Here is a 57,671-nt window from a genome sequence, read left to right as displayed (position 1 = left end):
ATAGCGCAGGTAGGGCCGACGGTGCTGACTGCGCGACTTCGCGTATTGCTCGCACGTCGCGTTGACCGTGCCGGAGTGAATACCGAGTTCCTTGCTGCTGCCGGTCGTCAGCACGTTCAGGTCGAATCCTGTAGGCCACTTCTTGCCCCACTTGAGCGCGTGCTTCTGCGTGTCGTTGCAGAAGTTCCAGACGTAGTTCACCACACGGCTCTGCTTGTTAAGCAGTCCGTTGAGCGACTTCACGCGGTAGCGATAGACAAGGATCATGCAGGTGATCCTAACCCGTGGAAGAAGCTGCCTGTCAACGGCATTCCTTTCATTCCCGCCATCAATGGCGGGGGTTTCTCGGAGCAAATTCTGATGAAATCGGCAACGTTGGCCGCTGCGCTGGTCGCGGCGCTGGTGCTCGTGCTGTCGGCGGGCTGTACGTCGTCGGGCAGCGGTACGTCGCAAGGGCCGGGCACGAGCCGGTACGGCGGCTCCGGAGGCAGCGGAGGCGGTGGGGGTGGAGGCGGCGGCTACTGACGCGCCGCCGTGAGGAACATGAGGCGACGAAGTCACGCGCGAGCACCGGAAACCGGCTGCTCGCGCGCGACGCGCTACCCCACGGCACGACTCAACGCATCGCCTTCACGTCGGCCGGCGTGACGCTCGCGGGCTGGCCGCCCCACGTCGCGCGCAGATAGTTCGCGAGCTGGGCGAGTTCGTCGTCGCTCAGCGTTTTCGCGAAACCCGGCATCGGCTGCAGGTTTTCGAAGCCGGCGAACTTCTGCTCGTCGATGCCGTCGAGCATCGCGACCAGCAGGTTGCGCGGGTCGCCTTGGCGCAGCGTCGAGTTGCCGTTCATCGGCACGGCCACGTGCGGCTTGCCTTCGCCGTTGAAGCCGTGACAGCCCGCGCACACCGCGAGATACACCGAGCGCCCGGCCGCCAGTTGCGCGGCATCGGCCGACACCGGCTTCACCGGTTGCGGCGCGGGCGGCGTATCGCCGAGCAGGTACGTCGACAGTCCGCGCAGGTCGTCCTTCGTCAGATACTGCGTGCTCAGGTGCACGACCGGATACATCTCGCCGAACGCCGAGCCTTGCGGCGCGATGCCGACGCCGAAGAACGTCTGCAGGTCGGTGCCCGTCCAGCCGCGCGCGGCGAGGCCGGCCGGCGTGATGTCGGGCGCGGCCACGCGGCCGAGCGCGGCGCCCGCGAACGGCTTCGCGCCGTCGAGCTGGCCCGTGAACGCGCGCGGCGTGTGGCATTCCGCGCAGTGGCCGAGCGCGCCCGCGAGATAGCGGCCGCGCTGCCAGTCGGCGGATTGTCCGGCCGATGCATCCGGCAGACTGTCCTTCAGGAACAGCATGTCCCAGAAGACCATGCCGAAGCGCAGGTTGTACGGGAACTTCAGGTCGTGCGCGCGGTTTTCCTGCGCGACGGGTTTGACCGTCATCAGGTACGCGTACATCGCGTCGGCGTCGGCGCGCGTGAGCTGCCGGTACGACGTGTACGGCATCGACGGATACAGGCGCTTACCCGGCGCCTTGCCGTCGTGCAGCGCGGCGTAGAAATCGTCCGCGCTCCAGCCGCCGATCCCGTGATCCTTGTCGGGCGTGATGTTCGAGCCGTAGAACGTGCCGAACGGCGATTCGAGCGCCGCGCCGCCGGCGAAGGGCGCGCCGTCCTTCGCGGTGTGGCACGCCGCGCAGTCGGCGGCCTTGACGAGATAGCGCCCGCGCGCGACCGCGTCGGCGCCGGGTGCGCCGGAAGCCGCGCTCGACGCCGGCGCGTCGTGGCCGCCGCACGCGGCGAGCAGCAGCGCAAAGGACGCCGCGAGCGCGGGCAGGCCCGCGGCCCGCGCGGCACGATGAGCGTGTGTGCGTTTCATGGGGCTTCCTTCACAAGTCCCGGCGTCGTCAGCACCACGTCCTTCACGGCTTCGTAGTAGCGGACATAGCCCGTGCAGCGGCAGAGGTGCGCGTTCAGCGCGTCGGTGATCGTGCGTTCCACGTCGGCCTTCGCGATCGGCTCGCGCTTCAGGCGCTCGATCAGCACGGTCGCCGCGTTGACGAAACCCGGCGTGCAGTAGCCGCACTGGAAGCTGAAATGCTCGAGGAACTTCTGCTGGATCGGCGACAGCTCGACCACTTCGCCGGCTTCGTTGCGCTTCGCGTGGCCTTCGATCGTGCGGATCGAACGGCCGTGGAAGAAGTGCGCGCCGGTGATGCACGTGCGCATTTCGTCGCTCGTGCCATCCGGCTTGTCGACGATCACGACGCACGCGTGGCAGACGCCCTGCCCGCAGCCGAGCCGCGAACCGGTGAGGCCCAGGTACTCGTGCAGGAACTCGATCATCATCAGCCCTTCCGGCACCGGCATCGGGCCGACCGACTTGCCGTTGATGTTGACCGACAGCGGCTTCTGCTGGAACCGGACGAGCGGACGCTCGACGGGCGCCGAAGCCGCGGCGGGTGCAGCAGGTACGGATGCCGGAGCGGCCGAAGCCGCATTCGACGCAGCCGCGCCGGCGCTCGCGGCCGAAGCCGCGGTTTGGGCGGTCGTCATGCGAGCACCTCCTGAATCTTTTGCGGGGTCACCGGCAGGTCGGTGAAACGATGGCCGATCGCGTGCGCGATGCCGTTCACGATCGCGCCGACGACGGGAATCATCACCACTTCGGCGACGCCCTTCGGCGGATCGGTCTCGGACAGCGGCGGCAGCACGTCGCCCGTCTGCGTCCATACGGCGACGTCGGACGCGCGCGGCAGCTGGTAACGGTTGAAATTCCACGTGCCGTTGCCGGGGCCGTCCTCGTAGAGCGGCAGGTACTCGTGCAGCGCATGGCCGATGCCCATCGCGAGACCGCCCTGCAACTGGCCCGATACGAGCTGCGGCGAAATCTGGTTCCCGCATTCCATGATCGAGTGGTGCGTGAGCAGTTCGACCTTGCCGGTCGCTTCGTGCACGGCCAGCTCGACGAGCGTACCCACCGCCGTGTAGTACGTGACGGCCGCGTTGTTGCGGCTCGTCGGCGGGATGAACACGCGCTTGCGATCGAGCACGCGATAGCCGTTCGCGGTCGGCGGCAGCGTGCCGCGCAGTGCGGTCGCGCCGGCTGGTGCGGCGGTGCCCGGCAGCGGGCCGTCGTCGCCGGTCTTCGGCGCGCCGACGCGCAGCGACAGCCCGTCGATCGGCAGACGCTCGACCGCGCCGCCCACTTCGAATTCGGCGTCGGTCCACTGCCAGCGGTTGAACACGTGCACGACGGCGCCGGTCGGCAGGCCGAGCGCATGCGCCTGCTTCGCGAGCTGCTCGAACGTCAGCGGCTCGAGGCCGTCGGCGGTCAGCTTGCCGTCGACCCAGCGCGCGTCCTCGATGCGGATCGTGTACGGCGCGGCCTGGCCGCCGCCGAGGCCGCGCGTCCAGATCGACATCGCGGCCGGCCACAGCCCGTAGCGGAACACGGCGCGCGCGGCTTCGCGCGTGCTGTGCGTGAAGTAGTACGCGGAGTTCGTCGCGCTCGACGGCGACGCATAGCCGGGCGACCAGCGCGGGTTCGCGCTCAGGCGGTCCTGATCGGCCTGCGACATCAGGTACGGGTCGCCGCTCGTCTCGACCGGCAGGTCCGGCCATTCGGTCAGCGCGACGCGCACGTCGGTCGCCGGACGGCCGAGCCATTTCGCGACCGCGACGGCCTGCGACGTCGACATCCCGGTGCCGATCTCGGCCGCCGTGTGATGCAGCGATACCTTGCCGTGCGCGTCGAATTCGACCTTCGCGAACGACGCTTCCGCACCCGTGCCGAAATCCTTCTGCACGCACGCGAAGCCGACGCCGTAGCGCTTGCCCGGATGCGCGGCCTCGAATTCCGCCTTGCGCGCGGCACGGCGCGTCCACAGCGGATGCTGCTTCGCGCGCTCGAGCACTTCGTCGACGCGCAGCGCACCGGCGGGAATCGCCCCCTGCGTGTTCTTCATTCCCGAACGCAGCGCGTTGCGCAGCCGAAAGTCGATCGGGTCGATGTTCAGCTGCGCGGCGATCTCGTCGACCGCCACCTCGGTCGCGGCCATGCTCTGCAGCGTGCCGTAGCCGCGCGCGGAACCGGCGTCGATCGCGCGCGACGCGATCGCGACCGCCGCGAGGTCGCTCTTCGGGAAGTAGTAGATCGATTGCGCGGCCGTCGCGCCGACCATCGCGACCGACGGCGAGAAGTTCGAGCGCCCCCCGCCGTTCGCCTCGAAGTCGCCCTTGAACGACTGCAGCAGGCCGGTGTTGCGGTCGACCGCGATCCGGTAATGCATCTTGAATGCGTGACGCTTCAGCGACGTCTGGAACTGCTCGTAGCGATCGTTCGCGAAACGCACCGGGCGGCCGTCCGCGTACAGCGCGCAGACGAGGCCGTAGAACGGCACGTTGAAGTGATCCTTCGAGCCGTAGCCGACCGTGTAGCACGGATGCACGAACAACTTCTTCACCGGGAAGCGGCATTTCGCGACCATCGCGGCCGCGTTCTCCGACACTTCCAGCGGCGACTGCGTCGGCACGACGAGATGCAGCGATTGCGTCGCGGCGTCGTACCAGCAGTTCGCGTTGTCGGGCTCGAGCGCGGCCGTGTCGACCGACTGCGTGTTGTATTCGCGGTCGAACACGAGCCAGTCGGCCGACGGCTGGTCGAGTTCGGCGGCGATCTGCCCGGCGAGGAACATCCCCTGTTCGTCGAGCTTGCCGTGCTCCTTGCCGTCCGGCCAGACCGGCAGATGCTTGCGCATCATGCTCGGGAAGATCGGCGCGTCCTTCAGGCTCGAATAGACGTCGTCGTCATAGGCCGTCTTGCCGCCCACGCGCACGTAGCGGAACGTGCCCCACGGATCGCGCTCGAGCGGGCCCGTGACCGCGCCGTAGCGGATCACGTCGTCGCGGAACTTCAGCGCGTTCTTCGCGAAGCGGAAGCGCGCGAAGTCGTGATAGATCAGGATCGCGACCGCATGGCCGAGATACGCGGGCGTCTTGCCGGCCGGCAACAGCATGTCGTCGCCGTAGAACGCCGGGAACGCGACGCCGTCGCGCGCGAGATCGTCGGCCGTGACCACGCGGTCCGGTTTCAGCTCGTCGCCGAGCAGCGACAGGTCGAAGCCTTCGTACGTCCGGTCGGCCTGCGTGACGCGCAGGATCAGCGCGTGCGATTGCTGCTGCGGCCAGTGCGGCATGTCGGTCGCTCGCACGTCGCGGGCGAACACTTTCGAGCCCGTGACCTTCGCGACGCCGTCGATGCGGAATCGGGGGATGCCGGTGACGCTATCCCATTTGACGGGCGTGAGGAGTTTTTCTTCGAAGAGCGCCGCGAACGCGCGGCTGCCGATGGGCGCGACATACACCGCGACGCCCGCCAGCACGCTGGCTTTCAGAAAACCCCGCCGTGACAGGCCGTGGTTTTTCATTGGGGGAACCTCCTGAGGCGGCTCGGACGGCGATCGGGTGTCGCGGCGTTCGGAGCGGCGCGCATTCTGGCATTGTTTTTGATATATCGCCTATAGTATTTCCCGCATGAAATACTTATTGGAATTCTTATAACGGGATTCGGCCGCGCTGCGGCGGGTGGTCGCAGGGACGCGATTCGTTTGCCGTTTGCATGCGGCCGGATGCCGCCGCGCCGGCTTCGGCGGCCGCCGCACATCGTTCCGTTCGCAACGAACGCTGCCTTCGCGCCGCCGCATCCGCAAGCCTCTCGCAGCCGGGGCTGACGACCAAGGCACTAGGGGATGCACGGTGCCGCCGGCCGGCCCGCACCGCCGGTTTTTCGTGGTAATGTCGTGCGCATCCGGCTCGGCCGGGCTTCCGCCACGTGCCGTGCGGAGCCGCCAGCCATCGCAACATCGTGTCGAGGTCGACAACCATGGCAGTCAGGGCGTCTCTCCTGAACTCCGTTCTCGCCACTCCCCCCTCCGGTAACCACCGCGTGACGGCCGCGCTGCGTCCGTCGATGCTCGTGACGCTGTTCGAGGACGTGCGCCCGATGGCGCTGTCCGGTCTCGCGAGCGGCTTCGTCGCGGCCGTCGCGCTGATGCGGCTGCAGCAGCTGTGGTGCCTCGCGTGGCTCGTCTTCGACGTCGGCCTGCTCCTTGCGCGCCTGTCGATCGTACGGGCCTACACGGTGCGCCGCGACGCCGGCGACGATCGCGCCGAGTACTGGGCGATGCGCTATGCGCCGGTGTCGCTCGTCGCGTGCTTCGTGCTCGGCCTGGGCGTGATGGGCTGCGTGCAGGCCGCCGACGTCGAGCTCGGCACGCTGTCCGTGATGGTCGCGGGCGGCGTGTTCGGCGGGATCGCGTCGCGCAATTCGGCGCTGCCGCGGCTCGCGATGACGCAGGTCACGCTCGGCGTGCTGCCGATCGGCGTCGGCGCGCTGCTGGCCCCGCGGCCGGGCGCGTGGCTGCTGGTGCCGCCGATCGCGATCTATCTGGCGGCGATGCGCACGGTGGTGCAGCGTCACTACCGCGTGCTCGTCGCGCTGATCGCCGCACGCCAGCGCAACGCCGAACTCGTCGCGCGCTTCGACGCCGCCCTCACCTACATGCCGCACGGCCTGTGCATGATCGACGGCGACAGCCGCGTGATCGTCGCGAACCGGCGCACCGCACAACTGTTCGGCTCGCCGCGCGAGATCATGCTCGATACGCCGCTGCCGGCCGTGGTCGCCGCGCTCGGCACGCATGCCGTGACCGATCCCGGCGACGCCAGCCTCGCCGCGCAGTGCGACGCGTGGCTGAGCCGCGCCGAGTCCGGGCCGCTCGACATCGTGCTCGCCGACGGCCGCCAGCTCGAACTGACGCGTCACCGCGTGCCGGACGGCAACGCGGTGATCATCGTCGAGGACGTCACCGCGCGCCGCCAGACCGAACGGCATATCCGGCACCTCGCGCGGCACGACGCGCTGACGGGGTTGCCGAACCGCCACGAACTGCATGCGGCGCTCAAGCGGATGCTCGCGCGCCGGCCGCGGCTGCCGAGCCCCGCGCTCGCCGTCATGTATCTCGACCTCGACGGCTTCAAGTCGATCAACGATCGCTTCGGCCACCAGGCCGGCGACGAAGTGCTCACGCAGGTCGCCGAGCGGCTCGGCAAGACGCTGCCGCCGGGCGAGCTCGCCGCGCGCATCGGCGGCGACGAATTCGTCGTCGCGATCGACGACACGACGATGCAGGCATGCTCGATCCTCGCCGCGCGGATCATCCGGCAGATTTCGGCGCCGTATACGCTGTCGATCGGCGAGACCGTGTGCATCGGCATCAGCATCGGCATCGCGCTCGACGACGGGCACGGCTCGCCCGACGAGCTGATCCAGCAGGCCGACAGCGCGCTGTACGACGCGAAGTCGGCCGGCAAGGGCATCTACTGCTTCTACTCGAGCGGCAGCGGCAGCCGCCGCATGGCGCCGGCCGCCACGACCTGAGCCGCCGACGCGCGCCGCGCCCCCGTCCTTTCCCGGCCTGCCGCCGCCTCCCGACGATTCAATTCCGAAACGCTTTGCGGGTTCGCACGTGACGCCGCGCGTTCGCATGTCACGTGACGTGTTCCGTAACATCGCCGTCCGGCGCCCGGCACGATGACGGCAGAAGCCCGCACGATCGAGGCCGAGCGCGGTATTTACCGGCTGGCATTCTTATTGCTCCTTGATGGGGAAAGAACGTTTCAGGGAGATCAACATGAATACCGTCGACGTCCTCGCGCGAACCGAAATCATCGACGAACAGGCGGTGATCGACGGCGCATCGCTGATTCGCCGGCTCGTGTCCGACCGCCGGATGCCGGCCGCGTACGAAGCCGCATGCATCGACAATCCGCCGCTCACGCTGTACGGCGCGTTTCGCCAGGGCGTCGCCGATCACGCCGCGCGGCGTGCGAATCCGTATCGCGCCGGCAGCCGTTTCTGGGCACTGTGGGAAGAAGGACGTCTCGAAGCTGAAACATCCGGCCGGTAAGCCGGTCGTACGCGCCGGCCCTGTCGCGACAAGGGATCGGCGCGAAACGCGACGCGCGAATGCAGCCGGCTGGCGCACCGGCATGCGTTCATCGCTGCAACATCGCGCGGCCGCGCGTGGCGGGCCGCCAACGCACGGCAACGCGCCCGGCCGCAGTCGCGCGTCTCGCGGTCGATCCCGCCCCGCCCGCCGCGCGCGGCCGGTTTCCCCTATAAGATGGCAGATTCCGTTCATCGAACGATACCGCCATGACCGCCTCTTCCTCTCCCCGAAATCCCATCCACTGCGAAATCGATCTCGACGCGCAAGGCAAGCACGCGGGCTACCTGCGGCTACCGCACTCCGTGCACCGCTCCGCCTACGGCTGGCTGCCGATTCCGATCGCGTCGATCCGCAACGGCGACGGCCCGGTCGCGCTCGTGATGGCCGGCAACCACGGCGACGAGTACGAAGGCCAGATCATCGTGTCGCAGCTGATGCGCGAGATCGAACCCGACATGGTCAGCGGCCAGTTGATCCTGCTGCCGATGGCGAATTTCCCGGCGGCGGATGCGGGCCTGCGCGTGTCGCCGCTCGACGAAGGCAACCTGAACCGCAGTTTTCCCGGCGACCCGACCGGCACGCCGACGCAGATGATCGCCCACTACATCGAACACGCGCTGCTGTCGCGCGCGCAGTATCTGGTCGATCTGCATTCGGGCGGCAGCTCGCTGCTGTACCAGGGCGGCAACATGCTCGCGATCGATCCGCTCGACGCCGACGAAGCCGAGAAGCTCAACGGGCTGCTCGTCGCGTTCGGGTTGCACAATGCGCTGCTGCACGCGCCGAATCCCGTGCATTCGGCATCGGCCGCGCGTCGGCAAGGCGCGATCTCGATCGTCACCGAACTCGGCGGCGCCGGCATGGCCGATCCGTCGCTGATCCGGCTCGGCCGCCACGGGCTGCTGCATTACCTCGGCTATATCGGCCTGCTGCATGGCGCGCTCGTGCCCGACGCGCCGCCGACCGTCACGCGTTTCATGCGCGTCGACGGCGATCGTCATTTCGTCTATGCGTACGAGCGCGGGCTGTACGAGCCGCTCGTCGAACTCGGCGACCAGGTGAAAGCCGGCCAGCCGGCCGCGTGGGTGCATTTCCCCGATACGCCGTTACGCGAACCGGTGCTGCACCGGTTCAACGGCGATGGCGAAGTGGTGTGCAAGCGGGTACCCGCGCAGGTCCAGCGCGGGGATTGTCTGTTTCAGCTGGCGGAGTTGTCGACGCCGGCGCGCGTCATCGAGTGACGAACGCGACTGACGTGTTCGGGACCGTCGTACGCCAACGCCGACGCCGGTGCAGTGCGGTGCGTCACGCGGACCGTCAGTCGGATGACGCCGGCGACTCATTGCCCTGCGCAACGCCGCATTGATGGCAATGCGGAAAGAAGAAGAAATTCCGGCCACCGCATTCGCATACGTTGAAAAGCCGCAATCCGCAATGTACGCAGAACGTGGAGTCGTCGCCGCCGAGATTCCATTGTTTGTCGCATGACGGGCAACGCTTTTTCTCGAGCGACCGGACGGCTTTTTCATATCCGATCGTCCGCGCGCGTTCGCCCTGATCCTGCTGCAATTCGAGCCGTTTTCGCTCGGCATAGCGCTGAAAGGCCTTCATCATGTAAAGGCCGGCGAATACCGTGAGCACGATGCCGACCAGGACCCGCACATAGCCACCGAAATTCGGCAGGTACGGCACCAGTTCAATGAAAAACGCGCTCAATGCAAACAGGCCGAAACCGTACACGAACGGCCAGTAGCGCGCCTTCCGATAGCGGATGAACAGCCAGGTCGCGACCAGCAGGATCGGCAGCGTCAGCGCCAGTCGCAGTCCGAACACCTGCATCTCGTAGTGCCGCGTTGCGTCGTCGAAGCGCCGTTCGGCGGCTGCGTCCGCTTCGGCGATTTGCGTGTCGACTTGAGCCTGCTGCGATGCCAGTGCCCGTTGCTGGTCGCCGATCGCGTCGATCTGATGCTGCCAGTTGACCACCACGGCCTGGAGCGTATCGAGCTTGCGCGTTCTCGCCAGAATGTCAGGGTTCCTCGCCCCGTCCCCTGTCACCGCGCGGGTGGCCAGCCAGTTGCGGAAGCTTTCCTTCTCGGCCGCGTATTCCTTCGCGGCGCGGCCGCGCGCCACTTCCATCGTATCGGCCTTCTCGGCAAGCGCGTCGCGCTGCGCCCGCAACTGGCGCCGCGCGGCGTCCAGCCGCGCTTTTGCCGGCGCGTCGGCGAATTGCTCGATGACCGGCGGACCGCCCCTCGGGGCGAACGCCATGTCGCGGATCACGAGACTGCCGAGCATGTTCAGAAAGACGGCGAAGATGATCGCAATCGCCCAGGAGGCGAGTCGCAGGAGCCGCGCCGGGCTGGTCAGGCCGTCGCCGGAAGTCATCATTGTTTTTTCCCCGTTGTTCGACTGGTTTCCATTGTCATCAATCTTGATGCAACCGTCGATTGTCTCGTTCTCGGCGGTTACGGCTCGACGCCGCCACGATGCTGTGCACGCAGCATCACGGTTTCGGGCCGACGAGCACAACGCGCGCCTCGATACCAACGAAACGCGGCTCACCTCTATGCGGCATAGGCATCCAACGCGTCCATAGGCACATGCAGTTTGCTATCTGCCGTGAGTGCGTCCAGCAGATGTTTCACGGTGACTTGCACCCGTGGCGCCACGAGTGCCCGGTGCGGGTACTGCATCACCATCTCGTATGTTCCGGGATGGTGAAACTGCTGGAGGACTGTCTTCAACGAACCGGAACGCAACCGATCCCACGCAAGATGAACGCCGACCTCGGCAATGCCAACGCCGTCGCATGCCGCCTGGACCAGGGATTCCGGTGCAGACAGCGTCAGCGTCGCTTTGCCGGACGGATCGAGCGTCGTGATGCTTTTGTCGTCACCGTTGAAATTCCACGACGCGACCTGACCGCTCAGGAATCGCCGTGCAATGAGTCGGTGCACGCGCAACGAATCCGGTGTCTCGGGCACGCCATGGCGCGCCAGATAGTCGGGAGACGCAACCAGCACGGTATTCAAGCGACAAACCGGGCGGGTCACCAGCGCGGAGTCCGGGATGTTGCCGCCTCTGACCGCAATGTCGTAACCGTCCCGGACAAGATCGACGACCCGATCGTCAAAGTCGACTTCGACCGACAGGCCGGGATAACGCGCGAGCAACGCAGGCAACGCCGGCAGTACATGGTCGCGCCCGAAGGCCGCGCTTGTCGAAATACGAACGCGCCCGGTCGGCACCGCGCGCTGCGCGGCAACCGAATCGATCGCCGCATCCAGCGTTTCGAGCGCGATGCGCGCGTGGCGGAGAAACGCCTCCCCTTCTTCAGTCAGCTTGAGCGAACGGGTCGTGCGATTCATCAACCGCACGCCCAATGCTTTTTCGAGGCCCGCCACATTCTTGCTCACGGCGGCTGACGTGACGCCCAATTGCCGGCCCGCCGCCGCAAAACTTCCCGCGTCCACGGCCTGGACCAGGGAAATGATGGCTCGAACACGCTGCGAAGAATCCACATTTTCTCCATGACGGTCATCGCGCTCGTCGTTGCTGCGCAGGAGGATTCTAAACTTCCAGTTGAGGGTGGTTCAACCCTGTCGGAACTTCTCGTAACGATTGACGGTGGCCACAATGCCGAGCATCGCCACTGCCGCGAACCTTGCGAGACCTGAATGCTCATTACCGTCCTCTATGACAGTGGCTATGGCCACACCGCGAAGCAGCCGCAGGAGAAGAATCGTGTCGGCGGTTGGCTCGGCGCCATGGCGCAATCGGATGACGCGTCGCCGGACATCACGCCCATCCAGAGCGATATCGAAACGGCTGCCCATCTTGGCGAGCGCGTCGCCGAAGTGACCGGCCAGTTCAAGTCAGGAGCCGCACGATGAAATTACTTTGCCTCGATGTCCCGCTGCCCGGCGCCAGCCCGCAAGCCTATCAACCTCACCTCGTCGAAGAAGCGCGCCATGCGTGGCATCTCTATAAAAACGGCTTCGTGCGCGAAATCTCGTTCCGTCAGGATCGCCCGGGCGTCGCCATCATTGCCGAGAGCGATTCGGTGGACGCTGCAAGGCAGGCGCTCGCCGAGTTTCCGCTTGCCAAGGTCGGCCTGATCGACTGGGAGATCATTCCGCTCGGCCCTTTCGTCGGCTGGGAATCGCTGTTTGCGTCGCGCGACGCTTGACGATTCGGCAGCGTCTACCCCGAAGTCAATCCGTGTTTTTCGTGTGGTGATTGCGCAAGGTCGACCGCGAGCCACAGGCTTTGCGCGGTATGTCCAGTGGTGCTGTGTCGTCCCAAACCCTTCAAGCTGAATATGGAATATGTCAATCTGGGCCGAACGGGCCTGAAAGTCTCTCGTCTCTGCCTTGGATGCATGAGCTATGGCGAGCCGACTCGCCTGCCCCAGCCTTGGTCACTGGATGAAGCGGCCTCTCGTCCGTTTTTTCGGCAGGCCCTCGAAGCGGGCATCAATTTCTTCGACACTGCCAACATTTATTCGGGCGGAAGTTCCGAAGAGATCACGGGCCGGGCGCTCAACGACATGGCACGGCGCGAAGAGATCGTCGTCGCGACCAAGGCCTTCTTTCCGTGGCGTAACGCGCCCAATACCGGGTTTCTGTCGCGCAAGGCGCTGCTTCAGTCGATCGACGACAGCCTCGGCCGGCTCGGGATGGATTACGTCGACCTCTACCAGATCCACCGCTTCGACCACGGCACGCCCATAGAAGAAACGATGGAGGCGCTGCACGACATCGTGAAGTCGGGCAAGGCCCGCTACATCGGTGCATCGTCCATGGAAGCATGGCGCTTCGCCAAGATGCAGCACATCGCGGAGCGCAACGGATGGACACGCTTCATCTCCATGCAGCCGCAGTACAACCTCCTTTATCGGGAGGAGGAGCGCGAAATGTTGCCGCTTTGCGCCGACCAGGGCGTCGGGGTCATTCCATGGAGCCCGATGGCGCGTGGCAGGCTGACGCGCGATTGGAGCGAAACCACGCACCGCACGCAGAACGATGCCTTTGCGCTGGCAATGTATCGGAACGCTGAAATCCAGGACCGGAAGGTGGTCGACGTCGTGGCGCGCATCGCCGAGGCTCGCGGCGTTCCGCGGGCGCACGTTGCGCTGGCGTGGCTACTGGCGAAGCCCGGGATCACGGCGCCGATCGTCGGTGCGACGAAGCCCGAGCATCTGGCCACCGCAATCAGCGCGCTCGACTTCGCACTAACGCAGGACGAAATCGCTGCGCTCGAAGCGCCGTATGTCCCGCATCTGGTTGATGGCATCGTGCCGCCGCTTCCGGACCATCCGCCGACGATCTCGTCGCCTCGGCACTGAATGTCCCGACCGGCGAAGCAAACGGATGGCGGTACGTCGCGCACGCGCCCCCGCCATCCGAAGTGCCGTCCGTGGCCGAACGTCGAACGCAGATCGATCTATGAACCGCCCGTTCATCGAATACCGCCGCCCTGTCATCTTCGTGCTCGTGATGATGTGTGTGCTGCTGTGGTTGGGCAAGCACGGTAACGTCCACGCGCAGGAGCCGAAAATGTTGGTCCGAATCTCGGAAATCGAAATATTCAATCAGCATCTCGACGAATATCAGCGCATTCTGAACGAGGAGGCTGAGGTGTCGGTACGCGCGGAACCGGGAGTGCTGTGCATTTTCCCGACCGCTCAAAAGGACAGTCCGACGCACATCAGGATTCTGGAAATTTATGCCAGCCGCGACGCTTACGATGCGCATATCAAATCGCCGCATTTCCAGAAGTACAAGCGCTCGACGCTGGAGATGGTGAAGTCGCTGCGACTCGTGGACATGGCCGCGCTGGATGCGGACGCAATGCCGCTGATCTTCAAGAAAATGAGCGGTCGGCCGTAACGAACGCTTTGCCAGACCGGAAGCAAGAATTGCCATTCGCGGAAGGCCGGCGTCAAGCTCAAAAACGAACGGCGGTCCTGCAGTGCGTGGCCGTCCGCTTTCGGGGGTCGAGTGGCCCGCCAGGCATCTTGTCGCTGCAGGCTCACGACCGTTCATGGCCGGCAACCCTCTCCGTCATATAGAATGACGCGCTTTGCCCGTACGCCTATGTGGTTCAAGAACCTTCAGCTTCACCGTCTTCCCGCACCCTGGGCCGTTACCCCCGACCAGATGGAAAAATGGCTGGCGCCCCATGCGTTCCAGCCAGGCAGCAGCGTCGAGATGCAGCGCGCCGGATGGGCGTCGCCGCGTGACGACGGCGCGCTCGTGTATTCGAACAACCGGCAGATGCTGCTGCTGTTTCGTGCCGAAAAGAAGCTGCTGCCGGCGTCGGTCGTCAATCAGGTGACCAAAGCGCGTGCGCTCGAAATCGAGGAGCAGCAGGGCTTCAAGGTCGGCCGCAAGCAAATGCGCGAACTCAAGGAACAGGTGACCGACGAACTGCTGCCGCGCGCATTCAGCATTCGCCGCGATACCCGCGTATGGATCGACACGGCGAACGGCTGGCTCGTCATCGATGCGGCTGCGCAGGCGCTTGCCGACGACGTTCGCAGCCTGCTCGTCAAATCGATCGACCAACTGCCGCTCGCCGGCGTTCAGGTCGCGCGCTCGCCGGTCGCCGCGATGACGGACTGGCTGCTGTCCGGCGACGCGCCCGGCGGATTCACCGTGGACCAGGACGCCGAGTTGCGTTCGAGCGGCGAAGGCGGCGCCACGGTGCGATACGTGGGCCACGCGCTGGAAGCGAACGACATGCGCCGACACATCGAAGCCGGCAAACAATGCATGCGCCTCGCGATGACCTGGGATGACCGGATTTCGTTCGTGCTGACGCCGTCGCTGACGATCAAGCGCGTCACGCCGCTCGACGTGATCAAGGAGGCGGCGGACCCGACCGCGCAGAATGACGATGAACGCTTCGATTCGGACTTCACGCTGATGACGGGCGAGTTGGCGCGGATGCTGACCAGTCTTGTCGAGATCCTGGGGGGCGATCGGCAGGACGCGATTCCTCAGGCGGCGGCAGCCTGAACGCCGCCGTCGTCGTCGATCGTCGCCCCGCGCTGACCCGACAATTCGGCGAGAACCCGTCGCCACGCTGGCGGCGGGCCTCGGCCGAGCGCTCGCGATCCTGACGAGCCAGCCTCGAATCGGCCTCACCGGTCGGCCGTCGAAACGACGACACCGCGCCAATCCCCAGCGATCATCCACGTCTTACACACCTCGAACGGGCATGGCCGCCACCCCGCCCGTTCGCCCCACCCCACTTCTCCTGCAAGCCTTCTTCCACCCTCCTCGAAATCCTTATCGAAATTGCTTCGTTCGTCTTTGCCGGCCGCGCCGCTAACGTGTTCAAAACGGCGGCGGCGCGCCGGATGCCTCGCACGCAGCACGACAGCCGCCGCCATCACGACAACTGCGTCGCGATAACGGAACAGACCGGACGGGCCGCGTGCCCGCACCACGCCAGGAACGTCCGCATCGCGCGCCCTTCGCGATGCCCATGGCCACGAACGACCGCATCATCGACACGACGCCGCTCGACGTCCGCGCGCAGCCGCTGATCGACGCGCTGATCGACGAGTATTCGATCCGTTACGACGCATACCGCCCCGACAGCCGCGCGTCGGCCCGCGACGAACTCGCGCGCTACCCGGCCGAACTGTTCGCACCGCCCGAAGGCGCGTTCGTGCTGTTGCTGCGCGACGGCGAGACGATCGGCGGCGGCGCGTTCAAGCGCTACGACGCGCAGACCGCCGAACTGAAACGCATCTGGACGCGCACCGACCTGCGCCGCCAGGGCCTCGCGCGGCGCATCGTCGAAGCGCTCGAACTGCGCGCCACACAGCAGGGTTATCGCCGTCTCTACCTGACGACCGGCTTTCGTCAACCCGAAGCGTGGGCGCTGTACGACCGCACCGGCTACACGCGGCTGTTCGATTCGTCGATCGATCCCGAAGCGTATTTCCACCTGCGCTTCGGCAAGGATCTCGTCGATCCGTCGCGCACGTCGACGCTGGCCGACCTGTGGGCGCCCGTGCCGGAAGCGGTGCTGCCGCGCTGACCGCACGGCGTCCCGCATTCCACGTCGCCCATTCCGCTTTTCACGATTCCCCGCTTCCACGACAGGACGATTTCATGCATCGAGCCGTACCGCTTTCATCCCGTGCCGTGCGCACGCTGGCCGCCGCGCTGATCGGCCTGAGTGCCTTCGCCGCCGCGATGGCCACGACCGCCGCGGCCGCCGCGACCTTCGACCTGAGCCCCGAGCAGCGCGGCCGCCCGCGTGGCGCGGCCGATGCGGCGGTCGAGCGCGCGGTGCCCGCGTCGTTCAAGTTCGCCGAGCCCGGCACGCTAACGATCGGCATCGCGCCGAGCCTGCCGCCGATCAGTTCGTATGCGACCGACGCACGCACGGTGATCGGCTTCGATGCCGACGTCGGCCAGCTCGTGTCCGACAGCCTCGGCCGCAAGCTGAAGATCGTCGCGCTCGCGTGGGCCGACTGGCCGCTCGCGCTCGAATCCGGGAAAGTCGACGCGGTGATCTCGAACGTGACCGTCACCGAGGAACGCAAGCAGAAGTTCGATTTCTCGACCTACCGCAAGGATCAGGTCGGCTTCTACGTGCGCAACGACAGCAAGATCCAGTCGATCCGCGAGCCGAAGGACGTCGCGGGGCTGCGCGTCGTGACCGACGCCGGCACCAACCAGGAAAAGATCCTGCTCGCGTGGGATCGCGACAACGTCGCGCACGGGCTGAAACCCGTGCAGATCCAGTACTACGACGACCAGGCAATGCGCATCGTCGCCGTGCAGTCGGGCCGGGCCGACGTGGTGTTCAGCGTGAACTCGGTGCTCGCGTATCAAAGCGCGCAGCAAGGCAAGACACGGCTCGTCGGCGCGATCAGCGGCGGCTGGCCGCGCACGGCCGACATCGCGATCGCGACGCGCCGCGGCAGCGGCCTCGCCGATCCGCTGACGGTCGCACTGAACGGGCTGATCAAGAACGGCCGCTATCAGCAGGTGCTCGACCGCTGGAACCTCGCGTCCGAAGCGATCGACCAGTCGCGCACGAATCCGCCCGGGCTGCCGAAAAGCTGAGCGCCCGCAACCGTCCATCCACGCTCACGCAGGAACGCCGCTCACCATGTCTTATTCGCTTTCGTTGCTGGACAAGAGTCCGATCGCCGATGGCGCGAACGCCGCCGATGCACTGCGCTTCACCACCACGCTCGCGCGCCGCGCCGAACAGCTCGGCTACGAACGCTTCTGGGTCGCCGAGCATCACGGCACGCCGGGGTTCGCGAGCTCGGCGCCGGAGATCGTCGTCGCGCACCTGCTCGCGCACACGTCGCGCATCCGCATCGGCTCGGGCGGCGTGATGCTGCAGCACTACAGCCCGTTCAAGGTCGCCGAGACGTTCAAGCTGCTGGCCGCGCTCGCGCCGGGCCGCGTCGATCTCGGCATCGGCAAGGCGCCCGGCGGGCTGCCGCTGACCACGCGCGCGCTGCAGTGGTTCCACGACAAGGCGCGCAAGCCCGATTTCGCGGGGCAGCTCGCGGAGCTCGACGCGTTTCTCGGCTGGGGCGTGGCAGAAGATCATCCGCTCGCCGGCGCGGTCGCGATGCCGGTGCCGCCGCAGTTGCCCGAACGCATCCTGCTCGGCGGCTCGCCGGACAGCGGCGCGCTCGCCGCGCGCAACGGCTGGCGCTTCTGCTACGCGGGCCATTTCAACGGCGACGACGCGAATCTCGAACGCTCGCTCGACGCGTACCGCAGCGCGGGCGGCGAGAAGCCGCTCGTCGCGCTGTACGCGGTCGCCGCGCCGACGCGCGACGAGGCCGAGCGGCTGATCGGGCCGCTGAAGATCTTCAAGCTGCAGTTCGCGGGCGGCCAGAGCTTCAATCTCGGCAGCGCGCAGGCCGCCGCGGAATTCGCGCGGCAAAGCGGCGCGTCCGACTACCGGATCGACGAACTGCGTCCGACGGTGCTGGCCGATACGCCCGAGCGCGTGCATCGTGCGCTCGACGCACTGAGCCGGCGGCTCGACGTCGACGCGTTCGTGATCGATTCGCCGGTGTCCGACTACGCGGCACGGCTCGCGTCGGCCGAATGGCTCGGCGGTGCGCTGTCCACCACCCCGTTGCAGGCGGCCCTCGCGGTCGACCGCTCCCTTTCCCCTGACCAGAACGCGTGACGCTCCCATCATGACGACCCGACGATCGATCCCTTTCGGCCTGATGCTGCAAGGCGCAGGCAGCCACATGAATGCGTGGCGGCATCCGAGCAATCCGCCGGACGCGAGCATCAACCTCGACTTCGCGATCGGCGTCGCGCGCAAGGCGGAAGCCGCCGGCATCGCGTTCGCGTTCGTCGCGGACGGCCTCTACATCAACGAGAAGTCGATCCCGCACTTCCTGAACCGCTTCGAGCCGCTGACCGTGCTGTCGGCGCTCGCGGTCGCGACGAAGAAGATCGGGCTCGCGGGCACGATCTCGACGTCGTACAGCGAGCCGTTCACGGTCGCGCGCCAGCTCGCGTCGCTCGACGCGATCAGCGGCGGGCGCGCGGGCTGGAACGTCGTGACGACGCCGCTCGAAGGCACCGCGAAGAATTACGGCAAGGCGCACCCGGATCACGAACTGCGCTACGAGATCGCCGACGAATATCTCGACGTCGTGCAGGGTCTGTGGGACAGCTGGGACGACGATGCATTCGTGCGCGACCGCGCGACCGGCCGCTTCTTCGATCGCGACAAGCTGCATACGCTCGATCACCACGGCCGCTTCTTCCAGGTCGCGGGCCCGCTGAACATCCAGCGCTCGCCGCAGGGGCAGCCGGTGATCTTCCAGGCCGGCTCGTCCGATACCGGCATCGGCCTCGCGGGCAAATACGCGGATGCCGTGTTCACGCATTCGCCGTCGATCGACGAAACGGCCGCGTTCACGCGGCGCGTGAAACAGAGCGCCATCGAGCACGGGCGGCAGGCCGGCGACGTGAAGATCTTCCCGGGCGTCGGGCCGATCGTCGGCCGCACGGCCGCCGAAGCGGAGGACAAGTACCAGGCGATCCGCGACCTGCTGACCATCGACGAAGCGCTCGCGTACCTCGGCCGCTATTTCGATCACCACGATTTCACGCAGTACGCGCTCGACGCGCCGTTCCCGGAACTCGGCGAGCTCGGCCGCAACAGCTTCCGCTCGACCACCGACCGCATCAAGGCCGATGCGAAACAGAAAGGCCTGACGCTGCGCGAGACGGCGCTCGCGGTCGCGACGCCGCGCCCGAACTTCATCGGCACGGCCGAGCACGTCGCCGACGAACTGATCCGCTGGCACGACGCGGGCGCCGGCGACGGCTTCATCCTCGGTTTTCCGGTGCAGGCGCAGGGCATCGACGATTTCATCGAGCTCGTGATTCCGGTGCTCGAGGCGCGCGGCCGCTACAGCCGCGACCTGCCCGGCGCCACGCTGCGCGACCACCTCGGTCTGCCGCGCAAGGCGAGCCGCTACGCGACGCCTGGCGCCGCACAGGAAGCGGCCGCCGAAGCGCACGCGTGACGCCGCCGCGCCGCCCGTGCGCGGCGCGGCGCACCTGCCCGATCGATCGATTCGAGGATTCCCACGACATGAGCGACACGACCCACCTCGGCGGCGCGCTGCCGCCGCTCTCTTCCCCCGGCACACGCGAGCCCGGCACGCATGTGCGGATCGTGCCCGCGCGCCACCGCTCGCGCACGGCCGGCACCGTGCTCGCGCTCGTGCTGATCGCGATCACGCTGCATTCGATCCTCGGCAATCCGCAATGGGGCTGGCCTGTGTTCGCCGAATGGTTCCTGTCGCCGCCGGTGCTGTCGGGGCTCGCGCGCACGCTGGTGCTGACGCTGCTCGGCGCGGTGTTCGGCTTCGTGCTCGGCGCGTTCGTCGCGCTGGCCCGGCTGTCGCGTTCGCGCCTGCTGTCCGCCAGCGCATGGACCTTCGTGTGGCTGTTCCGCTCGATTCCGCTGATCGTGCTGCTGCTGATCCTGAACAACCTCGGCTACCTGTACGAGCATGTGCGGCTCGGCGTGCCGTTCACCGACATCGTGTGGTTCGACACGCCGACCACCGATCTGATCAGCCCGTTCCTCGCGGCCGTGCTCGGCCTCACGCTGAACCACGCGGCGTTTTCCGCGGAAGTGATCCGCGGCGGCATTCTCGCGGTCGACCAGGGGCAGCTCGAAGCCGCCGCCGCGCTCGGGCTGCCGCGCGGCCGGCAGACGTCGCGGATCGTGCTGCCGCAGGCGATGCGCGCGATCCTGCCGACTGCGTTCAACGATCTGATCTCCCTCGCGAAAGGCACGTCGATGGTGTACGTGCTCGCGATGCCGGAGCTGTTCTACACGGTGCAGGTGATCTACCGCCGCAACCTCGAAGTGATTCCGCTGCTGATGGTCGCGACCGTCTGGTACCTGATCATCCTGACCGTGCTGTCCGCGATCCAGGTGCAGGTCGAGCGGCACTATGCGCGCGGCGCGCTGCGCAATCCGCCGCCGTCCGTGGTCACGTTCGCGCTCGCGCGCATCGGCGGGCTGTGGCGGCGTGCCGCGTCGCGCCGTGCGGCGTCGAGCGCGCAGGCCGACGGCGACACTCGCGCCGATACCGCGGCGGCCGTGTCGCGCACCGGCGGCGAAGTGGCCGTGCATGGCGTGTCGAAGCAGTTCGGCATGCAGCGCGTGCTCGACAACGTGTCGTTCGTCGCGCCGCGCGGCAGCGTGACCGTGATCGTCGGGCCGTCGGGCTCCGGCAAGTCGACGCTGCTGCGCACGATCAACCATCTCGAACGCGTCGACGACGGTTTCATCGACATCGACGGCGAATTGATCGGCTATCGCCGCGACGGCGACGTGCTGCATGAATTGAACGAACGCGACGTGCTGAAGCGACGCACGGCCGTCGGCATGGTGTTCCAGAACTTCAACCTGTTTCCACACCTGACGGTACTCGAGAACCTCGTCGAAGCGCCGGTCGCCGTCGCGGGCGTGACGCACGACGCAGCCGAGCACACGGCGCGCACGCTGCTCGCGCGGGTCGGCCTCGCGGATAAAGCCGATGCTTACCCGCGCCAGTTGTCCGGCGGCCAGCAGCAACGCGTCGCGATCGCGCGGGCGCTCGCGTTGCGACCGAAGGTGCTGCTGTTCGACGAACCGACGTCGGCGCTCGATCCCGAACTCGTCAACGAAGTGCTCGACGTGATCAAGGAACTCGCGCGCTCGGGCACGACGCTCGTGATCGTCACGCACGAGATCGGCTTCGCACGCGAAGTCGCGGACAACGTGCTGTTCATGGAACGCGGGCGCATCGTCGAGGCCGGGCCGCCCGCCGTCGTGCTCGACGCGCCGTCGCATTCGCGCACCCGCGCGTTCCTGTCGAGGGTGCTGTGATGTGCGCCGCTTCCTGGCTGCGAGGTGCCGCGCGATGACCGATCGACGCCGATTCATCACGGCCGCGCTGGTCGCGGCATCGGGCCTGCCGTGGCATGCGGCGCGCGCGGCGGCCGCCACCGCCGACCTGGACCCGCGCCAGGCCGGCCGCCCGCGCGCCGGCCCCGACGACGCGGCCATCCGCGCGGCAAGCGGCTATCGCTGGGTGCGCGACGGCGCGTTCACGGTCGCGATCTCGCCGCATGCACCGCCGGTGTCGACCTACGCAACCGACGCGCGCACCGTGGTCGGCGCCGATCCCGACTATGCGCAGCTCGTTGCCGACGCGCTCGGCCGCACGCTGGTGCTGCTGCCGATCGCATGGGCCGACTGGCCACTCGGGCTGACGTCCGGCAAGTACGACGCGGTGATCTCGAACGTCGGCGTGACGGAGAAGCGCAAGGAGAAATACGATTTCACGACCTACCGGCTCGGGCTGCACGGCTTCTACGTGCGCACTGCCAGCCCGATCGCGAAGATCGCGGAGCCGAAGGACGTCGCGGGTTTGAGGATCATCACCGGCGCCGGCACGAGCCAGGAGCGCATCCTGCTCGAATGGAGCAAGCGCAACGTCGCGCAGGGGCTGAAGCCGGCCGAGCTGCTCTATTTCGACGACGATGCGACCGCGCGCGTCGCGCTGCTGTCGGGCCGCGCGGACGCGGAGTTGAACCCGAACGCGTCGCTCGCGTACGAGGCCGCGCGCAGCGGCAAGATTCGCCGTGTCGGCGTCGTCAATGCCGGCTGGCCGGCGAATGCGGATGTCGCGATCGCGACGCGTCGCGGCAGCGGGCTCGCGCCCGCGCTGACGCTCGCGACCAATGCGCTGATCGGCAACGGCCGATACGGACAGGCGCTCGCGCGCTCGGGGTTGCAGAGCGAGGCGATCGCGCGGGCGGAGACCAATCCGCCGGGGTTGCCGTCGTTTTGAGCGTTCAATGCACTCGCCCCGGCATGCCGTGATGGCGATGCCGGGGCGATTCGACTCACTGCTACTTGTTCGCCTACGCCGGCACCGCGTCCCGATACCGGTCCAGTTCCGCGACATGCGCATGAATCGCCGGAATCAACTCGCGCCCGTAAGCCAGCGCATCGTCGAGCGGATCGAAACCGCGAATCAGGAACGTCGATACGCCGAGCCGGTAATACGCGCCCAGCGCCCGCGCGACCTGCTCGGGCGTGCCGACCAGCGCGGTCGAATTCCAGCGCGCACCGGTCAGGTTCGCGACGCCCATCCACAGCCGCTCGTCGAGCACGTCGCCCTGCGCGGCGGCCGCCATCAGCCGCTGCGAGCCCGCATTCTGCGGCGCGTGACCGGCGATCGGCAGGCCGTTCGCGATCCGCGCCGCGCGCACGCGCTCGCGGATCGCCTCGGCCTTCTCCCATGCGGCCGCCTCGGTATCGGCGACGATCGGCCGAAACGACACGCTGATGCGCGGCGCCCGCCCGAACGGCGCGGCAGCGGCACGCACGCGCGCGATCTGCTCGCGCACCGCGTCGAGCGGCTCGCCCCACGTCATGTAGACGTCCGCATGCTCGCCGGCGACCGCGAGTGCGGCCGGCGACGAGCCGCCGAAGTAGATCGGCACGTGCGGCCGCTGCGTGCCCTTCACGACCGGCGACGCGCCACGCAGCCGGTAGAACGCGCCGTCGTGATCGACCGGCGCATCGGCCCGCCAGATCCGTTTCAGTACGTCGAGATATTCGCCGGTGCGGCGATAGCGCGCATCGTGCGGCACGAAATCGCCGTCGCGCTGCAGATCCGCATCGTCGCCGCCGGACACCACGTTCAGCGCGAGCCTGCCGCCGCTGAACACGTCGAGCGTCGCGATCTGCCGCGCGGCGGCCGACGGCACGATCACGCCCGGCCGGTGCGCGAGCAGCAGCCGAATGCGTTCGGTCGCGGCGGCCGCGAACGACGCGACGATGAAGCCGTCCGCCGCGTTGCTGAAATGGCCGACCAGGATCTGGTCGAAGCCGGCCGCCTCGTGCGCCTGCGCGAAGCGGCGCACGTAGTCGGGCTGGACGGCCGCGCCGCCCGGTACGTCGACCTCCGCGCCGGGTGTCGCGGTGATCATGCCGATGATGTCGACTGGCATGTCGGGGTGTCCTCGGGTATGTCGATCGGGAATCGCGGAAATCGCGGGAATCGTGAAGCGGGCCGCACGGTCACTGCGCGGCTGCCGTCTTCTGCGCGGGCGCCGCGAACGCACCCGCATACGAGCGGTCGAGCAGCTTCGACGTGTCGTACGCGGCCGGAATCACGCCGGACTTGTGCAGGAAGTCGGCCGTGTTCTGCGCATCCTTCGCGGCCGTTTCGTCGACCGGGCCGACGCGCTGTTTGGCGTTATTGAGCCAGCGATACGCGACGTCGGGTTCGAGATTCGCGCGTTTCGCCCACAGGTCCGCGTACTCGCGCGGATGACTGTCGACCCACTGGCGCGCAGCCACCACGCGCCGCAGGAAATCGGTAATCTCGGCGCGCTTGCCCGATACGGCCTGCTCGTTCGCGGCGACGAAGCTCAGCGCGGGCATCAGCCCCTGCGCGGTCGTCACGGGCCGCGCGCCTTGCCGCAACGCGAGCGTGCTGACGAACGGCTCCCACAGCGATACCGCATCGACCGAACCGTTCGCGAGCGCGTTGGTCGCGTCGATCGGCATCAGGTACGCGTACTTCACCGAATCGGCGCGCAGGCCCGCATGTTCGAGCGCGCGCAGCACGAGCTGCTGGCTCCAGGCGCCGCGCCATACCGCGATGGTCTTGCCCTGCAGGTCGGCCACGGTGCGCACCGGCGAGTTCTTCGGCACGAGGATCGCGACGCCGTCGAGGCTCTGCCGCGACACCGCGACGACCTTGACCGGCGCGCCGCGCGCGGCCAGCGTGAGCAGCGCGGAATCGCCGAGGAAGCCGATGTCGATCGCGTTGCCGTTCAGGCTTTCGGCCACCGGCGCGGCGGCCTGGAAGTGCTTCCACTCGATCGTGTAAGGCAGGTCCTTCAGCACGCCGGACGCTTCCATCGACGCCTGGATGTTGAAGTAGTTCTGTTCACCGACGCGCAGCGTGACGGTGTCTTTGGCGATGCCCGGCTGCGCGGCGAGCGCCAGCAAGAGCGCCGTGACGATTCGGCTCAACAACATGATCTCCCGGAAGGTCGGCGGGCAGCCGCGCGACCGCGGCGCCCTTTTGCCCGTTTCGGCCGCCGTGCGAAACCGCCGGCGAGACGGATGGAACCGGTGAAGATACGTCGATCCACTTCATGACACAAACGCAATATTCTTCTATGTAAAGATGCGAATGTTTTATGAAGTATTCGTCCATGAGCGGTGCTCGCCGCCGGCCGCCGCTTCGTGAATTTCGAACGATTCCTCGATATATATTTCGCACACGAAATAAATCCCAAACTATATTTCGCATACGAAATAACTGCCCGATCGAGGATGGCCATGACTTCCCAACCCATCGAGTTTTCCGCGGCCGACGGCTATGTGCTGCACGGCACGCTGTGGTCGCCGGACGCGACGCCGCGAGCGCTGGTCCTGATCCATCCGGCAACGGCCGTGCCCGAGCGGCTGTATGCAGGCTTCGCACGCTTCCTGACCGAACGCGGTTTCGCGGCGCTGACCTACGACTATCGCGGCATCGGCGCATCGCGGCCCGCGCGCCTGGGTGCATTGCGGGCCCGCATGCGCGACTGGATGGAGCTCGACGTGGGCGCCGCGACCGCATGGGCCCGGCACGCCCATGAAGGGCTGCCGCTGCTCGCGGTCGGTCATAGCGTCGGCGGACACGCGATCGGGCTGTCCGGCGCGACGCCGCATCTGCGCGCGGCCGTGCTCGTCGCCGCACATGCGGGCAGCACGCGGCTGATCGCGCAGGCGGCCGAACGCCTGAAGGTCCGGCTCATCCTGCGCGTGCTCGGCCCACTGACGTCGGCCCTGCTCGGCTACGTGCCCGGCAAGCGGCTCGGGCTCGGCGAGGATCTGCCGGCCGGCGTGTTCCGCGAATGGAGCCGCTGGACGACGCTGCCGCACTACTTCTTCGACGATCCGACGCTCGGCGCGGCCGAGCGCTTCTCGAAGCAGCAGTTGCCGATCCTCGCGCTCGGCTTCGACGACGATCCGTGGGCGAACCCGGCCGCGATCGGCCTGCTGGTAAGCTATCTGACCCGCGCGAAGGTCGAACGCCGTCAGATCGATCCGCGCGCGGCCGGCAGCGGCCCAGTCGGGCACATGGGCTTCTTTCGCAGCCGGCCCGGCGCCGTGCTGTGGCCCGACGTCGCCGACTGGCTCGCGCAGGCAATCGACACGCCGCACAGCGCGAGCCGCCCGTCCCTTTCCATTGCAGCCGGGAACCCAGCTTGAGCGAAGACCGACGACTGTTTTTCATGTTGAACATCGGCCAGCGGCGCGTGCAGCGCTGGATCGACCGCAAGGCCGAAACCGACACGCGCGCGAGCGCCGCGCAGGCCGGCGCGCTGTTCTGCCTCGCGAAGCAGGACGGCGCACTGATCGGCGAAGTCGGCGCCGCGCTGCAGCTCGCGCCGTCCGCGATGACGGGGCTCGCCGACCGGATGGCGAAAGCCGGCCTCATCACGCGTCACGCGGATTCGGACGACGGCCGCGCGACGCGGCTGTACCTGACCGACGCAGGCCACGCGGCGCTCAAGCGTGCGCGCGTGCTGCTGCGCGAACTCAACGGCAAGCTGTGCGACGGGTTTTCCGACGACGAACTCGACGTCGTCGCGCGCTGGCTGCATGCGTTGCAGGAACGGTTTCCGGCGGAGCGCTGAGCAGCGCATCGCGCGCTCGCGACCGGCGCGTGCCGGCATCCATCGCAAGCGATTGCGATTCGCGTTTTCGATTCGATTTTCATACCGCCGCAACGGCAAATCTTGCATGTCGGCCACCCGCTTCCGGCAACGCTTTCCGGCTACGTCCTGTTACAAAAAACCGCCTGTCGCGCGACATTCGAATCGCCTACATTGCAATCCACTTCGACACATTCGTCGCATGCCCTGACTGGCGTTCCCGTCGGGTCGACATCGCAGGCACACCCGACAAGCATTGAAAACGAAGAGGAGTCTTAACCGAAGCGCTGGCGGCATCCAGCGCACGCGGATTGCGATGACTGAAGCGGCACGCTGAACCGGACGTAACGACGTGCGCGGCACGATCGGCCGCGCTTCGGTTCGCATTGCCTCGTCGTGCCCCGCCATCGCACCCGCACCTCACCGAGGAGTCGTCCATGCGACGCATGATCGTGTCCCATCCGCTTGTCACCCGCCTGTCCGCCGCGATGGCGCTGGCCGCCGCTGCCGCCTCGCACGCCGACCCCATCGTCGTGTCCGGCCCGAGCCCGTTCGCCGCGTGCACCATCGGCGGCCCGGGCACCAACTACGTGAATGCAGAAGTCGAACCGTGGCTCGCGGTCAACCCGGCGAACCCGAACAACATGATCGGCGTGTGGCAGCAGGACCGCTGGTCGAACGGCGGCGCCCACGGGCTCGTCGCCGGCTACACGTTCGATGCGGGCGCAACCTGGGCGCGCACGCCGCAGCCGTTCAGCGCCTGCGCGCCGGGCGGGCTCAAGTACGAACGCGCGTCCGATCCGTGGGTCTCGTTCGGGCCGGACGGCACCGCGTATTCGGTATCGATCTCGTTCAACCAGTCGAACAACGCCAACGCGGTCGGCGCGTCGGTGTCGACCGACGGCGGCCAGACATGGAGCCGCCCGGCCGTGCTGATCGCGAACGACGAACCGACGACGCAGTTCTTCAACGACAAGGAATCGGTGACCGCCAACCCGGTGAAGGCCGGCACCGCGTATGCGGTATGGGACCGCCTCGAGCTGCCGAACGGCAACCCGTACGCGAACCTGCACGCGGCGGCGTACCGCGGGCCGACGCTGTTCTCGAAGACGACCGACGGCGGCAAGACGTGGAGCGCCGCGAAGGTCATCGTCGACGTGCCGTCGCGCCAGCAGACGATCGGCAACCAGATCGTCGTCGATCCGAAGAGCGGCACGCTCTACGATTTCTTCGACCTGATCCAGCCGCCGTTCAACAAGGCGGCCGGCAAGGTCGCGTTCGTCAAGTCGACCGACGACGGCGCGACGTGGACCAAGCCGCGGATCGTCGCGGGGCTGCAGACGGTCGGCGTCACGGATCCGAACACCGGCGAACCCGTGCGCACCGGCGACATCATTCCGGAGCCGGCGATCGACCCGGCATCGGGGCAGCTCTACGTCGCGTGGCAGGACAGCCGCTTCAACGGCGGTACGTACGACGAGATCGCGCTATCGACGTCGAAGGACGGCGGCGCGACCTGGAGCGCGCCGCAACAGGTGAACACGCCGACCGGGCGCCCCGCGTTCAATCCGTCGGTGCGCGTCGACAACACGGGGGCGGTGATGGTCACGTACTACGACTTCCGCGACCTGCAGGCCGGCAACACGACGACGCTGCCGACCGGCTTCTGGCGCAAGATCTCGCACGACGCCGGCGCCACGTTCGCCGACGAGCGGCGCGTCGGCGGCCCGTTCGACATGAAGCTCGCGCCCAACGCCGAAGGATTCTTCATCGGCGACTACCAGGGGCTCGACGTTCGCCCGTCGTCGTCGTTCCATCCGTTCTTCGTCCAGACCAACGCAGGCAACCTGACGAACCGCACCGACGTATTCTTCGCGCCGTGATGCGAGGATGACCGTCACGCCGCCGCGACGCCATCCGTCGCGCAGCGGCGTGCGCCTGTTCACCGCATCAATGCATGTCCGTCAGCACGATGCGGCCGTCGACCTTCCCTTCCCGCAGCTTCGCGAAGATGTCGTTGATGTTGGCGAGCCGGTCGCGATGGATGTGCGCGCGCACCAGGCCGTCCGCCGCGAAATCGAGCGACTCCTGCAGATCGCGCCGCGTGCCGACGATCGACCCGCGCACGGTGATGCCGTTCAGCACGGTCGAGAAGATCGGCAACGGGAAATCGCCCGGCGGCAAGCCGTTGAGCGCGACCGTGCCGCCGCGACGGACCATCCCGAGCGCCTGCGCGAACGCGCTGCGCGACACGGCCGTGACCAGCACGCCGTGCGCGCCGCCGATTTCCTTCTGGATCACTTTCGCGGGGTCGTCGACCGACGCATCGATCGTCAGGTGCGCGCCCAGTTGCCGCGCCAGCGCGAGCTTGTCGGGCGAGATGTCGATGGCCGCGACGTGCAGGCCCATCGCACGCGCATATTGGACGGCCACGTGCCCGAGACCGCCGATGCCGGAGATCGCGAGCCACTGGCCCGGCCGCGTATCGGTGACGCGAATGCCCTTGTAGACCGTGACGCCCGCGCACAGGATCGGCGCGATCTCGTCGAACGCGACCTGCGCGGGCAACTGGCCGACGTAATCGGGATCGGCCAGCACGTATTCCGCGTAGCTGCCGTTCACCGAATAGCCGGTGTTCTGCTGGCCATGGCACAGCGTTTCCCAGCCCGTAAAGCAGTATTCGCAATGGCCGCAGGCCGTGTAGAGCCACGGCACGCCGACGCGATCGCCCTCGCGCACGTGCGTGACGCCCGCGCCGACCGCCGCGACGATCCCGACGCCTTCGTGGCCCGGGATGAACGGCAGCGACGGCTTGACGGGCCAGTCGCCGTCGGCCGCGTGCAGATCGGTATGGCAGACGCCCGACGCCTTGATGTTGACGAGAATCTGGCCCGGCCCCGGTGCGGGAATCGGAACTTCCTCGATGCGCAACGGCTCGCCGAACGCGTGTACCACGGCCGCTTTCATGGTCTGGGTCATGCGTTGCTCCTGTCTGGTCGATGAGCAAACCAGTATCCGGTTTCGGTATCGGAGCACGTTGATACGCGTCAACGCATCGGAACGATACGACGGTCGACGCGGTTTCGCCACGATCGGCGTCGGGCGACGCGACAGCCCGAGCCGGCGGCCGCACGCTGCCCCGCCGCTCACGCGACCATTTCACCGATCCGACAGAAACCCGACGGAATCCCGCCATTCGGCTTGGAATTTGAAATGATATAACATATCATTCCGCGTGCTCGTCCGCCTGACGCCGTTTCAACCCAGGTGGCCGGGCCTCGCCGAGCCATGTTCCAGCGGGTCATTGCGTGCCAGTGACGCAACAATATATCGTATCTAGCGGTGACCCGCATCGCTCGTTATCCGATCCGATTCCAACCGATTCACCGACCATGCGCGACCTTCCTCGCTTACCGCTTCGCCCGCTCTCGTCCCTGTCGTTGATCCTGTTCGCCGCCGCTGCTCACGCGCAGACCGATGTGCCCGCCGCGGCCGACACCCACACGCCTGCCGCCGCGCCGCTCGCGCCGATCTTCGTGACCGCGAACCCGCTCGGCGACACCGAACTGATCGCGCCGACCGTCCAGCTTTCCGGCGAGGCGCTGACGCGCCGCCAGGCCGATTCGCTCGGCGAAACGCTCAACGGGCTGCCCGGCGTGTCGACCACCACCTACGGGCCGATGGTCGGCCGTCCGATCATCCGCGGGATGGACGGCGACCGGATCCGGCTGCTGCAGAACGGCGTCGCGGCGTATGACGCGTCGTCGCTGTCGTACGACCATGCGGTGCCCGAGGATCCGCTGTCGATCGAGCGCGTCGAGATCGTGCGCGGCCCGGCCGCGCTGCTGTACGGCGGCAACGCGGTGGGCGGCGTGGTCAACACGATCGACAACCGGATTCCGCGCGAAGCGATCGAAGGCGTGACCGGCGCGCTCGACGCGCGCTACGGCGGCGCGAATTCGGTGCGCGCGGGCGCCGCGCAAGTCGAAGGCGGCAACGGCCGCTTCGCGTTCCACGTCGACGCATTCGACCGCGAAACGAGCAAGCTGCGGATTCCCGGCTACGCGCGCAGCAGCCAGCAACGCGCGATCGACGGCCCCGACACGCCGCAGCCGGAAGGCAACGTACCGAACAGCGACGGGCGCGTGCACGGCGGCGCGGTCGGCGCGTCGTACACGTGGGCCGACGGCTTCGCCGGTCTCTCGTACAGCGGCTACGAATCGAACTACGGCTCCGTCGCGGAAAGCGACGTGCGGCTGCGGATGCGCCAGGAACGCCTCGCGTTCGCGTCCGAGGTGCGCAACCTGAGCGGGCCGTTCACGAAGCTGAAATTCGATTTCGCGTACACCGACTATCGCCACAAGGAAGTCGACAACGGCGAGACGGCGACCACCTTCCGCAACCGCGGCTACGAGGCGCGCATCGAAGCGCGCCATCGCAAGATCGGCCCGTTCGAAGGCGCGATCGGCGTGCAGTTCGGCCAGAACACGTTCTCGGCGCTCGGCGACGAAATGCTCGTGCCGTCCACGCGCACCAACAGCGTCGCGCTGTTCGGCCTCGAGGAATGGCAGGTCGTCCCCGCGCTGAAGCTGAGCCTAGGCGGCCGCTTCGAGCACGTGAAGGTCGATCCCGATCCGGCCGGCATCGAAAAATTCGCGGGCGCGCGGCCGCGCGACTTCAATGCGGGCAGCCTGTCGGCCGGCGCGCTGTTCTCGCTGACGCCGGTGTGGTCCGTCGCCGCGAACGTCGCGTACACCGAACGCGCGCCGACCTTCTACGAGCTGTATTCGAACGGCCCGCACGATGCGACCGGCCAGTTCCTGATCGGCAACCCGAACGCGTCGAAGGAAAAAGCCGTGTCGACCGACCTGTCGCTGCGCTATGCGAGCGGGCCGAACCGCGGCAGCGTCGGCGTGTTCTACAACCGCTTCTCGAACTACCTGACCGAGTACAACACCGGCCGCGTGGTGGACGACGACGGCGCGCCCGTCGCGCCGGGCACCGACGGCTCGCTCAACGAGGCGATCTATCGCGGCGTGCGCGCCGAGTTCTACGGCATCGAACTGGACGGCAAGTGGCGCGCGTTCGCGCGGCGCGGCCACACGGTCGATCTCGAACTGACGGCCGACTACACGCACGCGCGCAACGTCGACACGGGCCAGCCGCTGCCGCGCATCGCGCCGCTGCGCGCGACGCTCGCGGCCGACTACGGTTACGGCCCGTTCGGTGCGCGTGCGCAGGTCACGCACGCGTGGTCGCAGCATCGCGTGCCCGACGACGATTTCTCGACCGACGGCTACACGTCGCTTGGCGTGGTGCTGACGTACAAGTTCCGCGTCGGTCCCACGCACTGGCTCGCCTACCTGCGCGGCGACAACCTGACGAACCAGGAGATCCGCTACTCGACGTCGGTCGTGCGAGGCTTCGCACCGCAAGGCGGCCGCAGCGTGATGGCGGGATTGCGCACGACGTTCTAACCGCGGTACGGCGCGCGGCGGCCTGCCGCGCGCCGCTTGCCGATACGAATCCGAACTGGCTACACGCGCACGAAGCCGACACGCGCCACTGGCGACCGGCTTCCGCGTGACGGCCTACGCGACGCAGACGACGATGCGCATGCCGTCATGCACGCATGCGCCTGCGTCGGTACGATCGCGCGTCGTTCGCGCCGCTCGCCGCACAGCCTTGTGCCCACTGCGTCACAACGTGCAGCAAATTTCGGTCCCGCTCGGGCATCGCCCGTTGCCGCACCGCCGTCATGGGATACCGCGCGACAGGTTCGCGCGCGCCGTTCGTCGCCCCGGACTTTTAAAACGCACGAATGACGAGTATCCTAAAAAAGCACTTTTCGACCGGACGGCGAATCGCGTGCCCCTGACTCCCGTCCGATCGCCATGCGGCCCCGTCGTATCGCGCACCGCGCGCCGATGGCGGCGTATGCCTGTCGCGCCCTGGCCGCACGAACCTTTCCCCAACAATCGTCAGGAGAGCTGGTGAGCCGACTCGTCGTCGTATCCAATCGCATTGCAGATCCCCGTAAAGCCGCGGCCGGCGGGCTCGCCGTCGCCGTGAAGGACAGCCTGCAGGAAACCGGCGGCGTCTGGTTCGGCTGGAGCGGCAAGCTACGCGGCGGCGACGATCGCCCCACGCATGGCGACGACGTGCAGATCCAGAACGTCGGCGGCATTCAGCTCGCGACGGTCGATCTCGATCCGCAGGACTACGACGCTTACTATCTCGGCTACTCGAACAACGTGCTGTGGCCGGTGTTTCACTACCGGCTCGACCTCGCGCAGTTCGACCGGCGCTTCGCCGACGGCTACCGGCGCGTGAACCAGCTGTTCGCGCGCAAGCTGCGCACGCTGCTGCGGCCCGACGACGTCATCTGGGTCCACGACTATCAGCTGATTCCGCTCGCGGCCGAGCTGCGCGCGATGGGCTGCACGAATCCGATCGGCTTCTTCCTGCACATTCCGATGCCGCCGCCGCCGATCATGGCCGCGATCCCGGAACACGAATGGCTGATGCGCTCGCTGTTCGCGTACGACCTCGTCGGCTTCCAGACCGAATCGGATCTGCTCCACTTCGAGCATTACGTCGAAGCGGAAGCCGGTGCGGCGCGGCTGCCGGACGGCCGGCTGCGCGCGTTCGGCCGTACGTTGTCGGCCGGCGCGTTCCCGATCGGCATCAACGTCGACGAGTTCGAATCGCTCGCGCGCGATCGCGACGGCCTCGACATGTTCGAACGCATGCGCGACGAATATTCGCGCCGTCAGTTGCTGGTCGGCGTCGACCGGCTCGATTACACGAAAGGGCTGCCGCAGCGCGTGCATGCGTTCCGCGAGCTGCTCGAACAGTATCCGGAGAACCGCGACCGTGCGACGCTGATCCAGATCGCCGCACCGAGCCGCGAGGATCTCGGCGCGTACGACGACCTGCGGCGCGAAATGGACAGCCTGTGCGGCGCGATCAACGGCGACTACGGCGAGCTCGAATGGATGCCGATGCGCTACATTCACCGCACCGTCGCGCGCAAGCGCCTGCCGGGCCTCTACCGCGCGAGCCGGGTCGCGCTCGTCACGCCGCTGCGCGACGGGATGAACCTCGTCGCGAAAGAGTTCCTCGCCGCGCAGGACGCGGCCGATCCGGGCGTGCTCGTGCTGTCGCGCTTCGCGGGCGCGGCCGAGCAATTGAAGGCCGCGCTGCTCGTCAATCCGTACGACACGCAAGGCACCGCGCAGGCAATCCAGCGCGCGCTCACGATGCCGCTCGAAGAGCGCCGCCAGCGTCACGCGGCGCTGATGGCGATCATGCGCAAGACCGACGTGCACTGGTGGCGCACGCGCTTTCTCGAAGCGCTCACCGAAGCGGCCGAAGTCGCGGCCGCGACCGAATCCTGACGCGCCGACGCGCGCCTACGCCCCCGTCGTCATGCATTCGAGCGGCGCCGCCGTTCGACTGATACGTGTGTGTCGCTCAGCGCGACGTCGTGGTGGGAAAGACCGTAAAGAAAGCGTGCGACGTCGGGATATCGGCGCGCGCCGGTCGCCGGTCCACGCAGCGGCTTCAGCGATCGGATTCGTGCGATCGTCCGTACGCGACGAAATCGCGCTCGACGGTGGACACCTGCTCCGTTTCGATCGCGCCGCCGCGCGCACCGGCGTCGTCGCCCGACGAGGCCGACGCGGCCAACGACGGTGCGATGCGCGCGTCGATCAGCGCCTGCAGCGCGTCGCGTTCGAGCACCTCGCATTGCAGCAGCCGTCGCGCGATGCGTTCGAGCGCGTCGCGACGTTCGCCGAGCGTCGCCGCGACGCGCGCATGCGCATCGGCCAGCAGCGTGCGCACCTCGTCGTCGATCATCCGCGCGGTGTGCTCGCTGCAGCGGCCGTCGCCCGCGTGCCATGCGCCGGGCAGGCCCTGGCGCGAGTCACCGTCGTCGAACGTCGCGAGCCCGATCTTCTCGCTCATCCCGTACTGCATGACCATGTGGCGCGCCATCGCGGTCGCGCGTTCGAGATCGTTCTGCGCACCGGTCGACACGTCGCCGAACACGAGCTCTTCCGCCACGCGCCCGCCGAGCAGCGCATCGATCCGGTCGAGCAGCTCGCTGCGGCGCAGGACGTAACGATCCTCGATCGGCACCTGCTGCGTGTAGCCGAGTGCGGCGACGCCGCGCGGAATGATCGACACCTTCTTCACCGGGTCGCAATGCGCGCGGCTTTCCGCGACGAGCGCATGGCCGGCTTCGTGATACGCGATCGTCAGCTTCTCCTGCTCGTTCATCACGCGGCTCTTGCGCTCGAGGCCCGTCAGCGCGCGGTCGATCGCCTCGTCGAAGTCCGCCATGCCGATCGCCGGCTTGCCGAGTTCGGCCGCATGCAGCGCGGCCTCGTTGACGACGTTCGCGAGATCGGCGCCGACGAAGCCCGGCGTGCGCGACGCGAGCTCGCCGAGATCGACGTCGGCGGCGAGCTTCACGCGCTTCACGTGCACGTCGAGAATCTGGCGGCGGCCGTTTACGTCGGGCCGGTCGATCGCGATGTGACGATCGAAACGGCCCGGGCGCAGCAACGCGGGATCGAGGATCTCGGGCCGGTTCGTCGCGGCCATGATGATCACGCCGGAGCCGGCCTGGAAGCCGTCCATTTCGACCAGCAACTGGTTGAGCGTCTGTTCGCGCTCGTCGTTGCCCGACATCGGGCCGACGCCGCGCACCTTGCCGAGCGCATCGAGCTCGTCGACGAACACGATGCACGGCGCCTTCTGCTGCGCCTGCTCGAACAGGTCGCGCACGCGCGCGGCGCCCACGCCGACGAACATCTCGACGAACGCCGAGCCGCTGATCGAGAAGAACGGCACGGCCGCCTCGCCGGCCACCGCGCGCGCGAGCAGCGTCTTGCCCGTGCCCGGCGCGCCGACGACGAGCACGCCTTTCGGAATCTTGCCGCCGAGCCGCTGGTAGCGATCGGGGTTGCGCAGGAACGCGACGAGCTGCTGCAGTTCGGCCTTCGCTTCGTCGATGCCTGCGATGTCGTCGAACGTGATGCCGGTCTCCTGCTGCACGTACACGCGCGCGCGGCTCTTGCCCATGCCGGTGAAGTCCTGCAGCCCGCCGCGCTTGCGCAGCATCATGTTCCACACGAACACGAGCAGCATCAGCGGCAGCAGCCACGACGCGAGCGATGCGATCCAGCCGGTGTCGGGCGTGCCGCGATAGCGGATGCCGGCGGCGGTCAGCGTGTCGATCAGGTGCTCGTCGGTCACGCGGCTGGTCGTGAAGCGCCACGGCGCGCCAACCTGCTGCACGACCGCCGCGTCGGACGCCGGCAGCATCGCGCCGGCCTGCGGCATCTTCAGCGCGCCCGAGATCGACCCCGGGCCGACCTCGAGATCGTCGACGAGCCGCGCGGCGACGAGCCGGTGGAAATCGCTGTACGCGATCGGCGTCGACGTCGGGTGCAGCATCAGCAACTGCGCGGCGAACAGCACGAAGAAGCCCGCCGCGATCAGCAATCCCGGGTAGTCGAATTTCCTGTCCATCGCATCGGGCCTGCCATCTCCGCTGCGCGGCGTGCGCTCACGCCGGCACGCGCGCAACCGGTACGCGGCCGCCATGCGAAAACGACTTGCATCCGCGCATCGTCGCCTCGCGTCGTTCGTCGCATCGATGCCGCCTCGACAACACCGTCGCCGGCATTGCCGGGCGATCCTCGCCCGGGCGGCACGCCGTGACGCACCGCCCTCGATTCCAGTCTAGTTCGTGTGCGGGCGTCGCGCCGCTCGCCGCGCAAGCGTCGAATCGTCGGACGAACGGCTTTCATCCGCCCCCTTGCCGCGTTATAGTCGCGTGCATGACATTTTTGTGACAGTCGCCTCGCGCCGCCGCGCGCGAGGCCGGCCGTCTCATCCCGTCCCGCGTCGCGGCAGCCCGCGCGGCGCCGGCGCGCATCGAACGACAACGCCACCCGCCCATCCGAGGAGCCCACGACGTGAACGACACCCCCGATCGCCCCGACGACCTACCCGCCGATCCCGACCGCCGCCGTGTGCTCGGCGGCCTCGCCGCACTCGGCGCCGGTGTCGCGCTCGCCGGCTGCGAAACCACCGCGGGCAACGCGCCGCGTTCGGCCGCCGACCTGCGCATCGACGAAGCGCTGCGCCAGCGCGTGCGCCACATCGTCGTGATCTATGCGGAAAACCGCAGCTTCGCGAACCTGTACGGCGATTTCCCGGGCGTGCGGTACCCACTGAGCGAAGTGCGGCCCGAACACGCGCAGCAACTCGATCGCGACGGCAAGACGCCGCTGCCGGCGCTGCCGAAGATCTGGGGCGGGCTCGTGCCGCAGGCGCAGGAAGTGGACGGCAAGCGCTACGCGATCGCCGAGCGCGACATCGACAAGTTGCCGAATGCGCCGTTCCGGATTTCGGACGCGCAAGGCAAGCCGCTGCCGAACGGCGTGATCACGCGCGACCTGTGGCATCGCTTCTACCAGAACCAGATGCAGATCGCGGGCGGCCGCAACAACCAGTTCGCCGCGTGGGCCGATTCGGGCGGCCTCGTGATGGGCCATTACCGCAATTCGGCCGACACGCTGCGACTGTGGAATCTCGCGCGGCAATACACGCTGTGCGACAACTTCTTCATGGCGGCCTTCGGCGGTTCGTGGATGAACCACATGTTCCTGATTTCCGCGCAGCCGCCGCTGTATCCGGACGCGCACAAGCATCCGCATGCGGCGAAACTGCTGTCGAAGGTCGAAGGCGACGACCCGGCCGGCACGCGCCTGAAGCTCGCCGACGATTCGCCCGCGTCCGCGCTCGACGGTCCGCCGAAATTCGCGGTCGACGGCCCGCTGACGCCGGACGGCTACGGTGTGAACACGATGGCGCCGCCGTACCAGCCGAGCTACGTGCCGCCGCCCGATCCGGGCAACGCCGCGTATGCGGATCCGGCCGACCATCGCGTGATGCCGCCGCAGGGCTACGCGACGATCGGCGACCGCCTGTCGGAAAAGAACGTCGACTGGGCGTGGTACAGCGGCGCATGGCAGTATGCGCTCGAGCATCGCGACACGGGCATGGTGCCCGACTTCCAGTACCACCACCAGCCGTTCAACTACTTCGTGAACTACGCGCCGGGCACCGAAGCGCGCCGCAAGCATCTGCGCGACGCGGGGCTCGGCGACGAGCCGTCGACCAACCACTTCATCGCCGACATCGACGCGGGCCGCCTGCCGGCCGTCACGTTCTACAAGCCGCAAGGCAACCTGAACATGCATGCGGGCTATGCGGACATCGAATCGGGCGACCGCCACATCGCGACCGTGATCGACCATATCCGGCGCGGCCCGCAATGGGAAAACACCGTGATCGTGATGACGCACGACGAGAACGGCGGCTGGTGGGATCACGTCGCGCCGCCGGTCGGCGATCGCTGGGGCCCCGGTTCGCGGATTCCCGCGCTCGTGATCTCGCCGTTCGCGAAAAAGGGCTTCGTCGATCACACGCTGTACGACACGAACTCGATCCTGCGCTTCATCAGCCGCGTGCACGGCCTCGCGCCGCTCGACGGCGTGGTCCTGCGCAACAACGCGTTCGCCGCGCGCGGCGCGACGCCGCCGGGCGATTTGACGAACGCGCTCGATCTCGGCTGACACCCGGCCGAGCGCCGGAAATGACAACGCCCCGGGCCATGCGATGGATGGCCCGGGGCGTTCATGCCGCTTTCAGGTGGTGACGTCGATGCCGCTCGTCAGCCGCCGATACGCCGCTCGATCTTCTTCATCGTCTCGGTCATTTCAGCCGGCAAGCGCAGCTTCAACGTATCGAACAGCGCCGCGTGCAGCTTCAGTTCCTCGCGCCATTCGTCGACGTTCATCGACGTCACCGCATCGAACTGATCGCGCGTGAAATCGAGGCCGTCCCAGTGCAGATCTTCATACGCGGGCGACACGCCGAACGCATGCTCGCCGCCACCGCCCGTGCCTTCGAGACGATCGAGCATCCACTTCAGCACGCGCATGTTCTCGCCGAAGCCCGGCCACACGAACTTGCCGTTCGCATCCTTGCGGAACCAGTTCACGCAATAGATCTTCGGCAGCTTCGCGCCGGCGGCTTCGAGCTGCTTGCCGAGTGTGAGCCAGTGCGCGAAATAATCGCTGACGTTGTAGCCGCAGAACGGCAGCATCGCGAACGGATCGCGGCGCACGACGCCCTGCTGGCCGACGGCGGCCGCGGTCGTCTCGGAGCCCATCGTCGCGGCCATGTACACGCCTTCGACCCAGTCGCGCGCTTCGGTCACGAGCGGCACGGTCGTCGAGCGGCGGCCGCCGAAGATGAACGCGTCGATCGGCACGCCGGCCGGGTTTTCCCAGTCGTCGTCGATCGACGGGCACTGCGCGGCCGGCGCGGTGAAGCGCGAGTTCGGATGCGCGGCCTTGCGGCCGGTTTCCTTGCCAATCTCGGGCGTCCACGGATTGCCCTGCCAGTCGGTCAACTTCGCGGGCGGCGTGTCGGTCAGCCCTTCCCACCACACGTCGCCGTCTTCCGTCAGCGCGACGTTCGTGAAGATCACGTTTTCCTTCAGCGTGGCGATCGCGTTCGGGTTGGTCTTCACGCCCGTGCCCGGCGCCACGCCGAAGAAACCGGCTTCCGGATTGATCGCATACAGGCGGCCGTCGCGGCCCGGCTTCAGCCACGCGATGTCGTCGCCGATCGTCGTGACCTGCCAGCCGTCGAAGCCCTGCGGCGGGATCAGCATCGCGAAGTTGGTCTTGCCGCACGCGGACGGGAACGCGGCCGCGACGTGATACTTCTTGCCGGCCGGCGACGTCACGCCGAGGATCAGCATGTGTTCCGCGAGCCAGCCCTGATCGCGCCCCATCGTCGACGCGATGCGCAGTGCGAAACACTTCTTGCCGAGCAGCGCGTTGCCGCCGTAGCCCGAGCCGAAGCTCCAGATCTCGCGCGTTTCCGGAAAGTGCACGATGTACTTGACCGGATTGCACGGCCACGGCACGTCCTGCTGGCCGGCTTCGAGCGGATGACCGACGCTGTGCACGCACGGCACGAAATCGCCGTCCTCGCCGAGCACGTCGTACACGTCGCGCCCCATGCGCGTCATGATCCGCATGTTCACCGCGACGTACGGGCTGTCGGACAACTCGACGCCGACGTGCGCGATCGGCGAGCCGAGCGGGCCCATCGAGAACGGCACGACGTACAGCGTGCGGCCGCGCATCGCGCCGCGGAACAGCCCGTTGAGCGTCTCGCGCATTTCGGCCGGCTCGATCCAGTTGTTGGTCGGGCCGACGTCGTCGCGCGACGCCGCGCAGATGAACGTGCGATCCTCGACGCGCGCGACGTCCGACGGATCGGATTGCGCGAGATACGAGTTCGGGCGCTTCGCCGGGTTCAGGCGCGTGAGCGTGCCCTGGTCGACCATCGCCTGGCACAGCGCGTCGTATTCTTCCTGCGATCCGTCACACCACACGACACGCTCGGGCTCCGTGAGCGCCGCGATGCGCGAGACCCAGTCGATCAGCTTGCGATGTTTGACGAAGGCCGGCGGAGCGATCAGCGGGCCGTGTGTCGCTTCGGCCAAAGTGTTTTGCGACATGAGGATGTCTCCAGATTATTGGGCGGGGATGGGGGATGCGGGGCGAGCCCGCGAGATGGGGAATGCGTGCGGAGCGCAGGAAGATGCGGCGCGCAGGACGGGACGCGCGAGCGGAGCGCGCGTCGATGCCGCGATGCGGGCGAGAGAAGATGAAGTCTCGTTAGAAAGTGCGAACACGAGTTTCGCCATGCAAGCAACCTGCCATACAACTCCATGCCGGCCAGCATACCATCGCCGTTATTGACGAGGCGTTGCGTTGCAACAAGAAACAATTGTGACGACGTGCCGGCATGCGCGTTGCAGACAGGCGCTTTTTACGGCGTCGTCGCGCGCGCTTTGGGGACGAAACGAGCGCGACGACCGCCCCGCAAGGGTTTCGCACGGACGGCAATTTCAACCTGCCGGCCGTGCGCACGAACCACGCGAACCCGCGCCGTGCGAGTTAGCGTTTTCGCTACTCAGGCAAACCCTGAATTAGGTTGTGTACACAAACATCCCGTTCGACTACCCGATGCACGCCCCTGCTTAAAACGGTGCGCGCGGCAATCCGGGGTAATACGTGCACACACTGTTCGACAGCGTTCGCAATGACGAGAAATTCCAGCGCAACGTGCGCCGAGATGATGAACCGCCGCGGGCGTTTCATCGATTTCGCCCCGATCGACGTGGTGTCGACGAGCCAGTACGCAGTACGTCGTAAAGGCCATGTACGGGTAACGCACGGCGATCGCGCAGATAAAAAAACGCCAGCCCCGAGGAGCTGGCGTCGTGCTGCGGATCTGACGATGATCAGAACTGGTTCATCGTGTTGTCCTTGCCCGCTGCCTTCAGCGCCGCTTCGCCGCTGAAGTATTCCTTGTGATCGTCGCCGATGTCCGAACCCGACATGTTCTGGTGCTTCACGCACGCGATGCCCTGACGGATTTCCTTGCGCTGCACGCCCGCCACGTAGCCGAGCATGCCCTGGTCGCCGAAGTATTCCTTGGCCAGGTTGTCGGTCGACAGCGCAGCCGTGTGGTACGTCGGCAGCGTGATCAGGTGGTGGAAGATGCCTGCTTCACGCGATGCATCGGCCTGGAACGTGCGGATCTTCTCGTCGGCGAGCTTGGCCAGTTCGGTTTCGTCGTATTCGACGCTCATCAACTGCGCACGGTCGTAAGCCGACACGTCCTTGCCCTCGGCCTTCATCGCATCGTAGGCCTGCTGGCGGAAGTTCAGCGTCCAGTTGAACGACGGGCTGTTGTTGTACACCAGCTTCGCGTTCGGGATCACCTTGCGGATCTCGCTGACCATGCCGCCGATCTGCGCGATATGCGGTTTTTCGGTTTCGATCCACAGCAGGTCGGCGCCGTTCTGCAGCGACGTGATGCAGTCGAGCACGCAACGCGCCTCGCCCGTGCCGGCGCGGAACTGGAACAGGTTGCTCGGCAGGCGCTTCGGACGCAGCAGCTTGCCGTCACGCTTGATGACGACGTCACCGTTGCCCAGCTGGTCCGCCGACAGTTCTTCGCAATCGAGGAATGCGTTGTATTGATCGCCCAGGTCGCCCGGCGTGTTCGTCACGGCGATCTGCTTGGTCAGGCCCGCGCCCAGGGAATCGGTCCGCGCGACGATGATGCCGTCGTCCACGCCCAGTTCCAGGAACGCGTAACGGATCGCGCGGATCTTCGCGAGGAAATCCTCGTGCGGCACCGTGACCTTGCCGTCCTGGTGGCCGCACTGCTTCTCGTCCGACACCTGGTTTTCGATCTGGATGCAGCACGCGCCCGCCTCGATGAACTGCTTGGCCAGCAGGTAGGTCGCTTCCGCGTTGCCGAAGCCGGCGTCGATGTCGGCGATGATCGGCACGACGTGCGTGACGTGGTTGTCGATCTTTTGCTGGATCGCGGCCTTCGCAGTCGCGTCCTTCGCGGCATCCAGCTCGCGGAACAGGCCGCCCAGCTCGCGGGCGTCGGCCTGGCGCAGGAACGTGTAAAGCTCGCGGATCAGCGCGCTGACCGAGGTCTTTTCGTGCATCGACTGGTCAGGCAGCGGGCCGAACTCCGAGCGCAGCGCGGCGACCATCCAGCCCGACAGGTACAGGTAGCGGCGTTCGGTGCTGTTGAAGTGCTTCTTGATGGAGATCATCTTCTGCTGGCCGATGAAGCCGTGCCAGCAACCCAGCGACTGCGTGTACTTGGACGGATCGGCATCGTACGCGGCCATGTCGGCGCGCATGATCTTCGCGGTGTACTTCGCGATGTCCAGGCCGGTCTTGAACTTGTTCTGGGCGCGCATGCGGGCCGCATACTCGGGGCTGATGGCATTCCACGCGCTGCCGTGGTTTTCCTTCAAGCCAGCCACTGCCTTGATGTCGTCTTGATATTGGGACATGTCTATCTCCTGGGAACGAAGCGCATTTGAGTAAAGGGTTCAGCGTGCCCGCCGCGTGTGACGAAGCGAACTGCATGGACTCAATAGTAATCCTGTCCCGCGCGTTTTCGGCCAAGTCTTATATAAGACATAAGATATAAATTTCTCTTGTTTTTCAATGAGATAGCCGGTCGTTTTTGCGATGCAAAACACGGTTTCAAGCGGCGGTAAAGCGCGGCGGCAGGAATTCGGCCCGCATTCCGCAATATGAAAAGCCCTTTCGGCTGCTGAAGAATCGGCGCGCTTCGCGCACACTGGCGCCACGACGTCCGCCGCCCTTTGTCATATCAATGACAAAACGTCTATACTTGGACGATTATTTGATTCACGCGCGTCGACGCGTGGCCCGCCTGGAGCGACATGAACGACTCTCCCGTTTTCGACACGCTTTGCGAACTGCTGACGACATCCGGCGCGCGTTTTCGCGTGCTCGAGCATCCGGCGGAAGGCAAATCCGACGCGATCGCCGCGCTGCGCGGCACTCGCCCCGAACAGGGCGCGAAGGCGATGCTCTGTACGTTCAAGGATGGCGGCGACGTCGCCGCGCTCGCGGTGATTCCCGGCCACCTGAAAATCGACTTTCGCAAGGTCGCCGATGCGGTCGGCCGGCGCAAGGCGACGCTCGCGTCGCCCGACGTCGCGGCCGCCGTCACGCGCTGCGTGATGGGCGCCGTACCGCCGTTCGTGTTCGATACGAACGTGGCGCTCGTCGTCGATCCCGCGCTGGTCGAGCGCAACGCCGAGATCGCGTTCAACGCGGGCCGCCTCGATCGCTCGGTCGTGCTCGACGCGACCGACTACGTCCGGATCGCGCGCCCGCTGCTGGCCGACATCACGCGGCCGGAAACGACGGACACCCCGACACACCAGGATCACGCATGAGTACAACCCGCAAACCGCTGCTGTCGGAGCAGGCATCGCTGATCGAACAGGTGCAGCGCATCGCCGAAGGACTCGGCGAGATGTTCGCGCCGTTCACCGAGGTCGTCGTGCACGACCTGCGCACGCCGGAGCACGCGATCCTCGCGATCCACAACAACCTGTCCGGACGCGCGGTCGGCGATCCCGCGACCGAACTCGGCCTCGCGCGCATCGCCGACGACGATTTCCCGCAGGTGCTCGCGAACTACCCGAACCGCTTCGCCGACGGCCGTACCGCGAAAAGCACGTCGATCGGCATCAAGGATTCGACCGGGCGCTATGTGGCCGCGCTGTGCCTGAATGCCGACGTCACGCTGTTCCGCGGCTTCCAGGGCATGCTGAACCAGTTCTGCCGCACGGACGGCGAAGCCGTCGTCGACACGCTCGACCCGGCCGGCGCGGACGCGATCCGGCAGCGCATCGACGCCTTCGCGACGCGCCTTGCGACGACGCCGCGCGAGTTGAAGACCGACCAGCGCCGCGAGCTGATGCAGACGCTGAAGGCCGACGGCTTCCTCGAGGTGCGCCGCGCGATGGAGATCGTGTCGCAGCATCTCGGCGTGTCTCGCGCCACCGTCTACAACGACGCGAAGTGACCCGGTGCGCCCCCGCATTCCAGTCGACTGACTTTTCAATCCTCCAGCAACCATGAACTCTCCCGCTCTCCCCACGTACGACGACGTCGCCGCCGCCGCGACCCGGCTCGAAGGCCACGCGCACCGCACGCCGGTGATGACGTCGCGGACGATCGACGACGCGCTCGGCGCGCAGGTGTTCTTCAAGTGCGAGAACCTGCAGCGCATGGGCGCCTTCAAGTTCCGCGGCGCGTTCAACGCGCTGTCGCGCTTCAACGCGGAACAGCGGCGCCACGGCGTCGTCGCGTTCTCGTCGGGCAACCATGCGCAGGCGATCGCGCTGTCGGCGCGCATGCTCGGCATTCCCGCGACGATCGTGATGCCGCAGGACGCGCCGGCCGCGAAGATGGCCGCGACGCGCGGCTACGGCGGCAACGTCGTGACCTACGATCGCTACACCGAGGATCGCGAGCAGATCGGGCGCGATCTCGCCGAGAAGCACGGGCTCACGCTGGTGCCGCCCTACGATCACCCGGACGTGATCGCCGGCCAGGGCACCGCGGCCAAGGAACTGTTCGACGAAGTCGGTCCGCTCGACGCGGTGTTCACGCCGCTCGGCGGCGGCGGGCTGCTGTCGGGCACCGCGCTCGCCACCCGTGCGCTGTCGCCGCATGCAAAGCTGTACGGCGTCGAGCCCGAAGCCGGCAACGATGCGCAGCAATCGTTCCGGTCCGGCACGATCGTGCACATCGACACCCCGCGCACGATCGCCGACGGTGCGCAGACGCAGCACCTCGGCAACCTCACGTTCCCGATCCTGCGTCGCGACGTCGACGACATCCTCACCGCGACGGACGCGGAACTCGTCGACTGCATGCGCTTCTTCGCCACGCGTATGAAGCTCGTCGTCGAGCCGACCGGCTGCCTGTCGTTCGCCGCCGTGCGCCGGATGAAGGATGCGCTGCAGGGCAAGCGCGTCGGCGTGGTGATCAGCGGCGGCAACGTCGATCTCGAGAACTTCTGCGCGCTGGTGTCGGCACCGGCCTGAGCGTCGCGGCACGCATCGATAACGACACGCGCCGGCCGTCGGCCGTCGGAGCGACGGAACGACGGCCGACGGTTCCGGCGCGACCGCACGCGTTCGAACCCGGCTGTTTCTTCAGACCTGAAACACGACCCGCGCCCCTCGAACGAAAGGATTCGGAAAGCCGCCGCCGGGCAATGACGTTTTTTCGCACCCGCGCGCGGCCGGACGATTGACGTCCCTGACCGCACGCCATTACCCTTGCGCGCTGATGGTTCCCAGGGATGGGATCAAAAGGGAACGCAGCAGGGGCAACGCCCCGAATCTGCGGCTGCCCCCGCAACTGTGAGCGGCGAATCCGTGCCACCGCATGCCACTGGGAAACCGGGAAGGCCTGCACGGATGACGACCCGCGAGCCAGGAGACCTGCCATCGACCCGAGGTCCACGCAGCCGCACCGGGCGGGGTGTCCCGATGCGCGCGGCACCGCCCCCGGCGGTCGCCCGTTGCATGGACGACCCGACCTCAGGATCCGTCAGATGTCCATCGTTCCCGAATCCGCTTCCCGACCGGAAGCGTCGCACCGACGCGCCGTCGGCATGCGCCACCTGCCCGCCCTCCGCCCGCGATCGCCGTACACGTCACACGCCTCATCCCGCCGCCTCATGAACATTCGTCACCTGCTCGCCACGTCCGCCGCCACCGCGCTGCTTTCCCCGCTCGCCCACGCGGCCGGCGACACGGCGCTCGCGCAGCCCGCCGCGCCCGCGCCCGGCGCGGACCTGCCGACGATCAGCGTGACCGACACGCGGCACCTGCCCGAATCGTTCGACCGGCGCTATGCGTCGACCCAGGTGCTCACGCGCGAGGACCTCGACCGGCTGTCGCCCGCCGACCCGAGCATCACGCAGGCGCTCGCGACGCTGCCGGGCGTGACCGTCGCGCAGAACGGCGGGCCCGGCTCGTCCGCGTCGGTCAGCATCCGCGGCTCGTCGGCGAGCCAGGTCGCCGTGTTCATCGACGGCATCCGGATCGGCTCGCCGACCACCGGCATCGCGCCGTGGGCCGACCTGCCGACCGAAGCGTTCGAGCGCGTCGAGGTGATCTCCGGCCCGGCCGCCGCGTCGTTCGGCAACAACGCGATGGGCGGCGTCGTGCAACTCTTCACGCGCCGCGCCGCCAACCAGCCGAACCGGACCACCGTGTCGGTCGGCGGCGGCTCGAACAAGACATTCGACACGCAGTTCCGCACGTCGGGCACGGTGCCGTCGACCGGGCCACTGGCCGCGCTCGGCGGCCTCACCTATTCGCTCGGGCTGCACGACTACAACACGGCCGGCATCGATGCGACGCGGCCGTTCTTCTACGGCCACGAAGACGGCCGCAATCCGTATCACGCGCAGGATCTCGACGCGCGGCTCGGCTATGCGCGCGACAACTGGTCGATCTCGACGTTCGCGCTGTATCACCGCTCCGATCTGTCCTACGACAACAGCGGCTACGCGAATCGCGAGCTCGACCACCAGTTGACGACGGGCGTTGCGTTCCATCTCGACATCACGCCCGATACGCAGTTCGACCAGTCGTTCGGCTATGCGAACGACCGCCAGTTCATCTACGCGGACAACCCGGCCCTCGCGACCGACCAGATCAATTCGCAGCGGATCAGCACGTCGACGTCGCTGACGCATCAGGAGCACGGATTGCACCTGTTCGGCCTGCCGCTGTCGGGGGAATCGAAGCTCGCGTACGACTTCACGCGCGAACAGGCGTTCCTGCCGGTCGACATTCCCGGCGGCGTGCCGACGCGCAACGATTCCGCGTTCTCGTTGCACCAGTCGGCGACGCTCGGCAGCGTGACGATGTTCGTCGCCGGCCGTCACGAGATCATCGCCGGGCAGGCGGTGAACACCGGCAACGCCGCACTGTCGTGGGCGATCACGCCGGTCTACACGGCGCGCATGTCGTACGGCAACGCGTTCCGCCTGCCGACGTTCAACGACCTGTACTACCCCGGCTACGGCAACCCGAACCTCAGCCCGGAACGCAGCACGTCGGTCGAGGCCGCGCTCGACGCGAATACGGCGTATGGGACGTTCACCGCGGCGATCTACGACACGCGCGTCAACAACCTGATCGCATACAACCCGGCGACGTTCTCGCCGATGAACATCGGCCGTTCGCATATTCGCGGCATCGACCTGTCGTACAAGGGCACGATCGGCCGCTCGACGCCGATCAGCGTCGCGGTCGGCATCCTGAATCCGCAGGACGAAACGAACCGGACGTGGCTGAGCCGCCGGCCGCGGCAAACGGTCAGCCTGAACGTCGATCACACGTGGGACGAACTGAAGCTGCACGCGCTGAGCACGGGCGCGTCGCTGCTGTACGGCGGCTCGACGTTCGACGATCCGGCCAACCGGCAGTATCTGGCGTCGTACCTGACGGTGAGCCTGCGCGCGTCGTACCGGATCAATTCGCACCTGACGGTGTCGGCATCGCTGTCGAACCTGTTCGACCGGCAGTACATGACCGCGTACGGTTACAACACGCTCGGGCGTACCGCGTTCGGCAAGGTCAGTTATACGTTCTGACGGCCCCCCGCATCGGCACAACGCGCCACGCCGGCACGCGCATGAAATTGACATCACGACGAAAGCTAATAGAATTAGGTTTTTGACTAATCTTCGTAGCATTCGTCATGGCGCGTGCCGGCCTTACCGTGGACAAACTCGTCGAAGCCGGCGCGCAACTCGCCGATGAAGCCGGTTTCGAGCAGCTGACCGGCGCGGCGCTCGCGCGGCATTTCGACGTGAAGCTGGCGAGCCTGTATTCCCATATCCCGAGCTTCGACGATCTCAAGAGCCGCATCGCGCTGTTCGCGCTGCAGGAGCTGGCCGATCGCGCCGCCGACGCGCTGGCCGGCCGCACCGGCAAGGACGCGCTCGCCGCGCTCGCGAACGTCTATCGCGACTACGCACGGGCGCATCCGGGCCGCTTCGCCGCCGCGCGCCATCCGGTGAGCGCCGAGCGCGCCGCCGCGAGCGCGGGCGGGCAACTCGTCAGGATGACGTCGGCGGTGCTGCGCAGCTACGACCTGCCGGATGCCGAGCACGCGCATGCGATCCGCCTGCTCGGCGGCTTCTTCATGGGCTACGTGACGCTCGAAAGCGCCGGCGGCTTCTCGCACAGCGCACCGGATGCCGACGCGTCGTGGTCGCGCAGCCTCGATGCGCTCGACGCGATGCTGCGCCACTGGCCTTCGCCCGCATGACGCCCCGAACGGAACCCAAGCGATGAAAGACAAACCCGACGGCGTCGTGCTGCCGAGCCGTGTCGTTCCCTTCCCGACCTCGATCAGCGATGAAGCGCGCGCAGCGCTGCAACGCCTGACCGGCGACGACGGCGTGCCGCTGAACGCGCTGCACGCGATGCCGGCCGTCGACGACATCGACGCATGGATGCGCGTGAAGGCCAGCGCCGACGCGCATTACGCGACCGCTGTCGCGCAGTTCGCCGGCTCGTTGCGTTCGGGCGTCGAGACGATCCGGGTCGGCGCTGCGGACGTGCACGTCGCGACACCCGAAGCGGCGCCGTCCGGCGCATGCGCAATCATCGACCTGCACGGCGGTGCGCTGATCGTCGGCGGCGGCGCCGCGTGCCGTGCCGGCGCGCAAATGCAGGCCGACCGGCTCGGCATTCGATGCTACGGCGTCGACTACCGGATGCCGCCCGAGCATCCGTATCCGGCCGCGCTCGACGACTGCATCGCGGCCTATGCCTATGTGCTCCAGCGCTACGCACCGGAAAACGTCGTCATCGGCGGCCGTTCGGCCGGCGGCAATCTCGCGGCCGCGATGGTGCTGCGCGCCCGCGACGAGGGCCTGCCGCTGCCGGCCGCGCTGGTGCTGCTGTCGCCGGAAGCCGACCTGACCGAATCCGGCGACAGCTTCGAAACCAACCGGCTCGTCGATGTCGTGCTGCCGGCGCCGCTGATGGCGAACAACCTGCTCTACGCGAACGGCGCCGATCTCGCGCATCCGTATCTGTCGCCGCTGTTCGGCGATTTCGCGGCCGGCTTCCCGCCGACCTTCATCCAGAGCGGCACGCGCGACCTGTTCCTGTCGAACGCCGTGCGGCTGCATCGCGCGTTGCGCCGCGCACAGGTGCCGACCGAACTGCACATATTCGAAGGGATGCCGCACGGCGGGTTCATGGGCGCGCCGGAGGATATCGAGCTGAGCCAGGAAATCGCGCGCTTCGTGCATGCGCACTTGCATTTGCACGCATCGAATTGAGCCGAAAATGAACGGCAACGCACACAAGAACGACATCGGCATCGGCCCGGATCGCTGGATCGCCTGCGGCGATCTTGCCGGCGGCCACGCGCAGGCGATCGACGTCGATCCGCATCTGGCGGTCGTCATGCCGTTGATCGACGCGCTGGAGATCCACTGTGTCGCCGGATGCTGCGGCATCGATGCGTTCGGCCTCTGGCCGGACGACATCGCCGTTGCGCTCGACACATGGCAACCCGATGCGGTGACACGACTCGTCGACGATCTGCTGTCGGTTCAGCACGCGATCGAGGCGCTGCCGTCCGATATCGTCGTCAGCATGCGAATCAACCAGTACTTCCGGAAAACAGTGATGCTCGAGCTGCTCGCCCATATCCGGACGACGGTCGACGCGATCCGCTCGACCCGCGCTGCGCCGCGCGCCTAGATCAAGCCACGTACGCCCGCGACCAGCTGGATCGCGCCGAATACCGCGACGACCGCTGCCGACATGCGCGACAGCCCGTGCATGAACGCGAACGACAGCTTCGCGCGCAGCGCGGCGGTCGCGCTGCTCAGGCACAGCCACCACGTGGCCGAGCCGACGAACACCCCGGCCACCATCCACGCGACGGTCGCCCACATCGCGCCTTCCCGCGCCCCCGGCAACGGGCCGAGCGCCGCGAAGATCCCGACGAACGACACGATCGTCATCGGGTTCGACAGCGTGAGTCCGAACGTCGTCAGGAAATCGCGCAGAACGGTCGTACGCGGCAACTCGCGCTGCCCCACCGGGGCGGCCGGCGGCTGGCGCGCGATGGTCCATGCGAGCCACACGAGAAACGCGCCGCCGCCGATCTTCAGGCCGACGGTCAGCATCGGGAACGCGGTGACGATGCCCGCGACGCCCAGCGCGCCGAGCAGCCCGTAAATTGCATCGGCGCACGCGGCGCCGATGCCGGTCGCGAATCCGGCCCGGAAGCCGCGGCTCAGGCTGCGCTGAATGCACAGCATGCCGATCGGGCCGACCGGCACCGCGATCGACAGCCCCATCACGACGGATTTGATGAACAACATCGCCTGCTCCTTTCCCACATCCCATGGCTCGAACTGGCATCGTAGGGAAAGTCCGCGCCCCGCTGAATGCGGTTTTTAAGGAAAAATGGCGGCTCTACCTTAAAAACTCCCGCCGCGATGGACGATTTGGACTGGAAGATACTGGCGCTGTTGCAGGACAACGGACGCCTCAGCTATACGGAGCTCGCGCGCCAGGTCCACCTGTCGGTGCCGGCGGTGACGGAACGCGTGAAGCGGCTCGAAGCAGCCGGCGTGGTCGAAGGCTACACCGCGCGGATCAATCCGTCCGCGGCCGGCTATCCGGTGAGCGCGCTGATCGGCATCACGGTGCAGCAACCGGCGAAAGCGAAGTTCCTCAAGCTGCTGGAGACGATTCCCGAAGTCGTCGAATGCCATCACGTGACGGGCGCGGATTCGTACGTGATGCGGTTGGTCGCCGTCAGCATGGCCCATCTCGAACAGCTGATCGAACGCATCAACCTGTACGGCGAAACGCGCACGTCGATCGTGATGTCGACGCCGCTGCCGGCGCGCGGCTCGCGCGGCCGGCGTCGAAGCCCGGCGACACGCGCAGGTAGCGGGCCACGGTTTCGGGATTGTCCGATGGTCCCGGGCGGGACCCGTGAGCGCCGATGGCGGTCCTTCCCTGGTCGTTCGGCCGGGTTCCCGTATGACGCGGTACGGGCCGGCTATTTTCCGGCCACGCCGCCGAGCAGGCCGCCCACCAGCGACGTCACTGGCGCGAGCGGATTGGAGAGACCGCCCAGCGGCGAGCCGCCGCCGCTCGTACCGGTCGCGGAGCCGTTGTGCACGGTCGCCGGGATGCCGCCGACCACGCTCGTCACCAGACCGGCAATCGGCGCCGCGCCATTCGCGCCGCTCGGGTTCACGAGGCCGCCCGCATTGGTCACCGTGTTGCCGACCGCCCGGACGAGACTGCCGGCAGCGCCGACGATCGGCTGAGGCGACGTGGACGTCACCTGCCATCCGGCCGACGTGATCGCCCCGCCGACCTGTCCGAGCAGGCCCGCGACCGGCTGCCCGAGGCCGGTTGCGGTGCCGACCTGCTGCGTGAGTTGGCCCGCCGTCGTCACGGCCGGCGTGATCGCGGTGCTGATCGCTTGCGTCGCCTGCTGGACCGGGCCCGACGACAGCGCCGAGCCGAGCATGGCGCCGCCCGACTTCAGGCCGCCGACGGGCGTCGCGATCGGCGCGAGCGGCGACAGCGGGCCGGCGCCGAGCGCCTTCACCGTTTCGCTGAGGCCGTTGACCGGGTTGCCGGTCGAGCCGACGAGGGTGCCGAGGCCCGCGACCGTCCCGCCGACCGGGTTCGGCGTGAAGCCGATCTGGCCGATACCGTTGCTCACGGCATTCGTCGTATCGCGGATGATCGTGCCGACGCCGGTGACCGTGTCGGCCGGCCCGGCCGTCGCGGCCTTGCCGACGCCGGGCAACGTCACGTCGCCGAGCGTCGACCCTGCGGCCAGCACGACTGCGCCGGCGGAACTGACGATGCCGTTCGTGCCGGGTGTGCCGCTGGTTCCGCTCGTTCCGCCGATGCCGCTGGTTCCGCTAGTCCCGCTAGTCCCGCTAGTCCCGCTAGTCCCGCTAGTCCCGCTAGTCCCGCTAGTCCCGCTAGTCCCGCTAGTCCCGCTCGTACTCGTCCCGATGGTGTTACCTGCCGGCGTCGGTGCCGTAACGTCACCACCGCCGCACGCCGCGAGTGCACACGCAGCGGCAACGGCGGCGAGTGCAACATTCGCCTTGATGAAGTGATCTTGCATGGAAGCCCCCGTTCGCTATTCAGCGCGATCACTCGACCAAGCATCTACCGTGCCATTTCCATCGGTCTCCTTCACAGTTTCACAATCGGCTTGCCATGGACGTCCAGGCCGCACCGCGGGGAAGCGCGCATCGGATGCGGATCGTGCCACCCGGCTCAGCCCGGGCAGGCATTCCGATAACACTGACGTAACACCGGCCCTGCGTTACGTAGCACAGGAAGAGAAAAACCGACGGCGCCCACCCGTGCGCACGCCGGATCGTCGTCACGGCCGCTTCACCAGCTTCACGATCGTCAGTGTGCCGTTGACGTTTTCCACCCGAACCCGGACCTTGTCGCCCACATGCAGCGACGGGATCATCGCCGCGTCGCCGGCCTTGAAGGCCATCGTCATCGGCGGCATCCCGATGTTGTCGAGCGCGCCATGCTTCAGCGTCACGCGCCTGCGCCCGGCATCGATTTCCTTGACTTCGGCATCGGTCATTTTCGAATCGTGCGCCGACATGCTCGCATCGCCTGAATTCATGCCCGACATGTCGCCGCCCGCGAGCGCCGGCATCGCAATGACCGCCATCGCAAACGACATGGCGACAGTGAGAAAGCGGATCTTCATCGAGCGTCTCCCGTCGCACCCGGCGTGTTTCTGCCGCCAGCCGGTGCCGCGCATCACACGATCAACGTCACCCCGGCCCACGCAATCAGCACGACACCCAGCACGCGGCCGATACGATCGCCGCCGGGCACGACCTTTTCCACGAACACGAACAGCGACAACGCGACGATCCACACGACATTCATCACGCCGCCAACGAACAGCAGCGCCATCAGCAACCAGCAGCAGCCCACGCAAACCACACCGTGCCGCGCGCCCAGCAGGAAACTGCCGGCAACGCCCGGACGCCAGTGCGCAACCAGGAACGCCGCCGGCGCCCGGCATTGCCGCAGACACGCGCGTTTTAGCGGCGAGAATTGATAGAGCCCGGCCAGCGCCAGCACGATGGCGGAAAGGAGTGCGCTCTTCGACCACAGCATCATCGCGGAGATCAGCCCGGCCGGCTGCAGCAGCGCCTGAAGCAACGCCGCGCCGATCGAGAACGCGAGCCATGTCGTCAGATAGCCGGCCAGCAGCGCCACCGACGTGAACGCCGATCCTGCCGCTCCGTTGCCGTGCTGCCGCAGCACGCGCCGGTACAGCATCACGAGCGGCGCGGCGCCAGGCGTCATCATCGCGATCATCATCACCCACCACATCGCGATCACGGTCGGCAGAGACGGATCCATGCTGCCCATGCCGTCCGCCAGCCGATGCGGAAACAGCGCGACGGTCGTCATCTCCCGTGCCGACATGCCGGTTCCCGCGCCGGTCCACAGATAAAACCAGCACAGGCCGACGAGCGCGACCATGCCGAGCAGCGTGACGGCGCGCTCGCGCGCGAGCCAGGTATCGACCGGCGTCATGCCGCGGCGCGATGCCGGATCAGCCCGTGGTTGTTCAGATGCAGCCGAGCGAATTGCGCATAGGTTCCGTCGAGATTCAGCGCGATGTTGCCCTGCGAGCGCCCCGTTCCCGAACCGATCTCGGCCAGCTCGTATTCGAAACCGTGCGGCAGGTCGATCCGCACACGGTGCTCGTCTCCCGTCACCGGATTGCGGATCGGTTCGCCAGCGGCATCGAACACACCGTCCACGTGAATCCGGCCGCGCCGCGCATCGACATCGACGTCGAAATCGATCGTCGTGAAGATCGGATCGAACGCGTGCTCGAGCGTCGACGCATACACCGAGAACATCGTCGCAAATGGATCGGTATCCTGACCGGTCATGATTTTCAGCACGGCGTCGCGCTGCGCCGGACTCGCGCGCTCGTCGACGATCGGCTGGCACTTGCCTTTCCCTTCGTGAACCGCACCCGGCCATTGAAACACCACCGCGATCCTGACGCCGTCGAGCACCACGTCGCCGTAGTGGCCGCGGTCGATCGAAATCGCCCCCATCGCTTCGCAGTTGCCGTTGGTCGGCAACGCATTGAACTGGCAAGGGCAACCGTATGAGCAATTGCAATTGATCATTTCGGTGCCCTGAATCTCCCACGGCGTCATGGCTTCACCTCGCGCTCTGAAACGGACGAACGCTTCGAATCTAGTGCACGCGACCGGGGAAAGCAAAGCGGGAACAACAGCGTGAAAATCGCGGGTTTCGGCCTCACGTAAGACGTTTCGGGATGGGTTCGCGCGGTTGTGCCGGCAACCGTCCGGTCACCCCGTTCTCACACGAACAGCGACACGACGATTGCACACCACACCGCGCCCGCGCCGCACAGAAACACGCGTCGCGCGACGAACATTCGCGATTCGTCGTCGGGCGTTTTCATCGGCGACGTCGCGAGAAACGGCACGCTGGCGAGGCACGCGAACCCGGCCAGCGCGGGCACGATCACGACGTAGTCGCCGAACCGCCAGGGCAATGCTTCGTGCCATCCCCAGTAGCCGAGAAACAACATGCCGATCGAGAACATCGTCGCCGCGGCCGAGCTGAGCGCGACCACCGATCCTGCTGGAAATTGCACGGGAACCTCCCCTCGCGCAGCGCGCGATGCAACGCCTGTCGCCGGAGATCAGCATGGTCTCGTCCGCCGGCAGCGGAATCAGCGTTCGTTTGGGACGCGAATGCATCGAGCGCACCGTCTCCACTCGTCAGCGAATGCGCGTTGTCACGGATTGACGGATTCGATCCGGTCGAGCGGTATTTCGTGCCCGTTCACTCGGGCAGCACCTGCATGACGTTGCTAACCCGGTTTCTTCGTGCCCTGCGCAACGGAAATCCACCCGACCACCGCCGCGGCGACCCAGCAACAGGTGATCATCAGGTCCAGATCCATCCAGCCCTGGAAATTCGTGCTGTTTTCGAAGCTGCAGCGCTGATGGCCTCTGACCCACATGCAGCCGCTGATCAACTGCTGGACGTGCATGTAGATGCTGTACACGGCAACCGCCGACGCGATGACGGCGACCCGCAGGCTTAGGCTCTTTTTCATTGACGCTGAAGGCGTGGGATGGTCGTGGGATGTCTCCCGACGATCTTAAGCCAATGGCGATGCGTGACGCAATCGATCCGGTATCGACACGCTGGTGTACGCGGCATCGCGCATGCAGCCGGTCGCACCGCACGGCGGAATCGTCGCAACGGTGTCGTCGCGCTCGATCGACCCGGTCGCGCTCAAGAACGTCGAGGAATTCGCTGAAGAACCGGCCGTGTGCTCGACGGCAAGTGCGCATCGGTATTCGCGGAAGTCGATGGGCTCCGCGACGCCCTGCCGCAGTACGCGGACAACAATTGCCACTGGAACTGTTCGACGCGGTATGCAACCGGGTGAGGATCGACACAGACGTTGACGTGCTCGCGATTCCGAACGCCGCCGGCGATCTCGTCGGGCCGATCATTGGGCGCGCCGACCCGCGTCGACCGCGATGCGCTACCGCTCGGCCATGCGGGCGCCCGCTCGTCGTTCCTGCTGTTCGTCACGCGCGCGGAACCGAAGTGCGGGATGCCGGCATGCGACATTCCCGTCGAACAGGACCCGTCAGCGGCTCGCCGGCAGTCCGTAGGACATGAACGCCGACGTGCTGCTCAAGCTGCCGCGGGCGCGGGACGTGCCGGCCCGCGCATGCATGCGGGCATGACGCTTGCGTCGCCCGATGCCCTTGCCTGATGCTCACGCCTGCTGACATCACGCTGGCAGCAGGCCACGCTTAAGGTCGCACGATCGCCTGCCAAGGAACGTCGCCATGGCCCATACCGGAGAACGCGCCGACCATGCCCTCGAACGCCGCGGCGTGACCCTGCTCACGCTGTGCCTCGCCGTACTCGTCGCCCAGGTCGATAAGGCCGTCGTCAATCTCGCCACACGCGCGATCGGCGCCTATTTCCATGCCGGCGTCGGCGCATTGCAATGGGTCGTCGACAGCTACAACCTCACGTACGCGGTGCTGTTGCTGACCGGCGGACTGCTCGCCGACCTGTACGGCCGCCGCCGCGTCTTCCTGGCGGGCACGGCCGTCTTCACCATCGCGTCGCTGCTGTGCGCACTCGCGCCGTCGGTGTCGAAGCTGATCGCCGCACGCGCGCTGGCCGGCGTCGGCGCGGCGTTGTTGTTGCCGGCGTCGCTCGCGATCGTGCGGGTCGTGTGGCGCGACCCGGTCGAACGCGGCCGCGCGCTCGGCATCTGGGCCGCGTGCAACGGCGTGGCGATGGCGATCGGGCCGACGCTCGGCGGCGTGCTGATCCGGCATTTCGGCTGGCGCAGCATCTTTTTCGTCGTCGTGCCGCCGAGCATCGCCGCGATGCTGCTCGCGATCCCGGCCGTGCCCGAGTCGTCCGATCCGCACGGCCGCCATTTCGATGGCGCGGCGCAAGTCACGGGCGCACTCGCGCTCGGCGCGCTCGCGTATGCGGCGATCGTGTTTCGCGAGGCGGCGGTCGCATGTGCGATCGCCGGTTGCATCGCGGTTGCGTCGTTCGTTGCGTTCGTCGCGATCGAGCGCCGCCACGGCGAATCCGCGCTGGTGCCGCTCGACATTTTCCGGATCAGCGCGTTTCGCGGCGCGATCGCGGCGACCACCGGCATGACGTTCGGGATGTACGGCGTGCTGTTCCTGCTGCCGCTGATGTGGCAGAGCACCGGCCGCCTCGATTCGACCGGCGCAGGCCTCGCATTGCTGCCGATGGCGCTCCTGTTCGTCGCCGTGTCGCCGTGCTCCGGGCGGTTGTCGGAACGCGTCGGCACGCGGGCGGCGACGGCCGGCGGCGTCGCGGTGATCGCGAGCGGACTCGCCGCGATCGGCGCATCGGCCGGTTCGTCGAGTCTGCTCGGCGCGGAGATCGGGCTCGCATTGACGGGGCTCGGGATGGGGGGCGCGACGGGTCCTTTGATGACCGTCGCGGTGGGCGCGGTCGACGCCGCGCGCTCGGGCACCGCGAGCGCACTCGTCAACGTCGCACGCATGACCGGCGCGACGCTCGGGATCGCGGTGCTCGGCACGGCGTTCGCAGCCGCGCACGGCGGCGCGGCCGGCCTGCGCGTGGCGATGTTCGCCGGCGCGGTGGTTCAACTGACGGGCGCGGTGGTATCGGCAGTGAGCGTGCAGCGGGCCGCATGACGCGTCACCTGCGTGCTCGCCCTTCGCTCGACGATGCTTCCCGCCAAGCTTGCGCGCCCGGTGCTCGGCGCGCCTCTGCAGCAGCGCCGGCATCAGTTCCTCGATGTACTGCCGCGCCAGCCCGCGCGTAAAGCTGCGGGCGAACGGCGTCGCAGCGTGCACGGTCGGTCGTCGGCCCGTGCGGTTTCAGCGATGCAGGCGACGTTTGTCGCATGCGATCCGAACGCGCGGCTCGTGACGATACCGAATGGCGGGCATTAACCGATGCCGGAATGTTCGCTGTATTTCGCGATGGCGATCGAGGATTTCCTGCGGGACGCGGCCGCCTGAGCGAGGAACACGCGCGGCGCCGGCAAAGGCGGGAGAGGTACAAGTAGCCGCCGCGGCGCGATGGCGCCGTCGGCGACCGACGAACGGCACACCGTGCGCCGTTCATCCGGTTCGTCCGGCCCTAGCAGGCTGTTGAAATTGGATACGGTGTAAACGGGCGTTGCGAGCGGTGCGTTAGAGATATCGTGTTCATGATCTTGGGCAGACGAGAGCGATGCGCGGAATGGAC

At 67.2% G+C, this 57,671-nt stretch carries 48 protein-coding genes, 3 pseudogenes and 1 riboswitch (1 of these 52 running past the window's edge); of the genes and pseudogenes, 31 read left to right on the top strand and 20 right to left on the bottom strand.

Annotated elements, in window-relative coordinates:
* On the bottom strand, nt 1-267 hold the start of the coding sequence (locus HWX55_RS21415; RefSeq protein WP_175977191.1) for an RNA-guided endonuclease TnpB family protein. 786 nt of this gene lie to the left of the window's left edge; 267 of the gene's 1,053 nt are visible here — the first part of the coding sequence; its start codon is at nt 265-267; its stop codon lies off the left edge, out of view.
* Between the two features lie 93 nt (nt 268-360).
* On the opposite strand from HWX55_RS21415, the gene HWX55_RS21410 reads away from it, so the two are divergent.
* Nucleotides 361-525 carry a hypothetical protein gene (locus HWX55_RS21410; RefSeq protein ID WP_175977190.1) on the top strand — a complete coding sequence of 55 codons (165 nt, stop codon included), beginning with the start codon at nt 361-363 and terminating at the stop codon, nt 523-525.
* Nucleotides 526-616: 91 nt separating this feature from the next.
* Here the strand turns inward: HWX55_RS21410 and HWX55_RS21405 are convergent, their stop codons facing one another.
* Genes HWX55_RS21405 through HWX55_RS21395 form a run of 3 tightly spaced genes read right to left on the bottom strand, consistent with a single transcriptional unit; the run spans nt 617 to nt 5,426 of the window.
* On the bottom strand, nt 617-1,876 hold the full coding sequence (locus HWX55_RS21405; RefSeq protein WP_175977189.1) for a cytochrome c: 1,260 nt from the start codon (nt 1,874-1,876) through the stop codon (nt 617-619).
* Nucleotides 1,873-2,553, bottom strand: a complete 681-nt coding sequence (locus tag HWX55_RS21400; RefSeq protein ID WP_175977188.1) for a (2Fe-2S)-binding protein — start codon at nt 2,551-2,553, stop codon at nt 1,873-1,875. The genes HWX55_RS21405 and HWX55_RS21400 overlap by 4 nt, the downstream gene beginning before the upstream one ends.
* Complete coding sequence (locus tag HWX55_RS21395) at nt 2,550-5,426, bottom strand: molybdopterin cofactor-binding domain-containing protein (protein ID WP_175977187.1); 2,877 nt, start codon at nt 5,424-5,426, stop codon at nt 2,550-2,552. Before HWX55_RS21395 ends, HWX55_RS21400 begins: the two co-directional genes overlap by 4 nt.
* Before the next feature lie 455 nt (nt 5,427-5,881).
* On the opposite strand from HWX55_RS21395, the gene HWX55_RS21390 reads away from it, so the two are divergent.
* The 3 genes from HWX55_RS21390 to HWX55_RS21380 all read left to right on the top strand — a co-directional run bounded on the left by HWX55_RS21390 (nt 5,882) and on the right by HWX55_RS21380 (nt 9,250).
* Complete coding sequence (locus HWX55_RS21390) at nt 5,882-7,438, top strand: sensor domain-containing diguanylate cyclase (protein ID WP_175977186.1); 1,557 nt, start codon at nt 5,882-5,884, stop codon at nt 7,436-7,438.
* Between the two features lie 253 nt (nt 7,439-7,691).
* The gene (locus HWX55_RS21385) at nt 7,692-7,967 is read left to right on the top strand and encodes a hypothetical protein (protein ID WP_011547674.1); all 276 of its coding nucleotides are present in this window, start codon (nt 7,692-7,694) and stop codon (nt 7,965-7,967) included.
* A gap of 248 nt (nt 7,968-8,215) precedes the next feature.
* Nucleotides 8,216-9,250, top strand: a complete 1,035-nt coding sequence (locus tag HWX55_RS21380) for a succinylglutamate desuccinylase/aspartoacylase family protein (protein ID WP_175977185.1) — start codon at nt 8,216-8,218, stop codon at nt 9,248-9,250.
* Between the two features lie 76 nt (nt 9,251-9,326).
* Here the strand turns inward: HWX55_RS21380 and HWX55_RS21375 are convergent, their stop codons facing one another.
* Together HWX55_RS21375 and HWX55_RS21370 are read right to left on the bottom strand one after the other, a co-directional pair.
* The gene (locus tag HWX55_RS21375) at nt 9,327-10,397 is read right to left on the bottom strand and encodes a zinc ribbon domain-containing protein (protein ID WP_175977184.1); all 1,071 of its coding nucleotides are present in this window, start codon (nt 10,395-10,397) and stop codon (nt 9,327-9,329) included.
* Nucleotides 10,398-10,573: 176 nt separating this feature from the next.
* Nucleotides 10,574-11,530, bottom strand: a complete 957-nt coding sequence (locus HWX55_RS21370; protein ID WP_050014071.1) for a LysR family transcriptional regulator — start codon at nt 11,528-11,530, stop codon at nt 10,574-10,576.
* 207 nt (nt 11,531-11,737) lie between these two features.
* On the opposite strand from HWX55_RS21370, the pseudogene HWX55_RS21365 reads away from it, so the two are divergent.
* The 11 genes and pseudogenes from HWX55_RS21365 to HWX55_RS21315 all read left to right on the top strand — a co-directional run.
* A pseudogene (locus HWX55_RS21365) lies at nt 11,738-11,902 on the top strand (flavodoxin family protein); the annotation flags it as partial.
* A complete protein-coding gene (locus tag HWX55_RS21360) occupies nt 11,899-12,198 on the top strand; it encodes a hypothetical protein (RefSeq protein WP_050014073.1) in 300 nt (99 codons plus the stop codon). The pseudogene HWX55_RS21365 and the gene HWX55_RS21360, both read left to right, overlap by 4 nt.
* Before the next feature lie 132 nt (nt 12,199-12,330).
* A complete protein-coding gene (locus HWX55_RS21355) occupies nt 12,331-13,356 on the top strand; it encodes an aldo/keto reductase (protein ID WP_175977183.1) in 1,026 nt (341 codons plus the stop codon).
* A 100-nt stretch (nt 13,357-13,456) separates the two neighbouring features.
* Nucleotides 13,457-13,900 (top strand): antibiotic biosynthesis monooxygenase, encoded by a 444-nt coding sequence (locus HWX55_RS21350; RefSeq protein WP_244140620.1) that lies wholly within the window; start codon nt 13,457-13,459, stop codon nt 13,898-13,900.
* Nucleotides 13,901-14,107: 207 nt separating this feature from the next.
* A complete protein-coding gene (locus HWX55_RS21345; RefSeq protein WP_175977182.1) occupies nt 14,108-15,031 on the top strand; it encodes a recombination-associated protein RdgC in 924 nt (307 codons plus the stop codon).
* Between the two features lie 472 nt (nt 15,032-15,503).
* The gene (locus tag HWX55_RS21340; RefSeq protein WP_175977181.1) at nt 15,504-16,064 is read left to right on the top strand and encodes a GNAT family N-acetyltransferase; all 561 of its coding nucleotides are present in this window, start codon (nt 15,504-15,506) and stop codon (nt 16,062-16,064) included.
* Nucleotides 16,065-16,138: 74 nt separating this feature from the next.
* Nucleotides 16,139-17,101: an ABC transporter substrate-binding protein gene (locus HWX55_RS21335; protein WP_175977180.1), complete on the top strand. Its 963-nt coding sequence runs from the start codon at nt 16,139-16,141 to the stop codon at nt 17,099-17,101.
* A gap of 46 nt (nt 17,102-17,147) precedes the next feature.
* Complete coding sequence (locus HWX55_RS21330; RefSeq protein WP_175977179.1) at nt 17,148-18,197, top strand: LLM class flavin-dependent oxidoreductase; 1,050 nt, start codon at nt 17,148-17,150, stop codon at nt 18,195-18,197.
* A 10-nt stretch (nt 18,198-18,207) separates the two neighbouring features.
* On the top strand, nt 18,208-19,560 hold the full coding sequence (locus tag HWX55_RS21325; protein ID WP_175977178.1) for an LLM class flavin-dependent oxidoreductase: 1,353 nt from the start codon (nt 18,208-18,210) through the stop codon (nt 19,558-19,560).
* Nucleotides 19,561-19,628: 68 nt separating this feature from the next.
* Complete coding sequence (locus HWX55_RS21320) at nt 19,629-21,422, top strand: amino acid ABC transporter permease/ATP-binding protein (RefSeq protein ID WP_175977177.1); 1,794 nt, start codon at nt 19,629-19,631, stop codon at nt 21,420-21,422.
* A 34-nt stretch (nt 21,423-21,456) separates the two neighbouring features.
* Nucleotides 21,457-22,389 (top strand): ABC transporter substrate-binding protein, encoded by a 933-nt coding sequence (locus HWX55_RS21315; RefSeq protein ID WP_175977176.1) that lies wholly within the window; start codon nt 21,457-21,459, stop codon nt 22,387-22,389.
* 73 nt (nt 22,390-22,462) lie between these two features.
* On the opposite strand, the gene HWX55_RS21310 is transcribed toward HWX55_RS21315, so the two are convergent.
* Together HWX55_RS21310 and HWX55_RS21305 are read right to left on the bottom strand one after the other, a co-directional pair.
* Nucleotides 22,463-23,557, bottom strand: coding sequence for an LLM class flavin-dependent oxidoreductase (locus HWX55_RS21310; protein ID WP_175977175.1), 1,095 nt, complete (start codon nt 23,555-23,557; stop codon nt 22,463-22,465).
* A gap of 70 nt (nt 23,558-23,627) precedes the next feature.
* Nucleotides 23,628-24,596, bottom strand: coding sequence for an ABC transporter substrate-binding protein (locus tag HWX55_RS21305; RefSeq protein ID WP_175977174.1), 969 nt, complete (start codon nt 24,594-24,596; stop codon nt 23,628-23,630).
* A 306-nt stretch (nt 24,597-24,902) separates the two neighbouring features.
* Here HWX55_RS21305 and HWX55_RS21300 point away from each other — a divergent pair, with 306 nt between their 5' ends.
* The 3 genes from HWX55_RS21300 (at nt 24,903) to HWX55_RS21290 (ending at nt 28,149) form a co-directional block, all read left to right on the top strand.
* A complete protein-coding gene (locus tag HWX55_RS21300) occupies nt 24,903-25,820 on the top strand; it encodes an alpha/beta hydrolase (RefSeq protein WP_175977173.1) in 918 nt (305 codons plus the stop codon).
* Nucleotides 25,817-26,248 (top strand): MarR family transcriptional regulator, encoded by a 432-nt coding sequence (locus HWX55_RS21295; RefSeq protein ID WP_089436502.1) that lies wholly within the window; start codon nt 25,817-25,819, stop codon nt 26,246-26,248. The genes HWX55_RS21300 and HWX55_RS21295 overlap by 4 nt, the downstream gene beginning before the upstream one ends.
* A 455-nt stretch (nt 26,249-26,703) precedes the next feature.
* Nucleotides 26,704-28,149 (top strand): exo-alpha-sialidase, encoded by a 1,446-nt coding sequence (locus HWX55_RS21290; RefSeq protein WP_175977172.1) that lies wholly within the window; start codon nt 26,704-26,706, stop codon nt 28,147-28,149.
* A 67-nt stretch (nt 28,150-28,216) separates the two neighbouring features.
* Here HWX55_RS21290 and adhP read toward each other — a convergent pair whose 3' ends face one another.
* Nucleotides 28,217-29,245: an alcohol dehydrogenase AdhP gene (gene adhP, locus HWX55_RS21285; protein ID WP_175977171.1), complete on the bottom strand. Its 1,029-nt coding sequence runs from the start codon at nt 29,243-29,245 to the stop codon at nt 28,217-28,219.
* Between the two features lie 413 nt (nt 29,246-29,658).
* On the opposite strand from adhP, the gene HWX55_RS21280 reads away from it, so the two are divergent.
* Together HWX55_RS21280 and otsA are read left to right on the top strand one after the other, a co-directional pair.
* Nucleotides 29,659-31,743 carry a TonB-dependent receptor gene (locus tag HWX55_RS21280; protein WP_175977170.1) on the top strand — a complete coding sequence of 695 codons (2,085 nt, stop codon included), beginning with the start codon at nt 29,659-29,661 and terminating at the stop codon, nt 31,741-31,743.
* A gap of 516 nt (nt 31,744-32,259) precedes the next feature.
* On the top strand, nt 32,260-33,666 hold the full coding sequence (otsA, locus tag HWX55_RS21275) for an alpha,alpha-trehalose-phosphate synthase (UDP-forming) (RefSeq protein WP_089489390.1): 1,407 nt from the start codon (nt 32,260-32,262) through the stop codon (nt 33,664-33,666).
* Between the two features lie 166 nt (nt 33,667-33,832).
* Here otsA and ftsH read toward each other — a convergent pair whose 3' ends face one another.
* Nucleotides 33,833-35,809, bottom strand: a complete 1,977-nt coding sequence (gene ftsH / locus HWX55_RS21270; protein ID WP_175977169.1) for an ATP-dependent zinc metalloprotease FtsH — start codon at nt 35,807-35,809, stop codon at nt 33,833-33,835.
* A 449-nt stretch (nt 35,810-36,258) separates the two neighbouring features.
* Here ftsH and HWX55_RS21265 point away from each other — a divergent pair, with 449 nt between their 5' ends.
* A complete protein-coding gene (locus tag HWX55_RS21265) occupies nt 36,259-37,923 on the top strand; it encodes an acid phosphatase (protein ID WP_175977168.1) in 1,665 nt (554 codons plus the stop codon).
* 98 nt (nt 37,924-38,021) lie between these two features.
* Here HWX55_RS21265 and HWX55_RS21260 read toward each other — a convergent pair whose 3' ends face one another.
* Both HWX55_RS21260 and HWX55_RS21255 read right to left on the bottom strand, forming a co-directional pair.
* On the bottom strand, nt 38,022-39,887 hold the full coding sequence (locus HWX55_RS21260; protein ID WP_175977167.1) for a phosphoenolpyruvate carboxykinase (GTP): 1,866 nt from the start codon (nt 39,885-39,887) through the stop codon (nt 38,022-38,024).
* Between the two features lie 789 nt (nt 39,888-40,676).
* Nucleotides 40,677-42,260: an isocitrate lyase gene (locus tag HWX55_RS21255; RefSeq protein ID WP_050014091.1), complete on the bottom strand. Its 1,584-nt coding sequence runs from the start codon at nt 42,258-42,260 to the stop codon at nt 40,677-40,679.
* 399 nt (nt 42,261-42,659) lie between these two features.
* Between HWX55_RS21255 and HWX55_RS21250 the strand changes: the two genes are divergently transcribed.
* From HWX55_RS21250 to HWX55_RS21220, 7 genes are all read left to right on the top strand, one after another.
* Complete coding sequence (locus tag HWX55_RS21250) at nt 42,660-43,181, top strand: YbaK/prolyl-tRNA synthetase associated domain-containing protein (protein WP_124593390.1); 522 nt, start codon at nt 42,660-42,662, stop codon at nt 43,179-43,181.
* Complete coding sequence (locus HWX55_RS21245) at nt 43,178-43,816, top strand: helix-turn-helix transcriptional regulator (RefSeq protein WP_050014093.1); 639 nt, start codon at nt 43,178-43,180, stop codon at nt 43,814-43,816. The genes HWX55_RS21250 and HWX55_RS21245 overlap by 4 nt, the downstream gene beginning before the upstream one ends.
* A 52-nt stretch (nt 43,817-43,868) precedes the next feature.
* On the top strand, nt 43,869-44,843 hold the full coding sequence (locus HWX55_RS21240; protein ID WP_050014094.1) for a threo-3-hydroxy-L-aspartate ammonia-lyase: 975 nt from the start codon (nt 43,869-43,871) through the stop codon (nt 44,841-44,843).
* Between the two features lie 231 nt (nt 44,844-45,074).
* A riboswitch (cobalamin riboswitch) is annotated at nt 45,075-45,268 on the top strand.
* 216 nt (nt 45,269-45,484) lie between these two features.
* Entirely contained in the window at nt 45,485-47,413 is a 1,929-nt protein-coding gene (locus HWX55_RS21235; protein WP_175977166.1) for a TonB-dependent receptor, read from the top strand.
* A 128-nt stretch (nt 47,414-47,541) separates the two neighbouring features.
* The gene (locus HWX55_RS21230; RefSeq protein ID WP_244140619.1) at nt 47,542-48,093 is read left to right on the top strand and encodes a TetR-like C-terminal domain-containing protein; all 552 of its coding nucleotides are present in this window, start codon (nt 47,542-47,544) and stop codon (nt 48,091-48,093) included.
* 22 nt (nt 48,094-48,115) lie between these two features.
* Nucleotides 48,116-49,117 carry an alpha/beta hydrolase gene (locus tag HWX55_RS21225; protein WP_175977164.1) on the top strand — a complete coding sequence of 334 codons (1,002 nt, stop codon included), beginning with the start codon at nt 48,116-48,118 and terminating at the stop codon, nt 49,115-49,117.
* Nucleotides 49,118-49,124: 7 nt separating this feature from the next.
* Entirely contained in the window at nt 49,125-49,544 is a 420-nt protein-coding gene (locus HWX55_RS21220) for a DUF6331 family protein (protein ID WP_175977163.1), read from the top strand.
* Here the strand turns inward: HWX55_RS21220 and HWX55_RS21215 are convergent.
* A complete protein-coding gene (locus tag HWX55_RS21215; protein ID WP_050014098.1) occupies nt 49,541-50,173 on the bottom strand; it encodes a LysE family transporter in 633 nt (210 codons plus the stop codon). The two genes, HWX55_RS21220 and HWX55_RS21215, sit on opposite strands and share 4 nt — an antisense overlap.
* 117 nt (nt 50,174-50,290) lie before the next feature.
* On the opposite strand from HWX55_RS21215, the pseudogene HWX55_RS21210 reads away from it, so the two are divergent.
* Nucleotides 50,291-50,751, top strand: a pseudogene (locus HWX55_RS21210) (Lrp/AsnC family transcriptional regulator).
* Between the two features lie 111 nt (nt 50,752-50,862).
* Here HWX55_RS21210 and HWX55_RS21205 read toward each other — a convergent pair.
* The 6 genes from HWX55_RS21205 to HWX55_RS21180 form a co-directional block, all read right to left on the bottom strand.
* Complete coding sequence (locus tag HWX55_RS21205) at nt 50,863-51,957, bottom strand: collagen-like triple helix repeat-containing protein (protein WP_175977162.1); 1,095 nt, start codon at nt 51,955-51,957, stop codon at nt 50,863-50,865.
* Between the two features lie 264 nt (nt 51,958-52,221).
* Nucleotides 52,222-52,569 (bottom strand): copper-binding protein, encoded by a 348-nt coding sequence (locus HWX55_RS21200; protein WP_175977252.1) that lies wholly within the window; start codon nt 52,567-52,569, stop codon nt 52,222-52,224.
* 53 nt (nt 52,570-52,622) lie between these two features.
* A complete protein-coding gene (locus HWX55_RS21195) occupies nt 52,623-53,414 on the bottom strand; it encodes a DUF2182 domain-containing protein (protein ID WP_175977161.1) in 792 nt (263 codons plus the stop codon).
* Nucleotides 53,411-54,055 (bottom strand): DUF1326 domain-containing protein, encoded by a 645-nt coding sequence (locus HWX55_RS21190; protein ID WP_175977160.1) that lies wholly within the window; start codon nt 54,053-54,055, stop codon nt 53,411-53,413. The genes HWX55_RS21195 and HWX55_RS21190 overlap by 4 nt, the downstream gene beginning before the upstream one ends.
* A 167-nt stretch (nt 54,056-54,222) precedes the next feature.
* Nucleotides 54,223-54,522, bottom strand: a complete 300-nt coding sequence (locus HWX55_RS21185; RefSeq protein WP_175977159.1) for a hypothetical protein — start codon at nt 54,520-54,522, stop codon at nt 54,223-54,225.
* Between the two features lie 219 nt (nt 54,523-54,741).
* Nucleotides 54,742-54,990, bottom strand: a complete 249-nt coding sequence (locus HWX55_RS21180) for a hypothetical protein (protein ID WP_050014104.1) — start codon at nt 54,988-54,990, stop codon at nt 54,742-54,744.
* Nucleotides 54,991-55,081: 91 nt separating this feature from the next.
* On the opposite strand from HWX55_RS21180, the pseudogene HWX55_RS36170 reads away from it, so the two are divergent.
* Both HWX55_RS36170 and HWX55_RS21170 read left to right on the top strand, forming a co-directional pair.
* Nucleotides 55,082-55,192, top strand: a pseudogene (locus HWX55_RS36170) (acetaldehyde dehydrogenase (acetylating)); the annotation flags it as partial.
* A 549-nt stretch (nt 55,193-55,741) separates the two neighbouring features.
* Complete coding sequence (locus tag HWX55_RS21170; RefSeq protein ID WP_175977158.1) at nt 55,742-57,112, top strand: MFS transporter; 1,371 nt, start codon at nt 55,742-55,744, stop codon at nt 57,110-57,112.
* 257 nt (nt 57,113-57,369) lie between these two features.
* Here the strand turns inward: HWX55_RS21170 and HWX55_RS21165 are convergent.
* Nucleotides 57,370-57,671: hypothetical protein (locus HWX55_RS21165; RefSeq protein WP_175977157.1), on the bottom strand; the 302-nt coding region annotated here is incomplete at its 5' end.

This window comes from Burkholderia sp. BCC1047 (genome assembly GCF_902833155.1).
Lineage (GTDB): Bacteria > Pseudomonadota > Gammaproteobacteria > Burkholderiales > Burkholderiaceae > Burkholderia > Burkholderia sola.
This window is presented reverse-complemented; position numbering and strand designations above follow the sequence as displayed.

Bases quoted from the DNA above. Each gene is read 5' to 3' on its own strand.
- HWX55_RS21205 (WP_175977162.1), bottom strand. From the start codon at position 51,957: ATGCAAGATCACTTCATCAAGGCGAATGTTGCACTCGCCGCCGTTGCC.
- HWX55_RS21170 (WP_175977158.1), top strand. From the start codon at position 55,742: ATGGCCCATACCGGAGAACGCGCCGACCATGCCCTCGAACGCCGCGGC.
- HWX55_RS21225 (WP_175977164.1), top strand. From the start codon at position 48,116: ATGAAAGACAAACCCGACGGCGTCGTGCTGCCGAGCCGTGTCGTTCCC.
- HWX55_RS21240 (WP_050014094.1), top strand. From the start codon at position 43,869: ATGAACTCTCCCGCTCTCCCCACGTACGACGACGTCGCCGCCGCCGCG.
- HWX55_RS21195 (WP_175977161.1), bottom strand. From the start codon at position 53,414: ATGACGCCGGTCGATACCTGGCTCGCGCGCGAGCGCGCCGTCACGCTG.
- HWX55_RS21310 (WP_175977175.1), bottom strand. From the start codon at position 23,557: ATGCCAGTCGACATCATCGGCATGATCACCGCGACACCCGGCGCGGAG.
- HWX55_RS21410 (WP_175977190.1), top strand. From the start codon at position 361: ATGAAATCGGCAACGTTGGCCGCTGCGCTGGTCGCGGCGCTGGTGCTC.
- HWX55_RS21335 (WP_175977180.1), top strand. From the start codon at position 16,139: ATGCATCGAGCCGTACCGCTTTCATCCCGTGCCGTGCGCACGCTGGCC.
- HWX55_RS21245 (WP_050014093.1), top strand. From the start codon at position 43,178: ATGAGTACAACCCGCAAACCGCTGCTGTCGGAGCAGGCATCGCTGATC.
- HWX55_RS21405 (WP_175977189.1), bottom strand. From the start codon at position 1,876: ATGAAACGCACACACGCTCATCGTGCCGCGCGGGCCGCGGGCCTGCCC.
- HWX55_RS21280 (WP_175977170.1), top strand. From the start codon at position 29,659: ATGCGCGACCTTCCTCGCTTACCGCTTCGCCCGCTCTCGTCCCTGTCG.
- HWX55_RS21395 (WP_175977187.1), bottom strand. From the start codon at position 5,426: ATGAAAAACCACGGCCTGTCACGGCGGGGTTTTCTGAAAGCCAGCGTG.
- ftsH (WP_175977169.1), bottom strand. From the start codon at position 35,809: ATGGACAGGAAATTCGACTACCCGGGATTGCTGATCGCGGCGGGCTTC.
- HWX55_RS21290 (WP_175977172.1), top strand. From the start codon at position 26,704: ATGCGACGCATGATCGTGTCCCATCCGCTTGTCACCCGCCTGTCCGCC.
- HWX55_RS21360 (WP_050014073.1), top strand. From the start codon at position 11,899: ATGAAATTACTTTGCCTCGATGTCCCGCTGCCCGGCGCCAGCCCGCAA.
- HWX55_RS21220 (WP_175977163.1), top strand. From the start codon at position 49,125: ATGAACGGCAACGCACACAAGAACGACATCGGCATCGGCCCGGATCGC.
- HWX55_RS21350 (WP_244140620.1), top strand. From the start codon at position 13,457: ATGAACCGCCCGTTCATCGAATACCGCCGCCCTGTCATCTTCGTGCTC.
- HWX55_RS21380 (WP_175977185.1), top strand. From the start codon at position 8,216: ATGACCGCCTCTTCCTCTCCCCGAAATCCCATCCACTGCGAAATCGAT.
- HWX55_RS21330 (WP_175977179.1), top strand. From the start codon at position 17,148: ATGTCTTATTCGCTTTCGTTGCTGGACAAGAGTCCGATCGCCGATGGC.
- HWX55_RS21325 (WP_175977178.1), top strand. From the start codon at position 18,208: ATGACGACCCGACGATCGATCCCTTTCGGCCTGATGCTGCAAGGCGCA.
- HWX55_RS21345 (WP_175977182.1), top strand. From the start codon at position 14,108: ATGTGGTTCAAGAACCTTCAGCTTCACCGTCTTCCCGCACCCTGGGCC.
- HWX55_RS21300 (WP_175977173.1), top strand. From the start codon at position 24,903: ATGACTTCCCAACCCATCGAGTTTTCCGCGGCCGACGGCTATGTGCTG.
- HWX55_RS21215 (WP_050014098.1), bottom strand. From the start codon at position 50,173: ATGTTGTTCATCAAATCCGTCGTGATGGGGCTGTCGATCGCGGTGCCG.
- HWX55_RS21340 (WP_175977181.1), top strand. From the start codon at position 15,504: ATGGCCACGAACGACCGCATCATCGACACGACGCCGCTCGACGTCCGC.
- HWX55_RS21255 (WP_050014091.1), bottom strand. From the start codon at position 42,260: ATGTCCCAATATCAAGACGACATCAAGGCAGTGGCTGGCTTGAAGGAA.
- HWX55_RS21180 (WP_050014104.1), bottom strand. From the start codon at position 54,990: ATGAAAAAGAGCCTAAGCCTGCGGGTCGCCGTCATCGCGTCGGCGGTT.
- HWX55_RS21250 (WP_124593390.1), top strand. From the start codon at position 42,660: ATGAACGACTCTCCCGTTTTCGACACGCTTTGCGAACTGCTGACGACA.
- HWX55_RS21320 (WP_175977177.1), top strand. From the start codon at position 19,629: ATGAGCGACACGACCCACCTCGGCGGCGCGCTGCCGCCGCTCTCTTCC.
- HWX55_RS21315 (WP_175977176.1), top strand. From the start codon at position 21,457: ATGACCGATCGACGCCGATTCATCACGGCCGCGCTGGTCGCGGCATCG.
- HWX55_RS21260 (WP_175977167.1), bottom strand. From the start codon at position 39,887: ATGTCGCAAAACACTTTGGCCGAAGCGACACACGGCCCGCTGATCGCT.
- HWX55_RS21200 (WP_175977252.1), bottom strand. From the start codon at position 52,569: ATGAAGATCCGCTTTCTCACTGTCGCCATGTCGTTTGCGATGGCGGTC.
- HWX55_RS21355 (WP_175977183.1), top strand. From the start codon at position 12,331: ATGGAATATGTCAATCTGGGCCGAACGGGCCTGAAAGTCTCTCGTCTC.
- adhP (WP_175977171.1), bottom strand. From the start codon at position 29,245: ATGACCCAGACCATGAAAGCGGCCGTGGTACACGCGTTCGGCGAGCCG.
- HWX55_RS21235 (WP_175977166.1), top strand. From the start codon at position 45,485: ATGAACATTCGTCACCTGCTCGCCACGTCCGCCGCCACCGCGCTGCTT.
- HWX55_RS21400 (WP_175977188.1), bottom strand. From the start codon at position 2,553: ATGACGACCGCCCAAACCGCGGCTTCGGCCGCGAGCGCCGGCGCGGCT.
- HWX55_RS21190 (WP_175977160.1), bottom strand. From the start codon at position 54,055: ATGACGCCGTGGGAGATTCAGGGCACCGAAATGATCAATTGCAATTGC.
- HWX55_RS21390 (WP_175977186.1), top strand. From the start codon at position 5,882: ATGGCAGTCAGGGCGTCTCTCCTGAACTCCGTTCTCGCCACTCCCCCC.
- HWX55_RS21305 (WP_175977174.1), bottom strand. From the start codon at position 24,596: ATGTTGTTGAGCCGAATCGTCACGGCGCTCTTGCTGGCGCTCGCCGCG.
- HWX55_RS21385 (WP_011547674.1), top strand. From the start codon at position 7,692: ATGAATACCGTCGACGTCCTCGCGCGAACCGAAATCATCGACGAACAG.
- HWX55_RS21375 (WP_175977184.1), bottom strand. From the start codon at position 10,397: ATGATGACTTCCGGCGACGGCCTGACCAGCCCGGCGCGGCTCCTGCGA.